The following is a 49,514-nucleotide window of genomic DNA, read 5'->3' as shown; positions in this document are numbered from 1 at the left end:
GGCCAGCAACGGCTCGATCACCGTCCAGGCCTGATCAGTCAGTTCATGACGTCGCACCACGAACGGAGTAACGACCAACCGACTTTGCGGACACGGCCTAGCCCCCGTGCCAGGGTAAAGAGTTCCCCAAAGAGGCCCTCCGAGGCGTGGTAGGCGCCTCGCCCTTGTACGCCTGTCCTGCGGAAACGCGGAGCCGAAGAGGCGAAGACGGCGTGCGGGGGCGGGATGCCGGGAGGGCGCCGCAACTCCGCATAGTCGGACATTCGGCCCCTATCGGGATGCGTGACAGAAGTCATTCCGCGGAGATCGTCATTGCCTGACGCGAGCAAATTTGCACATAGTTGCCACTGCTATCGCTCCCTGCCGGCCTGTTCGGGCCCCGGCACCACGGCAGGGGTCATGCCGATCACCCAGTGGAAGGGACGTGCGCCGATGAAGACCGCGCCCCAGCGGCTGCGCGCCGGCCTGGCCGCCGGAGCGGCCGCGGTCGTCCTGTTGTGGGCCGCACAGGTCCGGCCGTCCGCCCGTCCCGACGACCTGATCGGGGCCGGTGCGCACCTCACCGGACTCCTCGCCGGCTACGGAATCCTGGTCATGCTCTTCCTGATGGCACGGGTCCCGGCGGTCGAGCACGGCGTCGGCGCCGACCGCCTCGCCCGCTGGCACGCCTTCGGCGGCCGCTGGGTGCTGATCCTCTGTGCCGCCCACGGCCTGCTCGCCCTCCTCGTGTACGCCCTGCGCGGCGGGACCGACCTGGTCACGGCCAACGGCGACCTGATCGGGTACCCGGCCGTGGCCGCCGCCTACGCCGCAGCCGCCCTGCTCGCCTGTGCGGGCCTGGCCTCCGTCAGGGCCGTGCGCCGCCGGATCCCGCACGAGACCTGGCGCGGCATCCACCTCCTCACCTACATCGCCGCCGCCCTCGGCTTCGTCCACCAGCTGGCCGGACCCGACGTCGCCGTCACCTCCCTGACCACCTGGTTCTGGGCCCTGCTGCACACCGTCGTCGCGGTCCTGCTCGTCTGGTACCGGGGCGTCGTCCCCGTACGCCAGGCCCTGCGGCACGGGCTGCGCGTCGCCGCCGTCGAACGCGAGGGCCCGGACGTGGTCTCCGTGACCATCCGGGGCGGCCGTCTCCGTGAGCTCCGGGCCGAGCCGGGCCAGTTCTTCCGCTGGCGCTTCCTGAGGCGCGGCCTGTGGCACACCGCCCTGCCCTTCTCGCTCTCCGCACCCGTCCACGACGACCGCCTGCGGATCACCGTGAAGGCGCTCGGCGCGCATTCCCGGCGGGTGCGCAGGCTGCGTCCCGGCACCCGGGTGCTGGCCACCGGCCCGTTCGGCGCGCTCACCCGGTGGCGGCGCACCCGCCCCAAGGTCCTCCTGATCGCGGGCGGCATCGGGATCACACCCATGCGGGCCCTGTTCGAGGCGCTGCCCGCCGGGCCCGGTGACCTCACACTGCTGTACCGGGCCGGTGACGCCGGCCAGCTGGTCCTGCGGAGCGAGCTGGAGGCCATCGCCGCGGAGCGCGAAGCCGCCCTGCACTACCTGGTGGGACGCTCCGACGAGGCGTACGACCCGCTCGCCCCGCAGGCGCTGCGCTCGCTCGTACCCGAGCTGGCCGACCACGACGTGTACCTCTGCGGGCCGCCCGGGATGACGGACGCCACGACGGCTTCGCTGATCCGGGCGGGCGTGCCCTCCGGGCGGATCCATTCCGAGTGCTTCACCTACTGAGGACCTGATCGTGGCGATGAACCACCCCGTGAACGCGCCGGCGCACCCGCTGCCGACGCCGCCGCCCGCCCCCGGGCGCGCGGCTTCGCCCCCGCCGCGCCGCCGGGCGAACGCCCGGCACCGCCGCCCCGCGCGTTCACACCGGCTGGCCATCGGCCTCGCCCTGGTCAGCGCGCTCACCGCGACCGGCATCACGATGACGGTCGCCCCGGCCGCCCCCGCCCCGAGCGCCCCCCCGCACGTCCCCTCCGCCCGCTGACGGACGTCCCCTCCGTGCGCTAAGGGAGTGCGGCCCGCCCGGGGGTGCGCGGCCGGCGTGCCACAGCCAGCAGGTGCGGGCTGGACACCACGAGTTCCGGGCGGCCGTCGGCGAACCGTGCGGCGGCGAGCGCGGTTTCGAGAGCCCTCGGGCCCAGGTCCCTCTTGCCGGTCCGGCGCTCCTCGGCTCGCAGGGCCTCATAGGAGGGCCCGTGCACCCCGTGGACCGCCAGGTCGTCCAAACCCGCCCGCCGGGCCTCGGCCCGGAGCTCCGAGGGGTCGTGGTAGTAGGTGGTGGGGCCGTCCCCGCGGACGCGCAGCCCGGTCCTCGCGATCTCCAGTGCGCGGGACGAGTCCAAACCCATGAGCTTGGCGTACCGGTTGAGGGCGGCCGCCGCGACCAGGCCACCGGGCCTGACGACACGATGGGCCTCCCGCCAGGCACGGGCCCGCCCCTCCTCGTCCGGCAGGTGGTAGAGCGGGCCGAGCATCAGCACGGCGTCGAACGAACCGTCCTCCTGGGCGAGTTGCCGCGCGTCGCCCACGGAGGCCGCCAGACCCTGCTCCCGGGCCTGCCGCACGTGCCCCTCCACCGGGTCGACGACGAGCACCCGATAGCCGCCGTCGGTGAGCCAGCGGGCGTGTACCCCGGGCCCGCCGCCGACGTCCAGCACGGACGCGGGCGGGGGCGGAAGGCAAGGACGCAGGAGTTCCCGCGTCCGCACCAGCTCGACCGTCCCGATGGTGCGCCCGGAGACGAGGCGGCCGGCCTCATCGCCGGCACCGTAGAACGCGGTGATGTCGGGAAGGAGCGCCATGTCGACCTCCGGCGGCAGGACCAGGGCTACCGGTCGGAGGATGACACCGCGGGTTCGTGATCACCAGGGGACGACCCCGCCGTCCTCGAAGAACGCACCGGTCGGGCCGCCGTCGGGCAGCGTGGCGAGCCGTATCGCGGTGGCCGCGCCCTGCTCGGGGGTGCGGGGCCCCTGGAAGCCCGTGAAGTCGGTCGCGACCAGGCCCGGGCAGGCGGCGTTGATCAGGATGCCCGTACCGGCGAACTGCCGGGCGTACTGCACGGTGAGGGCGTTGAGGAACGACTTCGACGGCGCGTAGGCCGCCATCACCGGGCCGATCTCGATGTCCGGGTCCGCCTGCCGGGCCAGGGATCCGACGCTGCTGGAGACGTTGACGATGCGCGGCGAGGCCGAGCGCCGCAGCAGGGGCAGCATCGCGTTGGTCACCCGGACGACGCCCATGACGTTGGTGTCCACGACCGTGCGGAGCACCTCCAGATCGAGCGCGGTCGGGTCCTGCGCCCACCCCGGGCCCATCTCACCCGAGATACCCGCATTGTTGACCAGGGCGTCCAGGCGCCCGGCCAGCCTCTCGACCAGTTCCGCGGCGGCGGTGGCGCTCTGGTCGTCGGTCACGTCCAGCGGGACCCCGAACGCGTCCACCCCGCCGGCCCGCAGCCTCCCGACGGCGGATTCGCGCCGGGCGGCGTCGCGCGCTCCCACGCCCACGCGGTACCCGAGGCGGCCCAGTCCGGCCGCGATCTCGTATCCGATGCCCTTGTTCGCGCCGGTCACCAGCGCGATCTTCGTTTCGCTCATGCCGATGATGGTGGCTCCCGGGCGGCCAGCGCGGCCAACACCGATCCGGTGCCCTATCATACCCGCCGGGTATCACCGCGTATGCTGCGGCCGTGGACACCCTGGAGACCCGCGAGTTGAGGTACTTCGTGGCCGTCGCGGAGGAACTGCACTTCGGGCGCGCGGCCGAGCGCCTCGGCATGGCCCAGCCGCCGCTGTCGCGGGCGATCCAGCAGCTCGAACGACGCCTCGGGGTCTGCCTGTTGCGGCGCAACCGCCGTGGTGTCCTCCTGACCGGTGCCGGAGAGGTGCTGCTGCACGAGGGCCGGGCGGCCCTCGACGCGACCGCCGCCGCCGCTCGCCGCACCCGGCGCGCGGGCGGCGCCGACAGCCCTGACGGCCCCCGTGCCCGGCTGGTCCTCGCGGTGAAGGCCGCCGCCTCCCACGACCTGCTGCGCAGGCTCCTCGACGCCTACGCGGCCGAGCCCGACAGCGCCGAGGTCGAGGTGGTGCCGTGCGGCATCGCCGAGCAGGAGGAACTGCTGCGCGACGGACGCGCCGACGCCGCGCTCATGCACACGCCGTGGAACTCCCTCGCCGGGTTCGACAGCGAGGCGCTGGCGACCGAGGGACAGATCGCCGTCCTGCCCGCCGGGCACCCCCTCGCCGCCCGCGCGACCTTGTCCCTGGCCGAGGTCAGGGACGTCCCCGATCTGCCTCTCGCCCGCTGGCCCACCCGCGGCGCCTACGCACCCGGCCCTGGCCCCGAGATCCACAACCAGACGCAACTGGCCCAGCTGATCGCCCTCGGACGCACCGTGGCGGTCGTCCCCGACTCCGCCCGCTCCTGGCTGTGGGCCGAGCACACGGCCGTCCCCCTGACCGACGCGCCTCCCGTCGTGACCCACATCGCCTGGCCCGCCCACAGCCGCTCCCTCGCCCTGGCCGGCCTGATCCGCACGGCCGCCCGGCTCTGACCCGCGGATCCACGGGCCACGGATCCACGGGCCACAGTTCCACGGGCCCGGTTCAGGCCTTCACGATCCGCAGCACCGACCCGGTCAGCAGGATGGGCGAGGCCACCGCACCGATGACGGCCACCGGCAGGGCCACCCACAGCAGCGGGTGGGTGCCCGCCTCGTGCGGCATGTCCTCCTGCACGATCACGAACCACGCCACGTGCAGGGCCGTGCCGGCCACCAGGGCGATCCAGTACGCGCCGATCCCGGCCGACCACAGCCGGACCCGCCCGGACGGCACCGTCATCAGCCGCTTCCGGTAGAGCTGGAGCCACACCATCGCGCCGAAGAGCAGCAGGGTCACGGGAAAACGCCACCAGCCGTCGTCCACGGCCCACTGGTGCGCGGCGCTCGACCGCTCCGACTCGGACGGGAAGCGCGCGGCCCGGTCCAGCAGGTCGAACCCGCCGATCAGCAGGGTGACCATCGGGACCAGGAAGAACAGCCCGTAGAGCGGCTTCCCGAGGCCCTTGGTCAGGGCCCTGACCGCGTCCTCCCGCCCGGACGGCGCCGCCTCCGACGCGGCCCGCGCACGGCGCGGCCCGGCCGGCGGCCGGCCGGCCACGACCGCCGTGGGCGTCGGAACGTACGGCGGCGGCGCGGTGGCCGCCGCCGCGTCCGTCAGGGTCATCGCCCGGGCCGCCGCCGCGGACGCCGGCTCCCGTACGGGTCCACCGGCCTCCTCCTCCGGCTCCTCCGCCTCCGCGTTGAGCAGTTCCTCCGCCTTCTGCGCGATGGCGGCGACCACGGGCGCCGGCAGCCAGGGGCCCGTGCCCGCCCACTGCCCGGCAACGGCGGCGAGCTCCGCGACCGTAGGCCGGTCCGCGGGCCCCTTGGCCAGGCAGCGCCGGGTCAGCTCCCCGAAGGGGCCCCCGATCCCGTCGAGGTCCGGCTCATGGTGCACGAGCCGGTACAGCAGCTCGGCCACCGACCCGCCGCCGAACGGGCCGCGCCCGGTCGCCGCGAAGGCCAGGACCGCGCCCAGGGAGAACACGTCCGCCTCCGGGCCGATGGCCTTGGCTTCGGCCTGCTCCGGCGACATGTAGCCGGGCGAACCCACCACCAGACCGGTCCCGGTCAACACCGTCTCGTCGGCGGACCGGGCGATGCCGAAGTCGATGAGCAGCGGACCCGAGGGGGAGAGCAGCACGTTGGACGGTTTGACGTCCCGGTGGACCAGACCGGCCCCGTGCACCCCCGCCAGCGCCCGCGCCAGGCCGGACAGCAGTCGCCACAGGGCCACCTCGGGCAGCGGCCCGTGGCCGATGACGGCGTCGGAGAGCGCGGGCCCCGGGACGTACGCCGTGGCCAGCCAGGGCACCTCCGCCTCCGGATCGGCGTCCAGGACCGGCACGGTCCCCGGGCCCCGCAGCGACCGGGCGGCCCTGACCTCCCGGGCGAAGCGCCGGCGGAAGCCCGGGTCTCCGGCGACGGTCTCGTGCACCACCTTGAGGGCGACCGCCCGGCCGCCCGGCGACCGGCCCAGGTAGACGCGTCCCATACCGCCCTCTCCCAGGCGGTACAGCAGCCGGTACGCGCCCACCCGGCGCGGATCGGTCGCGGTCAACGGCTCCATGCCACACCCCCGTGAGACGCCATCCCGTCGTCGCCCACGCGGAGCTCGTCCCGGGGGCGCCCGTCAGCATGACACGCGGCGAGCGACGGGGGCGGCCGTTCCCCGCAGGCGGCCGTTCGGCTCAGGCCGTGGTGGGCACGGAGAACCGGAGCGCGTAGCGCTTCTCCATCCCGGCGAGCAGCCCCGGGAGCCCGCCGCGGACCTTCTCGAGCTCGGCCTGGTTCTCCGCGGCGAACCGCTCGCGCAGCTGGACGCGCAGCGGTTCCCTGGCCGCCTCGACCGGACCGAAGCACGTGGCGTAGATCGCCCCGAGCCTGCGGTCCTCCGCCTTCAACGCCTCGCGGCCGTCACTCGCCTGCATCTTGCGGTCGACGCCGTCGAAGAAGGCGTTCTCGTCCTTCGCCTGGACGCCCTTGCCGGCCAGACAGGCCGTGAAGGACGTACGCGCGGACACGACGGCCTCGTTCCGCTCCAGCGGCGCGAGCTGGAGGAGCCAGCGCGACAGCAACGGGCCGTAGGACGACTGGAGTTCGGCGGCGGCCGCGTCGCCCTGCTGGGTGCAGCGCCGGGCCAGGGCCTCGTCCGGCATCGCCGAACCCGGGGCCGAAGGGCCGGGCACGGAACCGGGGATGACGCTGCCCTGGAAGCCGTCGCGCGCGATGAACTCGAGGTCGGGGACTTCGAACAGCCGGATGAACATGGGCGGAGGCATGTCGGGCACGGCGGCGTGCGCGCCGGTCAGGCAGCCGCGCAGGACCTGGGAGCGGATCAGGCCCGTGAACCCCTCAAGCCCCTGCGTGAGCCGGGTGTCCTTGCCGGTGGCGGGCAGCACCATGGCGGTGACGTCCTGCGGGATCCCGTAGGAAACCGGCACCGCGGGCCCGGCGGCGGCCGTGCCGTCCGGGGCGCCGCTCGTGGCCGACCCGGGATGTGCGGGCGCCGAGCAGGCGGAGGACAGCATCAGGAGCGTGCCGGCCAGGACGGCTCCGAAAGCGCTGCGGGAACGGGAACGGGGGCGGCGGAAGGGCCGGACGGGGCGGGGCATGCCGCCTACCTCCGATGACGAGGGTGGATCGGGTGTCCGGGAGCCGTGTCCGCCGGGCCGGAAGCCCGGCGGACACGGAGCCGGATCAGTGAACGATGGTGACCTGGTCACCGGGCTGACGGCTGATCACGGTGAACTGCGTGCCGGCCGAGAGGTCGGTGACCAGCGCGAAGTAGGAGTTGTTGATGTCGTGGTAGCCGTTGTCCATCTGGACGTAGCCCTTGGAGCCGCCGGTCCAGCCCGCCGAGCTCGACTTGCGGTACAGGCCGTAGTAGCCGGAGTAGTTGCCGGAGAAGCTCTGGGACCAGGAGACGTTCAGGTCGTGGCAGGGCGAGTCGGCCTTGGTCGCCACCATGGCACCGTTCGTCGTCGTTCCGGGGCTCTTCAGCCAGGTCGACGTGCAGCCGGCGGCGGAGGCGGTGGGAGCCAGGGCGACGACGGAGGCGGCGGCGAGGCCGGCCACGGCCAGGGAGGCAAACGACTTCTTCACAAGAAAACCCATCTATACAGGCAGAACAGGGCCCGACGATCAAGTCCGGGCCAAACGAGGGCACAGTAGCAAGTCTGCCCCTGACCTGCATAAATGGACTTCCGTCTGACACTGGGCCCGGATGGGGTCGACCAGGACGACTCGGCCGTCCACGCTGACGCGGACGCGCTACAGCCTGCCCGCCTCCCGGACGGTGTGGAGGTGGACCAGGACGTCGTAGGCCCCGCCGATGGCGATCTCGGGCGTCGTGTCGTTCGGGTACTTCGTGCCGAAGCTGCACGTCGGACGTGAGACGCCCAGCCAACTACGTGCGGCGGCAGGGGCCTTGCGCAGGTCGACGTAGTAGTCGCGGTACCGGACCCGGTCGAGCGTGCTCTCGTTCGTGCCGGGAGCGGCCGGGCCGACGGTGAACTTCTTCCACTCGCCGCCGAGCGGTCGGTCCTTGGAGAGGAAGGAGCCCTGGGTCTTCGGGTACGTCGCGGGGTCGGATGACGCGTAGCCGGCGTGGCCGTTGTGGGCGGACAGCAGGATCCTGCCGCCGGTGCGCCGCTGCCACCAGGCCGTGGTCTCGGCCATCACCTGGTCACGGTAGCGCTCCACGGCGGTCAACGACCCCTGGTCGCCGGGGTCGACGCTCAGGAAGGTGTAGGTCTGGGCGATGTTCCGTGCGTTCTGGACGACGAACTCGAAGTCCCCACCGCCCCCTTGCGCCTGACCGCCTCGTACGAGGTCCAGTACGCGCTGCGCCTTGGCCGCGTTCTGCTGCCGCTCGGTGAGCGGCCGCTGCAAGAGGTAGGCGGTGGCGTCGTCGAGCGGGCGCAGACCGGTGCCGTCCATCACCTCGTGCACGACCTGCCGCGCGGTGCGGTCACCGTCGCCGCGCTGGAGGTAGTCGTCGATCCGTAGCCCCGCCGACCAGCTGATCTCCAGGGCGAGCTTGGTGTCCAGCACTGCTGAGAAGATCGTCACGCGCGCGCCGGCCTGACACCTTCCCGGGGGATATCCCCACGAACCGGGCTCCAGCCGGGCCCTGGAGGCGAGCCGGACACCGTCCTCAAACAGTCGGCGCGGCGGTGTCGCGCCCACGGCCGATAGCCTGCACGGATGGAGCGAATGCAACGGGCCGCCGGCGCGATCGTCGGTGCCGCGGTGGGCGATGCCTTGGGCGGCCCCTTCGAGTTCGGTCCCGAAGGGGCGTTCTCCCGGCGGTTCCCCGCACCGGGCGCCGGTGGCGAGATGTGCGGAGGCGGCGGCTGGGATCCCGGCGAAGCCACGGACGACACGCAGATGGCCGTCCTCGTAGCGGAGTCGCTGCTGGAGCAGGGCGGCCTGGACGCGCCGGACGTCTTCGCCCGCTTCCAGCGCTGGGCGGCGTCAGAACCGAAGGACATCGGCCTGCAGACCGAGGACGTCCTGACCAACGGCATGCCCTGGGACCTCGCCGCCGCGATCCACTTCCAGATCAACCAACGGGCTGCGGGAAACGGCTCCTTGATGCGGGCATCGACCTCCGCGGTCTATTTCGCCGCCGCCGGCCGGGACGGGACCATGGACGCGGCCCGCCGCATCGCCGCCCTCACCCACGGCGACCGCGCGGCCTGGGAGGGCACGGCGATCTTCCACGAACTCATCCGCGTCACCCTTGAGGGCTCCGCCCCCCTCACAGCCCTCCCGGACATCCTGTCGCATGTCCACCCCGACCACCGCGGCCGCTACGCCACCGTCCTCGCACCCGACTGGGACCCCGGCCAGGCCACCGAGTTCAACGGCGCCGTTTGGCCCTGCCTGGGCTCCGCAGTCTGGGCCCTGCGCACCACCTCCGGCTTCGAAGACGCGCTGCGCGCGGCGATCGACCTCGGCGGTGACACGGACACCGTCGCCGCGGTGACCGGAGGCCTCGCGGGGGCCCACTACGGGCTGGACGCGATCCCCGCCCGCTGGACCCGGCCGCTCCACGTCCCCCTCCCCGGATTCGACGGACGGGTACTGCACCTGGCCGACCTGCTCCACCTCGCACAGCGCCTCGAAGAGGAACTGCCGATGCGGCGGAAGCGGTAGCCCCCGCAGGGAGCGGGGGTGGAGTCGGGTGGAGGGATTTCTCCACCCGGATCTACCCCCGACGCCTCAGGACAGGCGCCCGGGGCCGCCGTAACGTCGACCCCAGATGGTCCTGACCTCGGCTTCCTCCACTCCCTTCGCAACCGGAGGCTCCCATGTCCGCAATCCCGTCAAGCCCCGCAGACAACGGCGACGACAGCACCCGCACCTCGCGGTCCCGTGCCGTGAAGCGTGCGATGGTCACCACGCTCTTCTACGACATCGGCCTGTCGGTCATGGCGTACTTCGCCGCCGAGCTGCTCGGCGCGAGCACCTACGGCGCCTTGCTCGCCGGCACCCTCGTCGCCGGCGCGCGCATGCTCTGGGTGGCCGTCCGCCAACGCAGGGTCGACGCGTTCGCCCTCTTCCTGCTCTTCCTGTTCGGAGCGAGCCTGGCACTGAGCTTCGCCGGCGGCGGAGCCAGGTTCATCCTCGCCAAGGACTCCGCGCAGTCCGCCGTGGCCGGCCTGCTGCTCGTCGGCAGCTGCGTCGTCCGCCGCCCCCTCGCCTACTACGCCGCGCTGCGGTTCGCCCGCCAGGCAGGGACGCGGCAGGCCGCCGATTTCCAGGCCAGGGCGGACACGGCCACCATGCGGGCCCGCTGGCGCCGCGTCACCCTGGTCTGGGGCACCACGCTCCTGATCGACGCCTCGCTGCGCATCGCGGCCGTCTACCTGCTCCCGCTCACGGTCGCCTCCAACGTGTCGCAACTGCTCATGTTCACCTTCACGGGCGGACTGATCCTGTGGACCGTCCGCTCGATGAAGAAGGAGCACGCTGAGCCCCGGACCGCCACACCGACGCACGCCGAAGCATGACCACCGCCCCGGTGACGTGCTGGACCTCCTCGGGCTGCCCGTGCTCACCCACGCGTGAACAGGACCTTGACCGTGTGCGCGCGGTCCATGGTGACGGTCGCCTCGGTGCCCGTGTAGGCGTAGGCGACGCCGTCCGACTCCCAGCCGGCGACCCGGTAGCCGTCCGCCGGGCGGGCGGTGAGGGTGACCGTGGTGCCCGGTGCGTACGGGCCGTAGGTGGAGGGGCGGAGCGTGCCGCCCGTTCCGGCCTGCAGGGTCAGGGCGTAGCGCTGGCGGGCGATCGTCAGGGTGCGGTAGCCCGCGACGATCGGGGTGGTCAGCCGGGCGACCGCCGCGTTGTTGTTGTAGGCGTCGCCCAGGGGCTGCCCGTCCACGGTGTTCTCGGTGTTGGAGTACTGGTTGACGGCCGTGCAGGGCTGTCCGCAGGCGGTCGAGTACGCCATCAGCGTGTGGAAGCGGTGGTCGGGGGTGACGTACCCGGTGCTGTACGGGGTGGTCAGGTAGGGGCGGTAGTCCTGTCCGCCGGTCTGCTGGTCCAGGGTGGTCCGGTCGTGCCACAGGCCGAGGTTGTGTCCCACCTCGTGGCCGAAGTTGTACCAGTTCACGATGGACTGGACGTCCACGACCGAGAAGGCCTGGTCGTCGCTCCGCTCGCTGATCGGCATCGGCAGGTTGGCCTGGCCGGAGGAGCCGTTGGGCACGTCGTTGACCACCGAGACCAGGTCGACGCCGTACTGGCGGCGCAACTGGCCGGCCCGGGAGCCGAGTTCGAGGTCGTTGGGGTTCTCCAGCTTCTTCAGCATCGTGGCGGCGGTCTGGTCGCCGTAGTAGCCGGTGTTGTAGGTGCCGATGACGTCCACGCTCGCCTGGACGTTGCTGTCCGCGAAGGCCTGGTTGAGATAGGACTCGGCCAGCCGGATGCGGGACTGGACGGCCTCCTCCCCGCCGAGGCGCCAGGCGGCGGCCGGGGTGTAGCCGACGATCATGTCGATGACCACCGGCTCGCCCGTGGCCGCGGCCGCCCGCTTCCGGAGGTGCTCCAGGCCCTTGCGCATCACCTCCGGGTCCGGCAGCGGGTGCTCCGGATCGATGTCGTCGCCCGCGGGGTGCTTGCGGTGGTCGGGGTCCTCCTCGGTGATCCGCAGTCGTCCCGGCTCGTTGCGGAGCATGGAGATGCGGTAGACCCGTTCGCCGAGGTCGAAGTGGGCGTCGATGCCGACGGCCGCCGGATCGGGGGCGTCCGCGCAGACGCCGGTGGCCGACAGCACCACGCTGGACGACGGCATCCCCTGCACGTGCCCGGTCCAGGTCAGGGAGGCCTCGTCGTGGTCGAGGCGCTCTTCGACGGTCCTCAGCCGCAGGTCGGGGAAGAGCTCGAACACGTGCTGCAGGGGCGCACCGAAGGGGCGGCTCCCACACAGCCAGCGGAAGTCGGCGGGTTCGAGGGGGATGGAGCGCTCGCGGAGGATCTCCTTGCCGTCGGCGGCCGGCACGAGCGAGCCGGCCGCCGGGCTCTTGGCCGGGGGGCCGGTCACGGCCGGAGCGGCCCCGGCCAGGGGCAGGACGAGGGCGGCGGCGCACAGGGCGGACAGACCCGCCCGCAGGACGGGACGCGACGTGATCATGCATGGCATGTACACAGGCCCGGGCCCCGGGGGCCGGGCCGACATGCCCCGCACCGGCGTCTGTCACCCGATTCCCACGGTGCCGTCCGACATCTGGCCGATCCACGTCGGCCGCCTGCGCGCCACCGTGCGGCAGACCGTGGGGGTACGGGTTCAGCCCCGGGCGAAGGCCAGCATGTGGGCGGAGGAGTCCGTCAGGGCCGGGTACGGCTCCGCGACGCGGGCGGCGGCCAGCGCCGCCTCGTACATGGGGGTGCCGATCAGGTCGATGCCCGCGTACTTCGTGATCGCCTTGACCGCGACCCAGCCCGGCCCCTCCACCCCGTAGACCGTGGGCTCGACGAAGCCCGCCTCCGCCAGCTCGCCGCGTAGCTCGGCGGAGGTCTGGAAGTAGGCGTGGGTGAAGCCGCGGGCGCCGGAGTAGCGCCCTTCGTCGAGGGTGGTGCGGACACCGTCCTGGATGGCGGGGTCGGCGATGCCGGTCGTGGCCAGGTAGTCGAGCAGGGGACTGTAGCGGCTGATCACGGCGGCCGCGAGGAGACCGCCGGGCCTCAGCACGCGCCGGGCCTCGCGCAGCGCGAGAAGCCGGTCGGACCGCTCGTGCAGGTGATAGAGCGGCCCCAGGAGAAGGACGACGTCGAAGGAGTCGTCGGCCGCGGTGAGGGCACGGGCGTCGCCGAGTTCGGTGCTGACGCCCGGGATCTCGGCGGCCTGGGCGACGTGTTTGGCGACGGGGTCGACGAGGTGCACGGTGTGGCCGTCGTCGGTGAGCCAGCGGGCGTGGGCGCCGGGGCCGCCGCCGACATCGAGGATCCTCGCCGGTGCGGGAGCCAGATGCCGGCGTAACAGCTCCCGGGTGCGAAACTCCGGCGACGTCTCGCTCTCGGCCTCCCTCGCGGGTGCGGACCCGGAGGCCGTAACCATCGGGGAGAGGGAGCCGGACGCCGCGTCAGGGGCTTTCGGTCTCGCGGGATTCGCCCTCGAAGGGCACCAGCAGCTTGCGCAGCAGCGACGCCAGCTGGCGCGATTCCTGGGGGGTGAGGCCATCGATGAGTTCGCGCTCGTTGGCCAGGTGGCCCTCGATGAGGTCTTCGGCGATCCGGCTCCCCTCGGCGGTGAGCTCCGTGCGCACCAGGCGCCGGTTGTCCGGGTCGGTCGCCCGGGTGACCAGGCCCTTGGCGACCAGGCGGTCGACGCGGTTCGTGAGGGCCGCCGGGCTGATCATCGCGGCGCCGGCCAGGTCGCTCATCCGGAGGGCGTTGCCGCCGCCCGCGCGCAGGAGGGTGGTCAGGATGTCGTACTCCCACGTCTCCAGGCCGTGTTCGTCGAAGTAGCCCTTGATCCCCTGGTCGAGGTGGCGTGAGGCGCGGAAGATCCGCAGGACCACGCCGATCGGCTCCGTGTCCAGCCCGGGGCGAACGGCGTCCCACCGTTCGATGACCTCGTCCACCGTGTCGCGCATGGGAGCAAGGCTAGCAGAACACTTCGACGTCGAACCATTTGACTCCAACGCAATCCGGTGGCTACCTTCATCCCAAGAAACCTTCGACATCGAAAGATTCGACACCAGATCTTTCGATTCCGTGGTCGTGCCCGCAGAAGCGGGCGCGCCGGAGCAACCGGGAGAAGTCCATGCACTACGTCCTGTTCATCCGTACGGACAACACGCCCGACGCCGCCCTCGGCCACTACCTCGCCCATGTCGGCCCGACGCTCGACGCGTTCGGCGGCCGGCTGCTCGCCTTCGACGCCCCGACCCGGCTGGAAGGCCCCTCGGCGTTTACGAAGACCGCCCTCGTCGGCTTCCCGACCGAGGAGTCGGCCCGCGGCTGGTACGCCTCGCCCGCCTACCAGGAACTGGTCGCATGGCGCGTCGAGACCATGGGCCACGAGGTCGACGTCCAGCTCGTCGCCGGCCTCCCCGCCTGATCGGCGGCGGTCGCCGGCCCTCGCCCGGCACCCGGGCCGCGTTCCGGAGGCGAGGTGGCCCGGACCCCCGGCCCGGCCGGGTGCCTGTCCATCCGCCCCGACCACCGCAAGCCCGTGCCCGCCCCCGGCTACGGGGGCCACGGCCCGGGCCGACGCGGACGGCGGCTGGACGGTGCCGTCGCGCCTGTCCGCTCGTATGGCGATCCACCCCCACACCACCCACCGGGCAGGCGCCCAGCCCCCCCCGCATCTCCGCCCCAGGTCACTTGGCCGGAGCGGAAAGACGGGGCGGGGTCCAGTCCGCGTGGCGGAGGATCGCGCGGACGGTGGTGGTGGACGGGGCCGTCCTGAGGGCGGTGTTGCGCAGCGCCACCGCGAGCGGGTGGCGGAGCCGGTGCCCCAGCCGCCCGGCCTGCCGCGCCGCGCGGGCGACGGACCGGGTGCGCGGCCGGCGGGCGGCGTCGTAGCGGGCCAGAGCCGCGGGCAGGGTGGGCCCGGCGGCCACCGCGGCGGCGAGGGTGACCGCGTCCTCCAGGGCCTGACAGGCGCCTTGGCCGAGGTTCGGGGTCATCGCGTGAGCGGCGTCGCCGAGCAGTGCGACACGTCCGACCGCGAACGAGGGCAGCGGGGCGACGAGTTCGTACACGTCGTGGTGGAGCACGTCCTCGGGGCGCGTGGCGGTGAGCAGCGCGGCCACCGGGTCCGGCCAGCCGGCGAACTGCTCGGGCAGCATCGCCAGGGGGTCCTCGTGGCGGATGCCCGCAGGCCGCGCCAGGACGGCGTGCCATTCGGCGCGGCCGTCGGCGAGGGCGAGGTGGCCGAACTCGCGGCCGGGCCCCCACACGAGCGTGAAGTCCGTCCCGACGGGCACCGCTCGGGCGGTGACGGCGCGCAGCACGGTCGAGCCGGCGTACGCGGGCCCGGGGTGGCCGGGGAAGAGCCGGGCGCGGGTGCGGCTGCCGATCCCATCGGCCGCGACCACGAGTTCGGCCCCGTCGAGCAGCGGATCCTCCGGGCCGGTGATCTCGACGCCGGTGACGAGCGCCCCGGGCGGGAGGGCGGCGCGCAGGATCCGGTGGAGGGAGGCGCGCGGGATGCCGACCATGGGAGTGCCGAGGGCGCGTTCGAGCGCGGCGCCGTCCATACGCGACAGCCAGCGGCCGTCGGGGGTACGAGTTCCGCCGGTGTACTGGGCGCGGCCTGCCTCGCGTACGGCCGCCCCCAGGCCGAGCGCGTCGAGGGCGCGGATGCCGTTGGCGGCCAGTGAGATGGCGGCCCCGGCGTCGGCGAGCACCGGCGAGCGCTCGAGGACGGTCACCCGGCGGCCGACCCGGCACAGTGCGACGGCGGCTGCCAGCCCGCCGATGCCGCCCCCGACGACAACGGCCCGGCCGGCGCCGGAGTCCTCCTTGCCGGGAGCTCCGTCACGGTAGACACCCCTTCCGCAGCCCTTGCCATCAGCGGTCGCGCCCACGTCCCCACCCGAGTCCGCGTCCATGTCCGCGCCCATGTCCGTTTCCACCCGCCGACCTCCAATTCTTCTACACCTGTAGAAGAACCTAGCAAGTGCTTCTACAGGTGTAGAAATGGGGGAGTGGCGACCGAGACCCTCGGTCGCCGGCGAGAACGACGGCGGACAGCGAAGGACCTGGGCATGACGGAGGAAGCGGCGGCGACGGCCACGGCGGCCGGGACCGCGACGGCGGCCCGAGCCGGGGCCCACGCGCCGGGCAAGGGCGACGAGCGGCGGGCCGCGCTGGCCGACGCCGCCATCGAGGTCGTCGCCGACGAAGGGATGCGCGGCCTGACCCACCGGGCCGTGGACCGCGCCGCCGGCCTGCCGCCCGGCACCACCTCCGCCTACTTCCGCACCCGGGCCGCCCTGCTCACCGCGCTCGTCCGGCGTCTCGTCGCCCGGGACCAGGCCGAGCTGCACGCGGCCGGCGAACGGCTGCCCGCGCTGCGCACCCCGGACGAGCTGGTGGGCGGGATCCGCGCGCTGGCCGAGGCGCGGTTGACCGGCGAGGGCCGGCGGCGCTCCCTCGCCCGGCACGCCTGCGCGATCGAGAGCGTGCGGGACCCGGAGCTGCGCGAGATCCTCACCCCGCACGACAACGCGGGCCGCGAGGCCGTCCGGGTCTTCCTCGCCGCACACGGCGTCGCGGACCCGCCGAGCCGTACCCACACCCTGCTCGTCTGCGTCGACGGGCTCGTCTTCGACGCGCTCCTCACCGGCGCGCAGGTGTCCCCGGAGGCGGTCGAAGGCCTCGTCGCCGCCGCCCTCCGCCCTTAGGGCCGCGCCAACCATCCGCGAGGGACGGGGCATAGGGCGGGAGCACGACGACGACGGCCCCCGCGAGCACCGGTGCTCGCGGGGGCCGTCGAATGAGCCGGGGGAGTCCCGGCCGGGGCGATGGGGCATCGCCGCCAGGCTCGGTGATCAGCCGTTGAGGGGCAGGTCGTAGTGGGTCCACCCGGACCAGTTGCCGTCGTGGTCACGGTTGCGGCCCCAGTACTCGCCGCGCTCGTCGTAGTAGAACACCCGGAAGGTCCAGGGGTCGCTGGTGTCGTAGTCGTACGCGCGCGCCGTGCTCGACGCCCGTCCGCCCATGGAGCTCCATCCCGTCCAGTCACCGTCGGAGTCGGTCCAACGGGTCCACACCGCGCGGTCGGTGCCGACGATGAACTCCTGCTTCGTACCGTTCGGGAGCTTGTAGCTGGTCACGCCGTACTCGCAGATGTAGACGCCGCCTCCGCGCGAGCAGTTGCTCGCCTCGGCGGGGGTGGCCACCGCCGCGACGCTCGCGAGCGCGGCGGCCGCGATCACGGCTGCCTTGAACTTTCGGACCAGCATGACTCTCTCCTTCGTGCGACCACCGGCCCGGTTCGGGCAGGGACGCGGTGCTGACAGTGGGCCTTCCGGCCCGCCGCCGTTGTTCATTCCCGGACCACAGAGGGGGCCAGGCCGGGGTGCCGAGGGGCAGCGGTGGGGTCGTCCGCCGGCGCTGAGCAGCGCTCCTTCGGCAGGCACAGTCGATCACCGGGTACGGATGCGGTCCATGCAGTTCCACCCGCAAAAGTACGATCGACGCCTTCTGCCAGGCCGTGCAACCACCACACCGGCAGGCGCTGCCCCGCCGATCGAGCCGCGCCGCACCGATGTCGACCAGTGCCTGCAGATCCGCCCCCCGAGCAGCTGCCCAGACGCGGTCGACGGCGTCGGAGAGGATGGCCGACGCCTGCTGGTAGGCCGCACTCTCGCGCGCCGTGACGGCCTGCTCGAAGCTGTCGAAATCGACCAGGACTTACGGATTGGTCTCGGACGGGCGCCGGCGGCCGAGCGCGAGGCTCGTCAGCGTCGTGATCGCCATGGCGCCGATGCCGACCAGCGCCGCGGTGGTGTAGGCGCTGTCGTCGGGGAAGAGGCGGCCGGGGCCGGTGCCCGCCGCGAGGATCAGACCGCCGATGGCGCTGCCCAGGGCGTACCCGACGCTGCGGACGACGTAGTTGAAGCTCATGGCGCTCGACGTCTCGCTCTTGGGGGTGACGGCCAGGATGACGCCGGGCATCGCGGCCGAGAAGCCACCGACGCCGAAGCCGAGCACGCCCATCGCCGCGAACAGTTCGACGAGGTTTGACCGGGCCGCCGCGAACTGGGCGAACCCGCCGCCGACCACGACGGCACTGCCGGCCAGGACCAGCGGGCCGGCGACCCGGGTCCGGATCCGCGGCATCAGCTTGCCGGCGACGAACCCCAGCACCGAGAACGGGACGAGGACCAGCCCGGCGACGAAGGTCGTCAGCCCGAAGCCGTATCCGGCGCCGTGCGGCGTCTGCGCGTACCGGGTGATGAGCGTGAGCAGCAGGTACATGCCGATCCCGCCGACGAACATGGCGAGGTTCGCCCCGGCGACCGCCGGGTGCCGCACCGCCCGCACATCGACCAGGGGCGTCGTACTGCGTAGCTCCATGACGGCCCAGACGCCCAGCAGCACCACCGCGACGACGGCGAGACCCGCCGCCACGGCCAAGTGGCGGCTCCACAGACTCCGTTCGCCGGCGAGGAACAGCACCAGCAGCAGCCCGGCGGCCAGGATGACCGCGCCCGCCACGTTCACACGGGAGGAGCGGCCTTCGGGCGCCTCGGGCATGGAGCGCCACGCGGTCAGAAGTGCGGCGGCGGTGACGGCCAGACCGAGGCCGTAGGCGGCCCGCACCCCGCCGAACTCGGCGAGCAGCGCGGCCAGCGGGTAGCCGACGCCGGCCCCGATGATCGAGACCACCGAGATCAGGGCGATCACGGCCGCGCCGCGCTCCTCGGGGAGGTGGTCCCGGGCCACGCCCATCAACAGCGCCGTCAGCCCGAGCCCGACACCCTGGGCCGCCCTGCCCGCCAGCAGCCACGCGAACGGCAGCGGCAGCACGGTGAGCGCGCTGCCGGCGACGACGACCGCCAGCGTGACGAGGATCGCGGCCCGCCGGTGCGGACCGGCCCCGAGCCGGCCCAGGACCGGCGTGGCGACGGCGCCGCTGAGCAGCGCGACGGTCAGCGTCCACTGCGCGCTGCCGAGCGAGACGTGGAACGAGGTCGCCACGCTGGTGATGAGCGGCGTCCCGAGACTGCCGACCGCCGCCACGACCAGAGCGATGAACATCAGGGCCGGCACCAGCATCCGCGGCTCGGAACCCGCCACCGGTATCGCCTCCACCGAGCCCCCGCCGACAGGCTGCCGCCCGGTCACCGCGTCGGCCCTTCGCGGTCCTGGCTCTCCAGCTCCGCCAGATGCTCCAGCGCCGGAAGGGCCGCCACCAGTGCCTCGACCTCGTCGCCGGTGAGCCCGCCGATCAACCGCTCGAACGCGTGGACGCCCGCCTGACGCCGGGCCCGGACATAGGCGGCACCGGCCTCGGTCAGGCACACCAGCGTGACCCGCTTGTCGGAAGCGTCACCCCGCCGCTCGACCAGCCCGGACTCCTCCATCACCCGGACCAGGGTGGTCATCGCTGGCTGGGTGACGCCCTCGACCGCGGCCAGATCGGTGATGCGCCGCGGGCCGGTCCGGTCAAGGGTGGCCAGGGTGGCGGCGGACGTCAGGCTCATGTCCCGGGGCAGGCGCCTCGCGGCCCTGGTGGCCAACCCGTAGAGGGCTGCCCCGATGGCGGCGGACGCGCCGGGAACGGCGTCTTCAGGACTCATGCCAGAACCATAACATCGTTATATTCATAGTCTATGTAAATCGATCGGCTCATTCAGTGACGGGCACGCACTCGGTGAGCAGGGCGACGATGTCGCGCCAGGCCCGCTGTGCGTGCCGTGGGTGGTGGCCGACCCCGGGAGGGGCGGGGTGGTCGACCGGCGGGTGGTGGAAGGCGTGAAGGGCTCCGCCGTAGACCACGAGGCGCCAGTCGGCACCCGCGGCCTGCATCTCCGGGGTGAACGCCTCCCGTTGCGCGGGCGGCATGATCGGGTCCTCCGACCCGACCCCGGCCCACACCGGGCAGCGAATGCGTGACGTCTCGCCCGGTCGGCCCGTGGTCACGGCGTTGACCGTCCCGATCGCCCGCAGGTCGACGCCATCGCGACCGAGTTCCATCGCGACCGCGCCACGCGGCTGCGCCGGTTGCCGGGCCGCCTCGGAGTGCCCGAAACCACCCCGCCCGCCCCTGCCGGCGTCGACCCCGTTGCCTGCGGGGATGGTCCGCCGCGCCCCACCCCTACCGCAGGGCGCGCTCCGGCGGAGAGCCTGGCGGGGGCCTGCCGGACTACCGGAGCCGTGCCCGCAGTTCGGCGCAGAGCTCGCCGACGGCGGCGTCGGCGGCGGGGGAGACGGGGAACATGTTGAGGAAGCCGTGGATGAGCCCTTCGTAGTCGCGGACGAAGACGTCGACGCCGGCGTCCTGGAGGGCCTGGGCGTAGGCCTGGCCCTCGTCGCGCAGGGGGTCGTACCGGGCGGTGGCGACGATCGCCGGTGCCAGACCGGTGAGGCGCGCGGCGCGCAGGGGCGAGACCCGGGGGCTGGTGCGGACGGCCGGGTCGTCGCCGGCGTAGAGGTGCTGGATGTCGGCGATGTTCTCGGCGGTGAGCATGTAGCCGGTGGCGTTCTCGGCGCGGGAGGGGTAGGCGCCGTCGAAGTCGGTGGGCGGATACGCGAGGAACTGGGCGGCGAGCGGGAGCCCCTCGTCGCGGAAGGTCTGCGCGATGACGGCGGCGAGGTTGGCGCCCGCGCTGTCGCCTGCGACGGCGAGGCGGTCGCGGCGGCCGCCGTAGTCGCCGATGTGGGCGGCGATGTGGCGGGTGACGGCCAGGCAGTCGTCGAGCGGGGCCGGGAAGGGGTGCTCGGGGGCCCGTCGGTAGTGGACGGCGACCACGACGGCACCGACGTCGTGACACAGCCGCCGGGTGACCAGGTCGTGGCTGTCCAGGTCACCGGTGATCCAGCCGCCGCCGTGGAAGAACACCACCGTCGGGGCGGGTCCCTCCCCGGCGGGCCGGTAGACGCGTACGGGAACGTCCCCGGCCGGGCCGGGCACGGCGGCGTCCTCGACGGAGCCGATCACGATCGGCGGGGCACCGTCCGCCGTACCCCTCAGCAGCCGCTCCGCCTCACGCAGCACGGCCGGGTCGGTGGTGCGGATCGGCGCGGCCGTGAAGGTGTTGACCTGGTCGAGGATCGTCGCGATGGCGGGGTCGAGGGGCATGACGGGCACCTTCCGGGCGAATGGCGGCGGCACGCACGGTGCCGACCCGGGACGGAGGCCGGGGAACCCCGGACCACTGGGAACCCACGATTCCGCCCGCCGGCTGGCCGCGCCACGCGGACCGCTGCAAGATCTTGTAGTGACGCAGACCCGCAGCCCGCGCCGTCCGGCCGCCGAACGGGCTACGACGGCCCCCTGCCCTGTGAAGGATCCGCCCGCCGTGAAACCTCCTGAATCGCCTCCTGGATCGCCTCCGGACCCGCCTCCGGACCCGTCTCCCGAAGCGGCCTTCCCGCCGCCCGCCGACCCGGAGTCGGACCCCGCCCTCTGGCGCACCCGCTTCCTGAACCTCCTCGACCGCGTCCCGACGCCGATCGCGATCACCACCGCCGAAGGCGAGATCACCGCGGCCAACCCGGCCCTCGCGGCCCTGTGGCACCAGCCCCCCGGCCGACTGGCCGGACGCCACCTCCTCGACCTGCTCACCGCCACCGACGACGCGCAGCTGACCCGGCTCGAAGAGGCGCTCTCCAAGGGCAGGCGCTCCCGCTACCCCGTCCACGTGTACTGGACGGCGGGCGGGGTGCGGTACACCGGGCAGCTCACCGCCGAGCCCGTGAGCGACCCCGGCGGCGCCGTGCCCCTCCTGCTGACCACTCTGAGCGTCGACGACCGGCGCACCACCCACGGAGCCGGGGCGACGGAGCCGCCCCGCCTGACCGCGCAGGAGTCCCGCATCCTGGCCCTGGTCGCCGCCGGTGCCACCACGGCCGCGGTCGCCCGTACCGTCGCGCTCGGCAGCGACGGCGTCAACTACCACGTCACCCGCCTGGCCCGCCGTCTGGGCGTCGCGAACCGTACGGCTCTCGTCGCCCGCGCCTACGTCCTCGGCCTGCTCTCACCCACCGCCTGGCCACCCGAGCCGTCCCCATGAGCGAGCGGTGACCGGTGGCCGGCACCGGCGGCGGTCGCGGCGTCCGGCGGCGCCGGCTGTGCGTTCCCATAACGGCGGTGCTCCGCATTGGGGGTTCCTCCGGAAACCTGAATCAGGCCTGGGTAGTTGCCGCTTGTTCGATATCTTTCTCCGTGCATTTGCCAGCTGGGTCGGGCGATCGGGCGTGCAGTCGCGGTCAGTGTCGACCCGTTGCCGCAGGGATCGGGACCGCTCAGCCCGAGAGGGGAGTCCCTTCGTGAACCGTCGTCGTCTGCCGGTGCCCGTCGTTGCCGCGTCCGCGGCCCTGGCGCTCGCCGGATGTGGTGGCAACACCCCTGAGAAGGCGACCGGTTCGCCGGCGGCTTCGTCGCCCGCCGCACCGGCCGGCCCCTCGACGGCCGCGTCCCCCGCCCCCGCCCTCAAGCCCGGCGAGGTACGGGTGGCGGGCCAGGTGGACAAGCCGTCCACCATCACCCTGGCCACGCTGCGCGGCCTGCCGCAGCAGTCGGTGGAGGTGGAGTACACCAGCGCCAAGGGGCAGCAGAAGCACACCTACCAGGGCGTCCCGCTGTACGACGTCCTCAAGGACGCGCAGCCGCGCTTCGACGCCTCGAAGAAGAACGGGCAGCTGCACGGGATGGTCGCGGCGACCGGCGGCGGTGACTACCGGGCCGTGTTCGCCTGGGCGGAACTGGATCCCGGCTTCGCCAAGTCCCAGATCCTGCTGGCCGTTTCGGAAGACGGAAAGCCCTTCGACGACGCCGCCGGCCCGCAGCTGGTGGTCCCGCAGGACACCAAGGGCGGCCGGTACGTCTCGGAGCTGAACCAGCTGTGGGTGGGCACGGTGGACGCCGCCGTCGACGGAGCCTCCGGTGCCGGACGCTGACGAGCGCCCGGCGGAGTCCGAGCCGGCGGGCCTCCCGCCGGTACCCGCCACCGTGCCGCAGGTACCCGGCCCCGGAGCCTCACCGGCACCGCCGGAGCCACCCCCTGACGGCCCCCGCCGCAGGGTCTCCCGGCGCTCCCTGCTCACCGCCGGCGGCCTGACCGTCCTGGCCGGGGGAGGCGCCGCCGCGGTGGCCCTCCGCGACGAGGATCGGGCCGGCACCTCGGCCGCCATCCCGTTCCACGGTCCCCAGCAGGCCGGGATCCTGACGCCCCGCCAGCAGCACGTCCGCCTGGCCGCCTTCGACTTCGGGGCCCGTACGGACCGGGGCCGGGCGGCGGCCCTGCTGCTGCGCTGGACCTCCGCCGCCGAGCACCTCGTACGGGGGGAGGCGGTTCCCCCCGAGCTGGAGCCGCCCGGCTCCCGCGCCGCCGATACCGGGGCCCTGACCGGCACCGCACCGGCCCGCCTCACCCTCACCTTCGGCCTGGGCCCGAGCTTCTTCGACCGCACGGGCCTGACCGCCACCCGCCCCGCCGCCCTGGCTCCGCTGCCCGCCTTCGGCGAGGACCGGCTCGACCCCGCCCGCGGCGACGGCGACCTGTTCGTCCAGATCGGCGTCGACGACGCCTTCGTCGCCGCCCACGTCCTGCGGACCCTGCAACGCCTGGCCCACGGCGAGGCCGGGCTTCGCTGGACCATGACCGGGTTCACCGCCGCCGACGGCCGCCGCAACCTGATGGGCCAGATCGACGGAACCAACAACCCGGACCCCGCCAAGGCCCTGGTGACGGCGCCGGACGCGCCGGAATGGCTCGCGGGCGGCTCCTACGTGGTGATCCGGCGCATCCGCATGCTCCTCGACCACTGGGACACCCTGCCGCCCGGCCACCGCGAACAGGCCCTCGGCCGCCGCGCCGCCGACGGCGCCCCCCTGACCGGCGGCACCGAGCACACCCCCGTCGACCTCGCCGCCGCCCGCCCCGACGGGATCCCGGTCATCGCCACCAACGCCCACATCCGCCTCGCCGCCCCCACCACCAACAACGGCGCCACCCTGGTCCGGCGCAGCTGGTCGTACCACGACGGCCCGCGCCCGGACGGCACCCCGGACGCGGGGCTGCTCTTCCTGGCCTGGCAGCCCGACCCCCGCACCGGCTTCATCCCCGTCCAGCAGCGCCTCTCCCGGGGCGACGCCCTCTCCCGCTACCTGGTCCACGAGACGTCCGCACTGTTCGCCGTACCCGGAGGAATCCGCCCGGGCGGCTACGTCGCCCAGGCACTCCTGGAAGGGTGAGGTGCGTGTTCCGCGCGGCCGGTACCGCAGCCCGGCCCACCGGGACCGCACCGGCAGAAGTACGCCGGGTCGTACTTCTGCGGGTGGAATTTCCTGGTCCACTCCGCCCCGGCGCGATTGGCTGAGGACGACCCGGACGGCGGCCCACCCCGCCGGGCCTGTCCACCGCCAGCCCCACGTGCGGGCGTGCGGCGGACCAGAGAGGGAACTTCCAGACTCCCGGCCGCCTCCGCACCGCGCCCGCGCATGCAGGCACCCGCTTTCCACCAGGGGAAAATCCACCATGAGAACCACTGCTGCCGTGCCCCGCCCGGGCACCGGCCGCCGTACCCGCCTGCTGCGCCTGTTCGCGCTGCCGGTGCTCCCGCTCCTCGTCCTGGCCTCGGCGCTGACGGCGCCGACCGGCGCCGCCGCCGCGGACACCGGCAAGTACGGCTACGCGCGCTACGACCAGTGGTCCTGGGTGACCTCGCACAACGCGTTCGCGGACGACTGGTCGCAGATGCCGCTCCCGCCGAACCAGTCGCAGAGCATCAAGCAGCAGCTCGAAGGCGGGGTGCGCGGACTCATGCTCGACACCTACGACCCCAACGGCTCCGGCCCCGTCGGGCTCTGCCACACCAGTCGGGTCACCTGCTACGAGGACTTCAAGTCCGCGGTGCTGACCATCGTCAACTTCCTCCAGAAGAACCCGCAGGAGGTGGTGACGGTCTTCCTGGAGAACTACGCCAGCCGGGAGACGCTCAGCAGGGACCTCACCACCATGCTGGACGCCAAGGGCGCCGGCAAGATGCTGTTCAACCAGAACAAGTACGGCATCTTCAGCAACAACTGGCCGCGCCTGCGCGACATGGTCGCCGACAACCAGCGCCTGGTGATCTTCCAGGACAGCTGGGACGACGTGGCCGTCGGCTCCGGAACCCTGATGAACACCTGGTCGCACACGGTGGAGAACAAGTACGGCTACGGCACGGGCAACGCCCCGTCGGGCTGCGCCGTCAGGGACCACAGCCTGCCGCTGAACACCAAGACCATGCCGGGGACGGCCAACCTGACCCCGCTGTTCACGATGAACCAGTTCAACTCGGACGCGATCAACCCGCAGGACCTCGCGGCGGGCGACAACGGCAATGACCTCAAAAAGCGAATCGAGACCTGCCGCGGTGTCACCGGCCGGGCCCCGAACTTCGTCGCCGTCAACTTCTACGAGAAGAGCGACACCGCGGGCGTCAACCCCGTGTCGGTGGTCGAAGGGCTCAACAAGGACGCCTATGTCTATCCGCCGGACCCGGCGGTGTGGCTGGTCAACGGGAAGCAGTACCGCAGCACCTACGGCTCGAACCGGTGCATGGTGCGCGGTGACGAGTTCAGCGACGGCAGCGGCGGCCTCGTGACGCAGCGCGCCTGCGCCGACCCGGTGCCCAGCAGCCACCAGTGGACCGCCACCAAGCCGGACTACGACGGCAAGGGCTTCTACTGGATCAAGGCGGGCAACGGCACCTGCCTGACCGTTCCGTACAACAACGGCACGCCGCCCGGTGACGGCACGCAGCTCTTCTGGTGGCCCTGTGAGACGAAGTCGTTCTCCGGCAGCCAGCTGTGGAACGTCATCCCGGTCGGCCTCGGCGGCGGGGAGCGCGGCTACTACTTCATCAACCAGTGGACCGGGAAGTGCCTGACGCTGGACCCCTCGACGTCGACCGCGAAGGCCGGCAAGGTCACCCAGGCCACCTGCCCCTCGCACTGACGCGAGCCCGTCACGGCATGGGCACGACCGGCCGAAGCCCGGTCCGGCTACCGCACACCGCGGTACCGGACCGGGCTTCGGCCGTCAGGGCCACAGCCGCGGCCACAGCCACGGGCACGGCCACAGCCACGGGCACCTGGCCGTCAACCCGTCATCGTTCGCGGCCCTCGCCGGACAGGACGAATCCGCTGTAGCCGTCTCGGGCCGATGCCGCGCACGCGGCCCGGTACCGGTCCAGCCCGCCGGTGTAGGCCAGGAACACCCGCGGCTTGCCGGGGACGTTGGACCCCATGTACCAGGACTCCGCCGCCGGGTACAGCGTTCCGTCCGCCAGCTCCGCGACGTGGGCGCCCCAGGCCTCCTCCGCCTCCGGTGCGGCGTCGATCTCCGTGAGGCCGTTGCGGATCAGATGGGCGATGCAGTCGGTGATCCACTCCACCTGCTGCTCCAGGGACACCGCGATGTTGCTGAGGACGGACGGGCTGAGCGGGCCGAGTACGGTGAAGAGGTTGGGGAAACCCGCCGTCATGAGCCCGAGGTGGTTGCGGGGACCGTCCGCCCATTTCTCCCTCAGGCTCACCTCGGCCCTGCCCACGATGTCGATGGCGAGCTGGGAACCGGTCAGCGCGTCGAAGCCGGTGGCGAAGACCATCGTGTCGAGGGGGTGTTCCCCCTCCGTGGTCCGGATCCCCCGGGGCGTGATCGTCTCGATCGGGGTCGCGCGGAGGTCCACCAGCTTCACGTGCGGCAGGTTGTAGGCGGCGTAGTAGCCGGTGTCCAGGCAGGGGCGCTTCGTCGCGAACGGGAACGTGCGGGGGGAGAGCGCCTCGGCCGTCTCCGGGTCGTCGACGGCCGACCGGATCTTGGACCGGACGAACTCGGCCACCGTCTCGTTGGCCTTCTCGTCGGTGAGGATGTCGGTGTACGTGCGCAGCAGCCCGCTGAGCAGTCCCGACTCCCAGGCCGCCTCGTAGGCGGCCGTCCGCTCGGCCTCGTCGGCCGCGAGAGCGGAACCGGTAGGCGGTTCGACGACGGTACCGCCCCGGGAGAGCCGCTGGGCCCGGCGGAACTGCGGGTACCGGGACTTGAGTTCGGCGGTCTCGGCGTCGAGCAGCGGGCGGTTGTGGGCGGGCAGCGCGTAGGCCGGGGTGCGCTGGAAGACGGTGAGGGCGGCCGCCAGCCCGGCGATCACGGGAACGGCCTGGACCCCGGAGCATCCGGTCCCGACGACGGCGACCCGCTTCCCGGTGAAGGAGACCTCCTCGCGCGGCCAGCGGGCGGTGTGCAGCACCTCGCCCGTGAAGCGGTCCAGCCCGGGTATGCGGGGGTCCTTGGGGACGGACATGCAGCCCGAGGCCAGGATGAGGAAACGGGTGGTGACGGTGCGTCCGGTATCGGTCGAGACGCGCCAGGTGTGGGCGGCGGCGTCGTAGGCGGCGCGCGTGACGCGGGTGCGCAGGGTGACGTCGCCGCGCAGGCCGAAGCGGTCGGCGACGTGGTGGATGTAACGCAGGATCTCCGGCTGGGACGCGTACCGCTCGCTCCATTCCCACTCCTGGTCCAGTTCGGGGGAGAAGGAGTACGAGTACGACATGCTCTCGACGTCGCAGCGTGCGCCGGGATAGCGGTTCCAGTACCAGGTCCCGCCGATGTCCTCGCCGGCCTCGAAGACCGCTACGCGTAAGCCGAGTTCACGCAGCCGGTACAGCTGGTAGAGGCCCGAGAGCCCGGCGCCGACGACGACGGCGTCGACCCGGTCGGCGCCGGGGGCGGTGTTTTCCATCGGTTGCTCCATATCTCCGTACGCGGCAGGCGGCACGGGGCGCGGCGGCACGGGAGCGACATCCTGGCGCATGTCCGGTGCTACCGGAAGTGGGGGATGACGCGTCGGCCACCTCCCTCGCCGGGCGTCCGCACCCGAACACCCGGCCGTTGGAAATCCGCCAACCGGTGCTACGGAGTGCGGTGATTGGCCGTTATTGGACCGTGACGACCCCCCGCCTCACAGGTAATCTTCAGGCAAAGAAGTGTTCGTGAGGCGGTCAAAGGATCACCAAGCATCGCCCAGTACGTCCCGTCCCGCGTCGGCTCGTGGCGTGGGCGGTGACGCGCGAACACCGGCGTCATGCCCTTGGGGCGCGCCGATCCACCCCATCGACTGATGACCTGAACACACCGCGCCCGCATACCGTCGTGAGCGCAGGAGAAAGGCCACCATGAAGTCCCTGGTAGACAACGCACGGTCCTTCACGGCCCACGTGGCAGAACGCGCCCAGGAGTTCCACGCCCTCGAGGCCGGACAGAGCCCCGAAGTCCTCTTCATCACCTGTTCCGACTCCCGAGTGGTCCCGTCCCTGATCACCGGCGCCCGTCCGGGTGAGCTGTTCGAGCTGCGGACGGCGGGCAACATCGTCCCCGCCTACAGCGGCAGCCGTCCCTCGGCCGAAACGGCCACCATCGAGTACGCGGTACGGGTACTGGGGGTCCGCGACGTCATCGTGTGCGGGCATTCGCACTGCGGGGCGGTCAACGCCCTGGTCAGCGGCGGAGACCTCTCCGGCCTGCCCGCAGTGCGGGGCTGGCTGGAGCACGCGGCCGGCCGGCCCGAGACGACCGCGCCCCTCTCCCCGGACCTCGCCGAGGCCGTCCAGCGCCACGCGGTCGCCCAGCTGGAGCGGCTGCACGAGCACCCCTGCGTGGCGGAACGGGTGGAGGCGGGGACCTTGGCGTTGCACGCCTGGTACTACGAGGTCCACACCGGTGCCGTGCAGGCGTACCAGCCGGCCACCACCTCCTTCCGGCCGCTGTGACCGTCATCCGCCCTCCCCACGGGCCCCCTTCCCGCCCTCCCCTTCCGCTTCCGCCGTGCGAGGAAGTCCACTGATGTTCTCCGTCCTCAAGAACCCCGCCCACCTGCGACGAGACCTGCTGGCCTCCCTCGTCGTCTTCCTGGTCGCCCTGCCCCTGTGCGTCGGGGTCGCCGTGGCCTCCGGGGTACCCGCCGAACTCGGACTGGTCACCGGGATCGTCGGCGGTCTCGTCGTCGGCTGCCTGCCCGGCAGCAGCCTCCAGGTCAGCGGCCCGGCCGCAGGCCTGACGGTGCTGGTCTTCGAAGCCGTGCAGGAATTCGGCCTCGGAGTCCTGGGAGCCGTCGTCCTTCTCGCCGGACTGGCCCAACTCGCCATGGGAGCAATGCGCTTCGGCCGGTTCTTCCGTGCGATCACGGTGGCGGTCGTCCAGGGCATGCTCGCCGGTATCGGACTCGTCCTGATCTTCGGACAGCTCTACACCATGGCCGGCGTCGAGCAGCCCCGCTCCGGACTCGGCAAGATCGCGGGAATTCCGCGGCTGGCCGCCGAGATCGCCTCCTCCACCGCGGTCCTGACGTCCTTCGCCGTCGGCGCGGCCACCATCGCCGTCCTCGTCCTGTGGAAGAGACTCCCGGCCAAGGCCCGGGCGGTGCCCGCCCCGCTGGCCGCGGTCGCGCTCGCGACCGCGGTCACCGCCCTGGCGGGCTGGTCGGTCCCCCGCGTCGAGGTGCGGGGGCTCCTCGACGCCGTCCAGCCGCCGGGACTGTCGGACTTCGCCGCCCTGGGCAGCCTCGCCGCCGTCGGCACGGTCATCGCCTTCGCCCTGATCGCCTCGGCCGAGAGCCTCTTCAGCGCCGCCGCCGTGGACCGCATGCACGACGGCCCGCGGACCGATTTCGACAAGGAGCTGATGGCGCAGGGCGCGGGCAACGCCCTCTGCGGCGTGCTCGGTGCCCTGCCCCTGACCGCCGTCATCGTGCGCAGCGCGGCCAACGTCCAGGCCGGAGCCCGGACGAAGCTCTCCCGCGTCCTGCACGGGCTGTGGCTGGTGCTCTTCGCCGCCCTCCTGCCGGCCGCGATCGGCGTGATCCCCCTGGCCGCCCTCGCCGGCGTCCTCGTCCACGCGGGTTGCAAGCTCATCCCCGTCAAGGACCTGCTCCCGCTGTGGCGCTCCCATCGCGGCGAGGCCCTCGTCCTGGCCGCCACGGCGATCGCCATCATCGTGACGAACATGTTCGAGGGTGTCCTGCTCGGCATCGCCCTGGCGGTGGCCAAGAGCGCCTGGGAGACCTCGCACGTCCACCTCGACGTGCACGAGACGACGGACGGCCGGTTCCTCGTCACCCTCAGCGGTTCCGCCACCTTCCTCAGGCTGCCCCGGATGCTCGAAACCCTCGAAGCGCTGCCTGGCGGGCATCCCGTGGAGCTCGACCTCTCCGGGCTCCGCCACCTGGACCACGCCTGCCGCACCACCCTGGAGGGCTGGGCACAGCAGCGCGGGGCCGTCATCGGGGTACCGGCGGCGAGGCCCTGAGCACCGGTCCGTCCCTCCCGGCGGGCTGCCTCCACCCGCCGCGACGGTTTCGGCCCTCGTCCTGCGAATACGCGCCATCTCTTGGTTTTTCATTGACCCTCCCTTGGCGTTCTCTTTACCTTCAAGGGGCGGCGGAAAACATCGATGCCGCACTGATCCCACCAATGGAGGAATCGCCGTGGAGAAGCTCATCCGCACCATGACGCAGGACGACGTCTGGAGCCGCTGGGTCGAGGCCAACTCGGCCCAGGCCGCGAAGGACGGCTGCATCAGCGCCTCGCCCAAGGAGGGCTGCATCAGCCTCGCCGGCAAGAGCGGCTGCATATCCTGACGCACCCGCTCAGGCCCGACCGCCCGGGGCGCCGGGCCTCCGCAGGCGCGGCGGAGACGGGACCACGTTCCCCCTCCGCCCGCCGCGAAGGCCCCGCCCCGGGCGGAACCAACCCCCTGCCCCGCTACGGAAAGTGGCCATGGACGGCACAACCACCCCGACCGGCATCCCCCAGTCGGACGGCCTGCGGGCCGCCGACGTCCTCGACTGCGTCCGGGACATCCCCGTCTACCGCCCCGCGCTCGACCGGGACGCGTTCCCCATCCTGGAGAAGCCCGAGATAGCCCGGGGTTTCCCGGACAACTGGATGACCCCGCGCCTGGCCGCCGCACTGGCCGCCGGCGAAGCCGAGTACGTCTGGTCGACCGGCACCCACCACGCCCGGATGCAGCTCATCCGGCCCCCGTACTTCCTCCTGCGCTCCTACTACCGGCTGTGGAGCGAGCACCCGGACCTGGCGAAGACCTGGGCGGCCGGCTGCCGGCGGGTCTCGCTGACCACCGTGCTCGCCACCGAGCACGTGGCGCGCGTCAACGCCCGCCGCGACGGCACCGAGCCGGCCGCCGCCCCGACGCTGGAGGACCGCCGGCTCGACGAACGCACCCTGTACCTCAACCTGCGCTTGGACCCGGGACAGTGGGACCGGGCCGACGTCGAGCGCATGCTGGCCGAGATCCGCGAGATATCCGCGGCACACCCCGAAGGCGCCTACCACCTGGACTGCTCCGGCTACCACCTCGCCCACCTGGTGCGCCGGGCCGAGGAGTTCGGCCTGTGGGGCCCGGCGGTCTTCCCCCAGCCGGCCAGCATCGTCACCGCGTACGAGTACACCCCGGCCAACGTCCGCCGCTACCTCACCCGGCGGTTCGGCGTACCCGTGATCGACCTCTTCGGCAGCACCGAGCTGGGGTACCTCTACTACAGCGACTGGAACGGCCGCTACCACCCGTACCTGGACCGCATGGGCGTCGAGCTGGTCCCCGTGGCCCCCGGCAGCGGCATCCACAGCCTGATCGTCACCAGCATCCGCAACCCGTACATGCCGCTGGTGCGCTATCGCTCGGGCGACTGCGTACGCACCTCGGACGGAAGCGCCGACCCGGCGAAGGTCGTCGCGTTCTGCGGGCGCGAGAAGGAACTGCTGCAGACCCCGCACGGGCCGGTGGCCCAGGCCGACCTCGACGACCGCGTGGCCGGGGCCGCACCGGAGGTCTTCCTCTACCGCCTGGAGACGCAGGACGGCTCCGGCTCGACGGCACGACTGCGCTACACCACCTTCGACGGGCGCCCGCCCGCCGAAGGCCGGGACGCCGCGCTCGCCGCCGCGGTCACCGCCCTCACCGGGCGGCCCTGCACCACCGAGCACACCGCCCACCTGCCGATCGGCGCGTCGGGCAAGTACGCCTGGCTCGCGGCCGCCGACGACCGGGAGCCCCCGGCCGCGGACCCCCGAGGAGGAGCCGCATGAGCCCCCGCACACCGCCCGCGGCGCTGCGCGCCCTGCTCGGCGATCCCCTGCACGAGGAAGCGGTCCGTCACGCGCAACGCCGCACCGGCGCACCCCGTCCGTACGCCGAACGCCAGGTACTGGAATGCATGCGCTACCTCTACCTGGTCTCCGCCCACCCGGACCGCCTGGGCGGGCTCTTCCTCCCGGTGGAGCAGGACATCGACGAGATCTGGCACTTCCTCATCCTCCAGACCCGCGAGTACCGGGCGCTGTGCGAGGAACGCCTCCCGGGGGGCTTCTTCGTCCACCACCGCAGCATCGGCTACGAGGACTACCAGGCCGACCCCGGCCGGGAGCGGGCCGTCGAGGAAGCGTTGCGCTGGATCCCCCTCTACTGCGAGGAGTTCGGCCCGATGGACGAGGGGATCCTGCCGCACTGGACGATCGCCCGCTTCCTCCACGAGGCCCTGCACCTGTCCCTCGAGGAGATCTCGGCCCTCGAACCATCCCAGGAGCCGGCCACGACCAGCGCGGGCGGCAACTGACACGCCTCCCGCCCGGCACGGGCCGACGCGGGGCCGACCGGCGAACCCGGCACACCCCGCCCACGAACCGGTGTGGCGCGCGGGCCGGGGCAGCCGCGTCCGCGGCTGCCCCACGGGCCCGCTCTACACGGAGGCCGGCAGGACGTGCTCGCCGGTCTTGTCGGTGCTCAGGCACAGGGAGCAGACGACCGCGGCATGGGCGACGCAGGCCGCGAGGTCGGGGCGTTCGTAGGGCTGGTGGCAGACGTGGCAGTCGAGGGTGACCCCGCTCGGGTTGCCTTCGGTGTCCAGCAGTGGCTCGGCGATGCCGTCGTCGGCTCGGCGCAGGTAGTAGCGGCCCTTGGTGACGACCGCCGTCAGCGGGGTCAGGACGAAGGCGATGACGGCCGCGGCCACGGGTGAGTACGGCTGGAGGCTGTCGCCGAAGAGGTGGAAGTACAGGGCGATCGACAGGCCGGAGGCGGAGACGAAGGACACGACGCCGACCGGATTGACCGCGTACAGCATGCCCCGGCGGAACTCCGGCCGGAGCGGGGACAGCCTCAGCACGTACTTGTTGACGCCGATGTCGGTGGCGACGGTGACCACCCAGGCGATCGCGCAGTTCGAGTAGAAGCCCAGGACGTCGCTCAGGAAGCTGAACATGTCGGCTTCCATCAGGGCGAGCGCGAAGGCGAGGTTGACCAGGACGAAGACCATGCGGCCGGGGTAGTGCCGGGTGACGCGGGTGAAGGCGTTCGTCCAGGCCAGCGAGCCGGAGTAGGCGTTGGTCACATTGATCTTGATCTGGCTGATGACCACCAGGACCACGGCCAGCGGGACGACCGCCCAGGACGGCATCATCGCCTCGAAGGCGCCGCGGAACTGCCGGATGGGCTCGGGCGCGGCGGCCGGTCCGGCCTCGGCGAGGACGTATACGGCGAGGAAGACGCCGATGGCCTGCTTGAGCGCGCCGAGCAGCACCCACCCGGGGCCGGCCAGGACCACAGCCGTCCACCAGGCGCGCCTGTTCGCCTCGGTCCTGGGCGGCATGAAGCGCAGGTAGTCGATCTGTTCGCCGATCTGCGCGATCAGGGACAGGCACACGCCCGCTCCGAGCATGACGGAGGCGGCGTTGACGGCGCCGTCGCCGTCCGTACCGGCGTAGGACAGGAACCGGCCGACCGTGCCGGGGTCCTCGGCGACCAGGTAGACCAGCGGGCCGACCATGAGCAGCAGCCAGATCGGGGTGGTCCACACCTGGAGCCGGCTGAGCGCCTTCATGCCGTATACGACCAGCGGGATCACCATCAGGGTGGAGACGGCGTAGCCGAGCCACAGCGGCAGTCCGAGGCCGAGCTTGAGGCCCTGGGCCATGATCGAGCCCTCGAGGGCGAAGAAGATGAAGGTGAAGCTGGCGAAGATGACGCTGGTGAGGACCGAACCGTAGTACCCGAAGCCGGAGCCGCGGGTGATGAGGTCGAGGTCGATGTTGTAGCGCGCGCCGTAGTAGGCCAGGGGGAAGCCGGTGACGAAGATGACGACCGCGGCGACGGCGATGGCCACGAGGGCGTTGCCGGTGCCGTGGGCCAGGCCGATGCCGGCGCCGATGGAGAAGTCGGCCATGTAGGCGATGCCGCCGAGGGCCGTGGTGGCCACGACCATGGGCGTCCAGCGGCGGTAACCGCGGGGCGCGAAACGGAGGGTGTAGTCCTCCAGCGTCTCCCGGACCGCCTGGCCGGGAGCGGCCTGCGCCGCGTCCGGCACGGCCTGGGGTGACTCGGTGGTGCTCATTGCGAAGCCTCCCGGGGGGATCGGCGCCAGCGCTGCGCTGAGGTCGGCCACGCTAGGAAGCGGTTGTTACCCCGGGGGACGCGGTCCGGTGAACACCATGTTGCCGTGCCCGCCACCCCCGGGCGAGCATGCCTCGCCGGCCCCCGAGGGCGACGGCAAGAGCCACGACCGCCTGATCCGGCCGGTGCCCGCCGGCCGACCGGGCTTCGCGGCTCAGAGGCGTTTGGCGCTGCGGAGGGTGGCGGCGTAGTAGCCGTTGCCGTCGAGGCGGGAGGCTCCGCCCTTGTCGCCGATGGTGGGGCCGTTGGCCTCTTCGCGGCTGGAGATGAAGATCTTGTGGCCCTCGGTGTCGTTGCCGAGGAACATGCCGGTGTGGTCCAGCCGGTCGGCGGTGCGCGCGTCCAGCTTGAAGAACAGCAGGTCGCCGGGCTGGAGCACATCGATGGAGGCGGGCCTGTCCTTGGCGGCGACGCCCTTGAGGGGAAGGACGTCCACTCCGGTCTTCGAACGGGCCATGCCGTTCGCGGTGCGGGGCAGCCCCGAGCCCCCGGCGTCGGTCGCCGCCAGGGGGAAGCGGCTGCGGTAGCCGAAGACGGTGCGGACGAACCCGGAGCAGTCGATGGCGCGGTACTTGGGCTTCTCGGGCTGCATGGTCGTCCCGTCCCGGAAGGTGTAGGGAATGCCCAGGTAGTCGTAGAAGTCGGACTGCTCCAGGCGCAGGTCGTTGCCCACGGAGCCGTTCGGGTTGATCGGCCCGAAGGCGGCGTCGCCCGCGTACGGGACCCCCGCCGCGTCCTTCTTCACCGGTGCCTGGTCGCCGTACTGGAAGGCGATCGCGAAGAGGTCGTCCTCCTCACTGCCGTAGTACTTCTTGAACCAGTCCTGGAACCACCGCTCGTTCTCCGCACCGGGACGCCAGGGCTCCGGCAGGAGGCGGACCCAGGTGTCGGTGATGACCTGGGACTGCGTGGTGGACGGCTCGGCGAAGGTGCGCTTCTTGCCCGTGAGCGTCGCGGTGCGGGCGCCGTCGGTGAACGTGCCGAGGATGGCGCCGTTCCCGCCGCGCAGCACGGAGCGCTGCGGGTTCTGCAGCCGCTCCCATTTCTGACCGCCGTCCTGGCCGGCCTTCGCCCCGCCCTTGACCGTCTGGTCGGTCACGCGCAGCGCCGCGGGAGCCTGGGCCTGCTCCTCCTTGCGCAGGGCGTAGGTGCAGTAAGCGCTGGTGACCACCAGGCCTGCGACCAGGGCGGCGTGGAGGGGGCGGCGGGTGCGGCGGGCGCGGCGGGTGGATCCGGCGGTCATCGGGGCTCCGGGCGGGGCGGTGGACGGTGGGGCGGCGGATGGTGGGCGGTCGGGCGCTGCCGCGTCAGGAGTGCGGCATGAAACCGAGCAGGATGCCCGAGGTCAGAACGACGTACGTCATGAGCGTCGCGGACCCCGTGGCGAGGAGGGTCGCGCCCTTGGGCTGGCGCACCAGCTGGTAGGCGACCAGCCCGGGGACGATGAAGCCGAGGGTCTGGTTGGCGTAGAGGAGGGGGAACTTCATCTGCAGCACGATGACCACCGTGGCCTGCAGGAGCACGCCGATCAGGACGACGGCCGCGAACAGCCGCTTGCCGTAGAGGATGACGAACTTCTGCGTGACGAGCGTGAGCGCGTACGTCAGCGCGGTGATGCCGACCACGAGGGCCGCCCGCTGGAGGTCCTCGATCAGGGTGAGGGCGAGCCATCCCGGGGTGATCATGCCGCCGGGGGAGAGGTTCGTGGTCAGGTAGCACAGGAGGGAGAACAGCAGGCCCAGTGCGATGCCGATCGCGGCTATCTCGGGAGTGAGGACTGCGGGGATCAACGGGGTTCTCCTGGGTAGTGCTGCTGCGGTGGGTACGGCTGCTGGTCGTACGCGTTCGGGTACGGCGGCTGGAGCGCGTGGGGCTGCTGGTCGGCCGGCCAGGACTGCTCGCCCCCGGGGTACGGCGTGCCGTACCCGTAGGGCGCTCCCGCGGGCTGCTGCCCGCCGGGGTGGGGCTGCGGGTACGGCGCCGGGTGGCCGTACGGCTGTCCGTCGCCGTACTGCGCCGGCACCGGAGGCTGTGCGTAGCGCGCCTCCTGCGCGGCCGTGAGGTCCGCGTACGGGTCGAGGTGCGGGACGTACTGCGGGGGGACGGGGGTCTGCGGCGGTCCCTCGGGGAGGGGCTCGGGGTCCTCCTCGAAGCCGGGGAGTTCCGCGAGGTGTTCCAGGAGGACCTCGCCCTGGCCGTGGATGTTGCCGATGGCCACCAGTGAGGAGCTCTCGCCGAGGTGGCCGAGCAGTTCGAGCATGAACTCCTCGCCGTCGCGCTGGTCCCCGCCGAGGTCGACGGCGCGGGAGCGCCATTCGGCGGGGATCGCGTCGATGGCGCTCTTGGCGGGGTGACCGATCACGAAGACCTTGTCGGGCTTCAGGTCGGGCACGATCTGCCCCATCTGGCCGTTGCGCTCGACGCGGTCCGGCCGACAGTTGATCACCACGTTCAGCGGACGTTCGATGGCACCCAGGTCGAGGAGCTGGTTGATGTTCATCAGCGTGGACTCGGGGTCGTTGGCGGCGAACACGTTGGCGAACCGCAGCCGCTTGCCGCCGGGCGCGAGGTACCGCTCGACGGACAGCACGCCCGGGTCCGGCGGGGCGTCGTACATGCCCTGCAGCGCGGTCTGGCGGTCGACTCCGAGCAGCTCGGCGACGGTGAGCGCGATGGCCACGTTCTCCTTGAAGGTGAACCAGCTGAACCCGCGCAGCTCCTCGTCGCTGACCGTGTCGGGGTCGGCGTAGACGAGCTTGCAGTCGCGGGCGTCCGCCTCCTCCTGCAGGACGTGGAAGCGGTCCTTCTCCGCGGTGACGCAGATCCCGCCGTGCGGCATGGACCGTGACAGCGAACGCCCGATGTCGTCGAGCGTGGGGCCCATCTCGGCCACGTGGTCCTCGCGGACGTTGCAGAGGACGCCGATGGTGGACTGGATCAGCTTGGACTGGTTGATCTCCTGGAGGGCCGGCATCACGGCCATGCACTCCATGACCAGCGCGTCCGGCTGGTAGGCGGCGGCGCGCCGGACGATGCCGATCTGCTCGACCACGTTGGCGATGCCGAACTTGCGGTAGACGGGCTCCTCGGTGGCGTCCGGGTGGATGAACCGGGCGGCGGTGCCGGTCGTCTTGGCGACCGTGCGCAGCCCGCCGCCGCGCAGCGCTCCCGCGCAGAGCCGTGTGATGGAGCTCTTGCCGCGGATCCCGTTGACGAGGACCCGGTGGGGTATCCGGTCCAGGTTCGCGAAGTGCCGGCGCTGCTCGACGATGCCGGCGACCAGCATGCCCAGGCAGCAGACGAGCAGCACGCAGTAGAGGAAGAGCAAGGTGGATCAGTTCCTTCCGGCCGTGGCCGCACGGCTGGGGGCGGGTCCCGCGTCGGCGCCGGCGTCCCGCTTGCGCTGCTCCAGCAGCCGCTGGCGGATGGTTTCGAGGCTGCGCGTGACGGCGCCGACCTCGTCGTGGTGGGTCGGGTACAGGACGGTGCGGCGGTCGCCGTCGGCGAGCGCCTCGGCGCGGTCGGCGAGCGTGCGGAGCGGCCGGACCACGATGATGTGGAGCCAGCCCAGACAGGCCACCGCGCCCGTGAGCCCGAGCAGCCCCGCCAGCACGGTGCGGTTATGTGCCGTGAAGGCGGCGATCTCCAGGCCCTTGGCCTGCTGGAGGCTGACGACCGTCCATCCCAGGGGCTGGGCGACACCGCCCCCGGTCAGGGGCGCGGCGGCGGCGATGTGGATCCCGCCGTGGCGCAGGACGCTGCTGCGGGGGCCGGGCCCCTTGCCGGACTTCTCGTTGGCGCTCTTGACGAGGGAGGTGAGTTCGGCGTCCGCGAGATCGGTGAAGGCGCGGTAGCCGTTGCTGGAGCCGACCACGCGGTGCTTGGAGTCGACCACCCGGACCTCTCCCATCCCGGGACGCTTGAGGAGCGCGTTGATGAAGTCGATGCGCAGCTCGCCGACCACGGCCGCACCGCCCAGCGCCGGCGCCTCGGCGTACTCGGTGATCAGCGGCTCGTTGCCGTTGTTCGTCACCGTCAGGGCCTGGGGGGAGCCCGTCCGGGGACCGTTGTGGTGGGGCTTGCCGCCGGCCCGGGCGAGGACGGTGCCGTCGGCCTTCAGCACGTAGAGCGACTCGTAGCGCGTGTGCTCGCGGCGCGTGCGCTCCAGGACGGACGTCAGTTCGTCGGGGGACGCCTTCGGCGTGAGGAGCGAGGCGACGGAGGTGAGGTCGGCGTGCCCTTCGTTGAGGGCCCGGCGGACCCGGTCGGCGATGGTGCTGGTGCGTTCCCGCTGGTCGTCGACGATGGTCTGGGGCACCTTCACGGAGGTCCCCGCGCGGTTGAGCGTCAGCAGCAGGGGTGCGGACCACAGCAGCAGGAGGGCCGCGCAGGCGGCGACCAGGGCCCGCATGCCGATCCTGCCGCGGCGTCCCGGCTGCGGGCCGTCGGTGTGTGCGTCGGTGTCGCCGAGCAGCTGCCGGCGCAGCCGGTCCAGGGCGGCGCCGATCCTGGCGGCCTCGCCGTACTTGGGGAGGGTGACCGGACGGTTGAGGTCGCCGCGGCCGATCCGGCGGCTTTCCAGGAACAGGTGCAGGAGCGGGCGCTGCACGGTGACGACGAGCAGCGACACGGCGAGGGCGCCGAGGGCCAGCAGGGCGCCGGCGGCGGCGAGCCAGAAGAAGGAGTCGCCCACGGCGGAGCGCTGCTCGGTGGCACCGACGAACGAGACGACGGTCAGGCCGAGGGCGGACGCGTCCGTGGCCACCCCGGGGGTCGGACCGGACAGCTTCGCGTAGCCGGCGACCGCACGGCGGCCGTCCGCCGCGTCGCCGAGCAGGCTGCCGCTCACGCCGGGGAAGCCGCCGGAGCCGGGCTCCTTGGACTGGAGCGGATGCTGCTTCGCCTTCTTGGCGGTCGTCGCGGCGAAGGCCGCGAGCTGCTTGCGCTCCCGCTCCGAGCCGCCGACTCCGCTGCTTCCCAGAACCTGGCCCGAAGCGTCGAGGACGGCGATCGCCCGCCCCTTGCCCAGGCTGACGCCGGGCACCTTCAGGCTGCTGGAGGCGACGATGAGCTGTTGCGGGCGGCCCGGCCAGGACAGCAGGCCGAGGGTGAGGAGACGGACCTCGCCGGTCTCCACCCTGACCATCCTGGGGGCGAGGCCGTCGGGACCGTTGAGGGTGCCCAGGTCGAGGGCGGTGAGGGGAAGGTTCTCCCCGCGCTGTGCCTCCAGCCGCCCGGACTTGATCTCGATCACGGCCGTGCCGCGCCACTTCTGGTAGACGCTGCCCAGCCGGTCGAGCACCGAGTCCGGCGAGACGGGTTCACCGGCCCCGACGAGGGAGGCGGTGCGGCTGATGTCGGTGATGGACTCGTCGAGGGAGGCGCGCAGGGCGATGGCGCCGTCCTCGGCGAAGTACTGCTGGGAGGTGAGGACGGCGGGTGCGACGGCTCCCTTGTCGATGCGGCCGAGCTGGAAGGCGGTCAGTCCGGCGAGGGTCAACAGCAGCATCGAGAGAGCCGCAATGGGCGGACGTATGCCGCCCAAAAGTGACATGTCCGACCTGCGACGGGCACGGCGCCGCCGCCTCGATCGCGCCGTAGCCAACACGCGCTCCTTTTCGTTCTGTCCTGGAGCCGCTTCGGCACGAGGTTCGTGGCGGTCGCGCGCCAGGCGGAGCGAGGCAGGCTCCCGGGCCGGTGCGCGGACGCAATGCGCCACTGAGATATTTTTATATACCTATGAACGTTCCATGGCCCAACCGGATAACAATTGCACTACTGTCCGTAATTGTCGTCCTGATAACGGTGGGTTTGGTCGTTTTCGTCAAGAGCCCGGAGCGGCCGCAGAGCACGCCGCCCGCCCCGTCGGTGGCGCCGTCCCCGGCAGGGACGTCGCCCGCCGACCACGACCTCGTGCAGCGCATCGGCCGCTTCACGGCCGGCTTCGGCGAACGCGGCGGCTACCGCGTCCCCACGACCGATGAGCGCAAGACCCTCACCCGGGGCGTGGCCCTCCTCCTCGACGGGGACCAGGACGCCGCCCGCGCCGAGCTGGCCACGGTCGGCTACACGCTCGACACCGTGACGGACTCCGCCACCGGACGCCGCTACGCGGAGGTCGCCGACGGGAACGCCGCATCAGGCCGCGCGGGCCGCGGCTGGGGCCGGGTCTACGTGGACCTCGGCCACCCCCCGCGCTGGTCGGTGCAGGTTCCGCACCCCATCGCCGACGCCCGTACCGAGCTCCTCGGCGCACGGGTGCTGCGAGCGGCGCCGGGCGGCGTCCTGGTACTGGCCGGAGCCCACCGCAACGCGGACGTGGACGGGGCGGCGGACATGGCCCACCGCTCGGACTCCGTCTTCCACGGCGTGGTCGACGAGCTGATGCGGCGGAACCTGCCGGGCATCCAGCTCCACGGATTCGCCAACGAGTCCTTCCCGGGCCGCGACGCGGTGGTGTCCACCGGAGCCGGGGACAAGGCCACGGCCGACGCCAGACAACTGGTCACGGCGCTGCGCTCCGACGGGCTGAGGGTGTGCCCGGCGTACACCGAGCGCTGCCGGCTGTCGGGGACGGAGAACGAACAGGGACAGGCCGCGGCCGGCGACGACGTCCGCTTCCTCCACCTCGAACTGAGCAAGGCCGTCCGAGGGGAAGACACGGGCCTCGACCGCACCGCGGCATCGATCAGCACCCTGACCACCCGCTGGGCGGCCGGCTGACGAGCTCCGCCGACCGAGCCGCGCCCTCCCACGGGCTGACCACCCCCACCGGCCCGGCGCGGCAGCGGGGCGCGCCGACAGCCCATCCAGCCGAACCCGTGCCCCGCGCGGCGGCGCCACGGCCCTTCCGGCACGGGTGGAGGCCCGGCATCCTGCGGAAGGGGTCCCGTGCCCGACGGGCACCGGCTGTTCGGGGACGGGCTCGGTCCCCATTTCCCGGCGGCGGGCGAACAAGGCCCCGCCGCCGACGCACCGGTCGTGATGATCGAGGCCCGCTCGGTGTTCCGCCGCCGCCGCTTCCACCGCGCCAAGGCACACCTGCCCCTCTCCGCCATGCGCCACCGCACGGCCGAGCCCGGCGACCGCGTCCGCTACGTGCGGGCCGAGACGTACGCGGAGGCCCTGCTCCAGACCGTCGGCGCAGCCCCCGTGACCGTGCCCCCCCGGCGCGGGAGCCGCGGTCCTGTCCGCGATCGTGGTCCGCTTCCTCTTCCGCAGGTGACCCACTTGCGGTTGATCCGGCGCCCTCTCGCCCGCAGCTCGGCATGAACACGCGCGGCACCATGGGCGCCCAGGTGTTCGGCGTGGGTGGAGCGGATCTCGCTCACCGTCTGCTTCTCCTCGGCCTGGCGCTCGCGCTCCAGCCGCCACTGCTGCTCGCCCTTCAGCAGCGGGCGTTCTCAGCTCGCAGCCGGGCCAGCTCCTGCGCCGCGCTGACGCCGCCAGTGCGGCTCTGGCTCTTGGGCGACGCTTGGGCCTCTTCCTTGTTGAGCTCCGACGGGTCCTGTGGGATTCCGAGCTCGGCATCGGGCAATACCGCACCCGCCATCGCGGCACCGGGACTCCCTGGCGACCCGCATCACGAAGACCCGCCCCCATTCGGCGTCGGGGGAGCGGGTCGAGGACGTCTCCGGTGATGTCCTTGGCGGGGAGTCAGCCGTTGACGAGGTTGTAGAGGAGACCCGCCACGACGATGTAGCCGAGGTAGGAGGCGAGGGTCACGCCCAGCATCGCCAGGGCCTTGAGCGGTGTGCCGAACGGCTTGCGGGCGAGGGAAAGGTTGGTGAAGAGGCCCGCTGCGCCGAAGGCTCCGCCTATCGCCCCGCCGATGGGCAGCAGGAGGATCGGTGCGAGGGAGAGCACCAGCTGCCACCAGGTGAGTCCTCGGAACTTGGCCCAGCGGTCAGGCTTGTCGAGTGTGTTCTTGCCGAGGTCAGGAAGCTGCTGCATGTGCGGAATACCGTCTTTCTGGTCGATGTGAACGCGCGTGGGGCAGGGGCCCGGCCGGGAGTTCCGGCCGGGCCCCTGCGTGTGTCGCGCCTATCCGGGGACTGTAAATCGTTCGGTGTAACTCCCGATCATGGAGGATGCACCGATGACCAGTGAGAACGTGACCGAGGCCGAGATCAGCGAGGCGGGCGAGCCGCAGCCGGCGAGGGCGGTGGATGACCGGCTGATTGACGAGCTGGTCTCGCGGGCTCAGGCCGAGGGTCTGCAGCTGACCGGCGAGGGCGGGCTGCTCCAGCAGCTGACGAAGCGGCTGCTGGAGTCCGCGCTCGAGGGCGAGATCACCGATCACCTCGGCTATGACAGGCACGATCCGGCAGGGAAGAACGGCGGCAACAGCCGCAACGGCACCCGTGCGAAGACCGTGCTGACGGACGTCGGCCCGGTGGAGATATCCGTGCCCCGCGACCGTGACGGCTCGTTCGAGCCGAAGATCGTCAAGAAGCGGCAGAAGCGCCTGACCGGCGTGGACGAGATGGTCATCTCCCTGTCCGCGAAGGGCCTGACCACCGGCGAGGTCCAGGCCCACCTCGCGGAGGTCTATGGCGCCGAGGTCTCCCGCCAGACGATCTCCACGATCACCGACAAGGTCCTCGACGGCATGGCCGAGTGGCAGAACCGGCCCCTGGACGCCGTCTATCCGGTGGTCTTCATAGACGCGATCCACGTGAAGATCCGCGACGGTGCCGTCGCGAACCGGCCCATCTATGTGGCCCTGGCGGTCACCGTCGAGGGCCGGCGGGACATCCTCGGGCTGTGGGCCGGCGACGGCGGCGAGGGTGCCAAGCACTGGATGCACATCCTCACCGAGATCAAGAACCGCGGTGTCAACGATGTCCTGATGCTCGTCTGTGACGGCCTGAAGGGCCTGCCCGACGCGGTCGAGACCGTCTGGCCCCGCACCACCGTCCAGACCTGCGTGGTCCATCTGCTGCGGAACTCCTTCCGCTATGCCGCCCGCCAGGACTGGGACAAGATCGCCAAGCTCCTCAAGCCCGTCTACACGGCGCCGACCGAAGAGGCTGCCCTGGAGCGGTTCGCCGAGTTCGTCGATGCGTGGGGCCGGAAGTATCCGGCGATCGTGCGGCTCTGGGAGAACGCCTGGGAGGAGTTCACGCCGTTCCTCCGGTTCGACACCGAGATCCGCCGCATCGTCTGCACCACCAACGCGATCGAGTCCGTGAACGCCCGTATCCGGCGGGCGGTCAAGGCCCGCGGGCACTTCCCGAACGAGACTGCTGCCCTGAAGTGCGTCTACATGGCGATCATGTCCCGGGACCCCACCGGCAGGGGCCAGGCCCGCTGGACCATGCGCTGGAAGACCGCACTGAACGCCTTCGACATCACCTTCGACGGCCGACTCTCCGCAGCCCGCCAGTAACCCCAACCACCCCCGTTACACCGTTCGATTGACAGACCCGAAGCGGAGGCGGCAGCGGCGGCGGAAAGAGCGCAGGCACCGGCGGAGCGAGCAAGAAATCCTCGAGCTGCGGCTGGATCTCCATGTGCGGCGTCAAGAAGGCGGCCGCCAAGGTCAACAAGGTCTGGCAGGAAAACAAGGTCTTCATCGTTTCGACGGTGGTAGAGATCGGTGTCGGGTTCGCCTGTGTGGCCGCGGCGGGCGGAGCGGGCGCTGCAACAGGTGGCGCGGGCTTCGCCCTCGTCGCAGGCTGTGGCGCCATCGCCGGGGCAGCTGGTGCGGCGGTCGCCAACTACATGGACCCCAACGCCGACCACAGCGTCATGGGCCAGCTCAAGGACATGGCCCAAGGCGCCCTGTGGGGAGCCGCCAGCAGCGCCGGCACTGCCGCACTGTCCCCGATCCTCGGGTCGGTAGTGAAGGTGATAGCCAAGGGAGCCGGCAAGGCAGCAGCCAACGTCGCGGCGAAGATGGGGGCTAAAGCCGAAGCCAAGGCCGCGGCGCGGGCCGAAGCAAAGGCAGCGACATCCGGCGGTGAGAGCGGCGGATCCTGCCCCACTCCCGGCAACAGTTTCACCGCCGGGACCCTCGTCCTCATGGCCGACGGATCCCCCAAGCAGATCGACGACCTCCGACCCGGCGACAAGGTCCTGGCCACAGACCCCGAGACCGGCGAGACCCTAACAAAGGACATCACCGCAACGATTCAGGGCGAGGGCACCAAGAACCTCGTCGAGATCACTGTCGACACCGACGACACGTCAGGATCCGCCACTGAAACCATCACTGCGACCGACAAGCACCCCTTCTGGGCAGCCGATCTCGCGAAGTGGGTGAACGCCACCGACCTCAAAGTCGGTCAGTGGCTCCGCACCAACAGCGGCACCCACGTCCAGGTCACAGCGATCAAGCGCTGGACGGCCCTGGACACCACCGTCCATAACCTCACCGTCGCTGACCTCCACACCTACTATGTGCTGGCGGGGGCCACACCGGTCCTCGTCCACAATTGCGGTCCGCACGTACTTGCCCTCGACGACAATGGAATTCCGGTGGGTGGCCACACCTCGGGAGTCGAGAAGCGGCCACTGATCGGGCAAACTCCGCATTCTGTCTATACGAGAACCGGAAAGGATGGCACGCCCGTCCAGAACACTATCTACAATGAAAATGGCGACGCAGTCGGACACTTTGATTTCAAGACCCACCCTGGAACCGATGGTCCGCATGGGCACGTCTTTGACACCCCCGGAGTTGTCGCCGGGCACGGCCCTGGCGCCCCCCATATTCGGGAGGATAATCTGCCTCCGGGCTGGAACTTGAGGCCCTAGACGCACTGATATCCAGTACGCCAGTCCCGAAGGAGGGGCTGGCGTACCCTTTTGCCGAGCACACAAGCGGCTGGTAAGCCAGGCCGCTACCGTGAACGCTGTTACACCACGATCCAATTCATCATCCGTTAGCAGCATCACAGCCAAGCAGGGCAACCAGGACGGATCCTCGAGAATGGACAAGAGATGACCTTCATGAAGATCTCCGCGGAGAGTTCAAATGGATTCACCGACAGATTCGGAGGGTTTGAGGACGGTGTGATTACTGGGATTCGGCTGCACTTGCCGAGGGGGCCGGTTATCGGTCGGGTCGCCATATTCGATATCCAGGCGATGGATGTGACTGCCGGGAATGAATGGCGTCTCGTCCAGCTTGCAGTCGGAGGTGTCTTTGAATATCAATTCACCTGCAGCGCGCGCCAGACATACTTCGTCCTCTCGGACGGCCTAAAGTTGGACTGCACCTCCGAACGATGCGTGCTGGACCTCGATCCGGGACCGGATGAGTGGATGCCGGAACAGGTAGCGGGAATCGGGGAGTACTCTAAGCAGTACGCGATTGGGGCATGGATTGAATACGCGGTGCTCGATGGCCCATTCATCTGATTTAAAGGGATAGGCCAGCGAGGCAGAAGCCAGCAGATCGGTTCGTAGCCCGCGGCTGGATGGCGCAGCTTGACGAGAGCTGCGCCGCACCCCCGCACCCGCACGGCAGGGGCCGCCCACGTATGACGGAGCCGCTGGCGTAGTACCTGGGGCGGTGTGGGTCACACGGGTGTGTTTAGTTTCATTGGCCGGTGAGCGAGCTGCCGGGTATCTGCTGTGGTGGCCGGAGCTACCCGATGGCGGACGGGATAGCTGCCCGACAGGGACGAATACAGGGCGACCGGCCCCGGCAGCGTCCGGCCGCCCCCGGCTGCGGACCGTCGTTTACCCTGCGGTGGTTGCACTGCGGTCATGATTCGGCCCAGTCCACGCGGAGATGGGCGTCCGGCTGCGCCGGGCCGGGTGTTGGGGCGCCTTGTACTGGATTCCGATGTGGTGCCGCGCAGTTATGGGCTGTCGGGTGCCTTGGCCTGTTGAGCGCGGTGTCGGGCGTGTGTGCGGGGCTGCATTCGACGAGCTCTCGTGCGGTTTGCAGCCGGCGGGGGTGGTTGCCGAGGGGCCGGGTGGTGATCAAGACCGCACGGAAGACGGAGACACCTTGGTCCTTCAGGTGCTGTTGGACGGTGTCCATGCCGGTGCCCGCCGCGAGCAGGCCTCGGCATTCGTCGATCTGTTCGGCGATCTGCTGCGCATCCTCGGGGGACAGGCCGTGGACGGAGGCGAGGAGCTCATCTGCGGTGGAACCGGGCATGTCTGGATGCTCTCAAGGGATCACAGCCGACTCCACACAGTATCGCCCGCCTCGTCTACCGCGCCCAGTCGATCTCGAGTTCGGGCGAGCGCCCGCAGCTGCCCGGGGTCGAGCCGGTCGCGGCATTGGCGCCGGTTGGCCAGTCACACCCCCGTGCGGTGCTCACTTCCGTCTGGGAACCGCTTGACGTGGGAGCGCCCCGGGACGCCGCCGGCTTCCCGCGCGACGTATCGGGCGAGGACCTGGATGCCCCGGCTTCCGCGCCCCGTCCGGACGGGGTTGGTGGTCGCACCGGTCTTCGCGGGCGCCTGGCGGGCACGTGCGACCCGCGCCGGGGCGACATCCAGTGTGGCGCCGGGCCTGCTGCTCGGCGTTTAGCCGGCCCCAGTCCCGTCGTTGGGTGGCCAGCCAGCGGCCGATGTCCTCGCCGTGGCAGGTCGCGCCAGGCTTGACGGCCGTCAGCCGTGCCCCTTCGGCGAGGACCGGGGGAGGTGGGCGTAGTGGCGCTGCCAGTCCACCGTCCACCCGGAGTCGTCGTCGCCCAGATTCCAGTCCGCATCGATTACGGCGAGCGCGGCCGCCCGCCGCGCGGCGCGTACGGGGTCCTTTCCGAGCCCGCCATGCCGGCGAATGTTGGTGAGTCACTGCCCGATCTGGACGTCGAGGATCACCGCGCCCTGCGGGGCGGCCAGGGTCGCGTGCTGCTCGTAGTAGGCCCGGCCGACGGTGAGGTCGGTGGCGAAGCCGTGGTCGGCGGTGTCCCACACGATCCCGAGCGTGTCCAGCTCGGCGGCCCGCTCCCCGAACACCCGCACATCGTCCATCGAGCACGCCATCTCCTTCGGCAGCCGGTCACCGCGACCGGGGCACATTGGCCCTGCCCTGCTTTCAGCCTCCCTGCGCCGCCTCTCCTCGGTTCAGGCGCCGGCTCTCCTCCGCCGCCCGGGCGTCGTGCCCGTCCTGCGTGGGTGCGACCGTACTGCGCCCCTGCCCGTCGTGGTCGAAGAGATCCGTGTCGACCAGCGAAAGGACGTGGCCCGCGCCACGGCGCGGCCCCGGCGGGCGCAGGGGTTGGTGGGGTCCATCCGGTGGTAGTCGGCCTGATCGTGGTGGGGGTGTCCGCTCGTGGCCCGCCGCATCACCTCGGCCTGCGCGGCGCTCCAGCCCAGGGCGGCGGTTTGCCGGCGCCATCGTGCGCAGTTGAGGACCCTCCTGGCGGGCCCGCTGCGCCTCGGCGTGCAGCTCGGCGGCCAACCACGCGTCAGGGCGCGCCCAGGCGTAGAGCCTGCCGCTGAACAAGGACAAGATGCTCGCCCTGCTGGCCAGCCTTGCCACCGCCAACACAAGCTCGACATTCCGGTTAACTGGATAAAATTGGACCAAGTTCGATCTGTGTTCGACAGCGGTCCGTAAACGACAACCTCAGCCGGGTGAACGGGGCTATCCAAGACGGCCGATACCGTGATCACGCCAGCCACGCAGGGATCGTCGCACCGGGGGCGGCCTGCCCCGTCAGCAAGCTACGCTGCCTCAGCGGAACTCGTGTACCACCTGAATCTCGCCGACGATGTGAGCGTTGAAGTCGTCCAGCTCCTCAGCCGGCACCCACAGCTCGAGGATCGTCCGCCCCCCAGCCTGCTGGACGGGGTACCGGCCCAAGAACTCCGACTCGACCTCGAATCGGGTAACGAAGCCGACACCGCTGTGCTTCACGTTCCAGTCCCTCGCGATCTTGATCGCGTAGTCCTCGTTGAGGACTGGGTAGAAGATCGGCTGCTCGGGGAGCCGAGGCGGCCAAGCGCGCCAGTCCAGCTCGCGGACCAGGTCCAGCTCCTTGGGGCCGGTGGGGCGCCACAGGGTCGTCGTTGCTCGCCGGCTGGCCATGTGATGAATCGCTCTTTGAACGCGGGAAGCCGCTGGTGCGGCTGGTCTGTGACCGGATGGTATCGGCGCCAGGAACCCAACAGCTACGCAGTTTCCTTACCACACCAGCGCTGTGACCAGCAGTTATGGGACACCCCTCAGCTGCCAGGCAGGCCGGCGGCGAGGTTCTTCTCGGCGAGGGCCTCGATGGGCGCCGAACGGACGGTCAGTGAGGCGGCCGGCGGTGTCACGGTGACCGGTTCGCCGTAGGCGTCCAGCTTGAACTCGACAGGCGTGGGAGAGAAGGTCGCTATGTCCACGACGAGCTTTCGTGGGTAGGGCTTCTCGCCGACCGCGACATACGCGGTCACCGAGTTGCGGTCCTCACCCCGGCGGACGGGGACGACGCGTTCGCCGTTCTCGGTGGTCTCGGGCTCACGGATGGCGCGTTGACGGGGGTCTGCCAGCACGTTGGCGACGTTGTGCAGCGAGGTCATCGTGCACAGGTCGACCATGCTCTTGCGGATGCGGCCTTCCTGGCCGAGCTCCAGCCACTTGCCGCGCAGTGCCTTGTCCAGCCGCTCGCCGTCCGGGGTGGTTGCCGCGTTCTCGAGGAGGTCCTCACGCCATTTCATCCAGGTGCGGCCGCCGCGTTCCACGGCAACGCGGAAGAACCCGTTCTGGGCGTCGACGCGACAGTTCTTGTCCCGGTCCACGGAGATCTCGACCGCACTCCCCATCGCGACCGCGGACCTGGCCGTGACACGTACCGACGACGCGTCCCTGAACAACTGCATCGAGTGGGAGAGGAACTTCCCGTCGGCGTCGTTGCCCGGCTTGGTGTTGCTCGAACTGCTCGCCTCGCCCTGACAGGCCGTCAGAGTCAGCGCCATACCCGCGGCGCACAATGCCGCCAGCCGTCGTGCCCTGTCGCTCACTACGTTCCCACTTTCCATACTTAATATGGTGATTTAAAGCGTAAGGGTCGGATACCTCGTCACCATGGCCTCAGGCTAGTGAGACCACCGCCCGTCATCCGATGTCGGTCGCTGAGACGCCAGGGGAATCGGGGCTCAGGCCCTGGACGTGGCCTGTGATCCCCGGGCGCGCCGCTGCTGCCGACGCCCTTCGGCGTCGGCAGCAACGGCGTCCGGCGGACTTGCCGGCGTGTGCTTCGGAACGAGGGATGCTCCTATAGACGTCAAGCCGCTGGAGTGAGGTCGGTTTGAGTGATTCGTTCGGTCGGTGCGGTGGTCAGAGCGTGGTAGACCTCGCGGGC

At 71.7% G+C, this 49,514-nt stretch carries 45 protein-coding genes and 4 pseudogenes; 21 read left to right on the top strand and 28 right to left on the bottom strand.

Going from position 1 to position 49,514, the window contains the following annotated elements:
- Positions 1-432 precede the first annotated feature (432 nt).
- Together AB0O29_RS16440 and AB0O29_RS16435 are read left to right on the top strand one after the other, a co-directional pair.
- Complete coding sequence (locus AB0O29_RS16440; protein ID WP_365152133.1) at positions 433-1,737, top strand: ferredoxin reductase family protein; 1,305 nt, start codon at positions 433-435, stop codon at positions 1,735-1,737.
- Between the two features lie 10 nt (positions 1,738-1,747).
- Complete coding sequence (locus AB0O29_RS16435) at positions 1,748-1,996, top strand: hypothetical protein (RefSeq protein ID WP_365152131.1); 249 nt, start codon at positions 1,748-1,750, stop codon at positions 1,994-1,996.
- 19 nt (positions 1,997-2,015) lie between these two features.
- Here the strand turns inward: AB0O29_RS16435 and AB0O29_RS16430 are convergent, their stop codons facing one another.
- Together AB0O29_RS16430 and AB0O29_RS16425 are read right to left on the bottom strand one after the other, a co-directional pair.
- Positions 2,016-2,813, bottom strand: a complete 798-nt coding sequence (locus AB0O29_RS16430) for a methyltransferase domain-containing protein (RefSeq protein ID WP_365152129.1) — start codon at positions 2,811-2,813, stop codon at positions 2,016-2,018.
- A 60-nt stretch (positions 2,814-2,873) separates the two neighbouring features.
- Positions 2,874-3,611: an SDR family oxidoreductase gene (locus tag AB0O29_RS16425; RefSeq protein ID WP_365152127.1), complete on the bottom strand. Its 738-nt coding sequence runs from the start codon at positions 3,609-3,611 to the stop codon at positions 2,874-2,876.
- Positions 3,612-3,703: 92 nt separating this feature from the next.
- On the opposite strand from AB0O29_RS16425, the gene AB0O29_RS16420 reads away from it, so the two are divergent.
- The gene (locus AB0O29_RS16420) at positions 3,704-4,567 is read left to right on the top strand and encodes a LysR family transcriptional regulator (protein WP_365152125.1); all 864 of its coding nucleotides are present in this window, start codon (positions 3,704-3,706) and stop codon (positions 4,565-4,567) included.
- Between the two features lie 52 nt (positions 4,568-4,619).
- On the opposite strand, the gene AB0O29_RS16415 is transcribed toward AB0O29_RS16420, so the two are convergent.
- From AB0O29_RS16415 to AB0O29_RS16400, 4 genes are all read right to left on the bottom strand, one after another.
- Positions 4,620-6,185: a serine/threonine-protein kinase gene (locus AB0O29_RS16415; RefSeq protein WP_365152123.1), complete on the bottom strand. Its 1,566-nt coding sequence runs from the start codon at positions 6,183-6,185 to the stop codon at positions 4,620-4,622.
- A gap of 121 nt (positions 6,186-6,306) precedes the next feature.
- Positions 6,307-7,230, bottom strand: a complete 924-nt coding sequence (locus tag AB0O29_RS16410) for a hypothetical protein (RefSeq protein ID WP_365152121.1) — start codon at positions 7,228-7,230, stop codon at positions 6,307-6,309.
- Between the two features lie 85 nt (positions 7,231-7,315).
- Positions 7,316-7,720: a hypothetical protein gene (locus AB0O29_RS16405; RefSeq protein ID WP_365152119.1), complete on the bottom strand. Its 405-nt coding sequence runs from the start codon at positions 7,718-7,720 to the stop codon at positions 7,316-7,318.
- A gap of 168 nt (positions 7,721-7,888) precedes the next feature.
- Positions 7,889-8,671, bottom strand: a complete 783-nt coding sequence (locus AB0O29_RS16400) for an erythromycin esterase family protein (protein WP_365152117.1) — start codon at positions 8,669-8,671, stop codon at positions 7,889-7,891.
- Between the two features lie 153 nt (positions 8,672-8,824).
- Between AB0O29_RS16400 and AB0O29_RS16395 the strand changes: the two genes are divergently transcribed.
- Together AB0O29_RS16395 and AB0O29_RS16390 are read left to right on the top strand one after the other, a co-directional pair.
- A complete protein-coding gene (locus tag AB0O29_RS16395) occupies positions 8,825-9,778 on the top strand; it encodes an ADP-ribosylglycohydrolase family protein (protein WP_365152115.1) in 954 nt (317 codons plus the stop codon).
- Positions 9,779-10,014: 236 nt separating this feature from the next.
- Positions 10,015-10,635: a VC0807 family protein gene (locus AB0O29_RS16390; protein ID WP_365152113.1), complete on the top strand. Its 621-nt coding sequence runs from the start codon at positions 10,015-10,017 to the stop codon at positions 10,633-10,635.
- Between the two features lie 44 nt (positions 10,636-10,679).
- Here AB0O29_RS16390 and AB0O29_RS16385 read toward each other — a convergent pair whose 3' ends face one another.
- From AB0O29_RS16385 to AB0O29_RS16375, 3 genes are all read right to left on the bottom strand, one after another.
- Complete coding sequence (locus tag AB0O29_RS16385) at positions 10,680-12,260, bottom strand: M12 family metallo-peptidase (protein ID WP_365152111.1); 1,581 nt, start codon at positions 12,258-12,260, stop codon at positions 10,680-10,682.
- 153 nt (positions 12,261-12,413) lie between these two features.
- Complete coding sequence (locus tag AB0O29_RS16380; RefSeq protein WP_365152109.1) at positions 12,414-13,184, bottom strand: methyltransferase domain-containing protein; 771 nt, start codon at positions 13,182-13,184, stop codon at positions 12,414-12,416.
- A 25-nt stretch (positions 13,185-13,209) separates the two neighbouring features.
- Positions 13,210-13,722, bottom strand: coding sequence for a MarR family transcriptional regulator (locus AB0O29_RS16375; RefSeq protein WP_365152107.1), 513 nt, complete (start codon positions 13,720-13,722; stop codon positions 13,210-13,212).
- Between the two features lie 170 nt (positions 13,723-13,892).
- On the opposite strand from AB0O29_RS16375, the gene AB0O29_RS16370 reads away from it, so the two are divergent.
- Positions 13,893-14,189: a DUF1330 domain-containing protein gene (locus AB0O29_RS16370; protein WP_365152105.1), complete on the top strand. Its 297-nt coding sequence runs from the start codon at positions 13,893-13,895 to the stop codon at positions 14,187-14,189.
- 262 nt (positions 14,190-14,451) lie between these two features.
- On the opposite strand, the gene AB0O29_RS16365 is transcribed toward AB0O29_RS16370, so the two are convergent.
- Entirely contained in the window at positions 14,452-15,711 is a 1,260-nt protein-coding gene (locus AB0O29_RS16365; protein ID WP_365152103.1) for an FAD-dependent monooxygenase, read from the bottom strand.
- Between the two features lie 132 nt (positions 15,712-15,843).
- On the opposite strand from AB0O29_RS16365, the gene AB0O29_RS16360 reads away from it, so the two are divergent.
- Positions 15,844-16,482, top strand: coding sequence for a TetR family transcriptional regulator C-terminal domain-containing protein (locus tag AB0O29_RS16360; protein WP_365152101.1), 639 nt, complete (start codon positions 15,844-15,846; stop codon positions 16,480-16,482).
- A 147-nt stretch (positions 16,483-16,629) separates the two neighbouring features.
- On the opposite strand, the gene AB0O29_RS16355 is transcribed toward AB0O29_RS16360, so the two are convergent.
- The 6 genes and pseudogenes from AB0O29_RS16355 to AB0O29_RS16330 form a co-directional block, all read right to left on the bottom strand.
- Positions 16,630-17,043 carry a hypothetical protein gene (locus AB0O29_RS16355; RefSeq protein WP_365152099.1) on the bottom strand — a complete coding sequence of 138 codons (414 nt, stop codon included), beginning with the start codon at positions 17,041-17,043 and terminating at the stop codon, positions 16,630-16,632.
- Positions 17,044-17,395: 352 nt separating this feature from the next.
- Positions 17,396-17,494, bottom strand: a pseudogene (locus AB0O29_RS16350) (DUF1330 domain-containing protein); the annotation flags it as partial.
- The gene (locus tag AB0O29_RS16345; protein ID WP_365152097.1) at positions 17,495-18,931 is read right to left on the bottom strand and encodes an MFS transporter; all 1,437 of its coding nucleotides are present in this window, start codon (positions 18,929-18,931) and stop codon (positions 17,495-17,497) included.
- Positions 18,928-19,290, bottom strand: a complete 363-nt coding sequence (locus AB0O29_RS16340) for a MarR family transcriptional regulator (RefSeq protein ID WP_365152135.1) — start codon at positions 19,288-19,290, stop codon at positions 18,928-18,930. The genes AB0O29_RS16345 and AB0O29_RS16340 overlap by 4 nt, the downstream gene beginning before the upstream one ends.
- A 145-nt stretch (positions 19,291-19,435) precedes the next feature.
- Positions 19,436-19,795: pseudogene (locus AB0O29_RS16335) on the bottom strand (dienelactone hydrolase family protein); the annotation flags it as partial.
- Positions 19,796-19,952: 157 nt separating this feature from the next.
- Positions 19,953-20,888, bottom strand: coding sequence for an alpha/beta hydrolase (locus AB0O29_RS16330; protein WP_365152095.1), 936 nt, complete (start codon positions 20,886-20,888; stop codon positions 19,953-19,955).
- 220 nt (positions 20,889-21,108) lie between these two features.
- Between AB0O29_RS16330 and AB0O29_RS16325 the strand changes: the two genes are divergently transcribed.
- From AB0O29_RS16325 to AB0O29_RS16310, 4 genes are all read left to right on the top strand, one after another.
- Positions 21,109-21,822, top strand: coding sequence for a PAS domain-containing protein (locus AB0O29_RS16325; RefSeq protein WP_365152093.1), 714 nt, complete (start codon positions 21,109-21,111; stop codon positions 21,820-21,822).
- A gap of 256 nt (positions 21,823-22,078) precedes the next feature.
- On the top strand, positions 22,079-22,708 hold the full coding sequence (locus tag AB0O29_RS16320) for a molybdopterin-dependent oxidoreductase (RefSeq protein ID WP_365152091.1): 630 nt from the start codon (positions 22,079-22,081) through the stop codon (positions 22,706-22,708).
- Positions 22,695-24,005, top strand: coding sequence for a Dyp-type peroxidase (locus AB0O29_RS16315; RefSeq protein WP_365152089.1), 1,311 nt, complete (start codon positions 22,695-22,697; stop codon positions 24,003-24,005). Before AB0O29_RS16320 ends, AB0O29_RS16315 begins: the two co-directional genes overlap by 14 nt.
- A 283-nt stretch (positions 24,006-24,288) precedes the next feature.
- Positions 24,289-25,752 (top strand): RICIN domain-containing protein, encoded by a 1,464-nt coding sequence (locus tag AB0O29_RS16310; protein WP_365152087.1) that lies wholly within the window; start codon positions 24,289-24,291, stop codon positions 25,750-25,752.
- 151 nt (positions 25,753-25,903) lie between these two features.
- Here the strand turns inward: AB0O29_RS16310 and AB0O29_RS16305 are convergent, their stop codons facing one another.
- Complete coding sequence (locus AB0O29_RS16305) at positions 25,904-27,535, bottom strand: NAD(P)/FAD-dependent oxidoreductase (RefSeq protein WP_365152085.1); 1,632 nt, start codon at positions 27,533-27,535, stop codon at positions 25,904-25,906.
- A gap of 433 nt (positions 27,536-27,968) precedes the next feature.
- Here AB0O29_RS16305 and AB0O29_RS16300 point away from each other — a divergent pair, with 433 nt between their 5' ends.
- The 5 genes from AB0O29_RS16300 to AB0O29_RS16280 all read left to right on the top strand — a co-directional run bounded on the left by AB0O29_RS16300 (position 27,969) and on the right by AB0O29_RS16280 (position 32,422).
- A complete protein-coding gene (locus tag AB0O29_RS16300; protein ID WP_365152083.1) occupies positions 27,969-28,562 on the top strand; it encodes a carbonic anhydrase in 594 nt (197 codons plus the stop codon).
- A 73-nt stretch (positions 28,563-28,635) separates the two neighbouring features.
- Positions 28,636-30,096, top strand: coding sequence for a SulP family inorganic anion transporter (locus AB0O29_RS16295; protein WP_365152081.1), 1,461 nt, complete (start codon positions 28,636-28,638; stop codon positions 30,094-30,096).
- Positions 30,097-30,274: 178 nt separating this feature from the next.
- A complete protein-coding gene (locus AB0O29_RS16290; protein ID WP_365152079.1) occupies positions 30,275-30,427 on the top strand; it encodes a hypothetical protein in 153 nt (50 codons plus the stop codon).
- A gap of 139 nt (positions 30,428-30,566) precedes the next feature.
- Positions 30,567-31,895: a hypothetical protein gene (locus tag AB0O29_RS16285; protein WP_365152077.1), complete on the top strand. Its 1,329-nt coding sequence runs from the start codon at positions 30,567-30,569 to the stop codon at positions 31,893-31,895.
- Entirely contained in the window at positions 31,892-32,422 is a 531-nt protein-coding gene (locus AB0O29_RS16280; RefSeq protein ID WP_365152075.1) for a hypothetical protein, read from the top strand. The genes AB0O29_RS16285 and AB0O29_RS16280 overlap by 4 nt, the downstream gene beginning before the upstream one ends.
- A 123-nt stretch (positions 32,423-32,545) precedes the next feature.
- Here AB0O29_RS16280 and AB0O29_RS16275 read toward each other — a convergent pair whose 3' ends face one another.
- The 5 genes from AB0O29_RS16275 to AB0O29_RS16255 form a co-directional block, all read right to left on the bottom strand.
- Entirely contained in the window at positions 32,546-34,195 is a 1,650-nt protein-coding gene (locus AB0O29_RS16275) for an allantoin permease (protein WP_365152073.1), read from the bottom strand.
- A 213-nt stretch (positions 34,196-34,408) separates the two neighbouring features.
- Positions 34,409-35,497 carry an NlpC/P60 family protein gene (locus AB0O29_RS16270; protein WP_365152071.1) on the bottom strand — a complete coding sequence of 363 codons (1,089 nt, stop codon included), beginning with the start codon at positions 35,495-35,497 and terminating at the stop codon, positions 34,409-34,411.
- 64 nt (positions 35,498-35,561) lie between these two features.
- On the bottom strand, positions 35,562-36,044 hold the full coding sequence (locus AB0O29_RS16265) for a poly-gamma-glutamate biosynthesis protein PgsC/CapC (protein ID WP_365152069.1): 483 nt from the start codon (positions 36,042-36,044) through the stop codon (positions 35,562-35,564).
- Positions 36,041-37,582, bottom strand: coding sequence for a poly-gamma-glutamate synthase PgsB (gene pgsB, locus AB0O29_RS16260; protein WP_365152067.1), 1,542 nt, complete (start codon positions 37,580-37,582; stop codon positions 36,041-36,043). The genes AB0O29_RS16265 and pgsB overlap by 4 nt, the downstream gene beginning before the upstream one ends.
- Before the next feature lie 6 nt (positions 37,583-37,588).
- On the bottom strand, positions 37,589-39,763 hold the full coding sequence (locus tag AB0O29_RS16255) for a cache and HAMP domain-containing protein (RefSeq protein WP_365152065.1): 2,175 nt from the start codon (positions 39,761-39,763) through the stop codon (positions 37,589-37,591).
- Positions 39,764-40,059: 296 nt separating this feature from the next.
- Here AB0O29_RS16255 and AB0O29_RS16250 point away from each other — a divergent pair, with 296 nt between their 5' ends.
- Together AB0O29_RS16250 and AB0O29_RS16245 are read left to right on the top strand one after the other, a co-directional pair.
- Positions 40,060-40,977, top strand: a complete 918-nt coding sequence (locus tag AB0O29_RS16250; RefSeq protein ID WP_365152063.1) for a hypothetical protein — start codon at positions 40,060-40,062, stop codon at positions 40,975-40,977.
- Positions 40,978-41,145: 168 nt separating this feature from the next.
- A pseudogene (locus AB0O29_RS16245) lies at positions 41,146-41,415 on the top strand (cryptochrome/photolyase family protein); the annotation flags it as partial.
- A 59-nt stretch (positions 41,416-41,474) separates the two neighbouring features.
- Here the strand turns inward: AB0O29_RS16245 and AB0O29_RS16240 are convergent.
- Positions 41,475-41,612, bottom strand: a pseudogene (locus AB0O29_RS16240) (IS3 family transposase); the annotation flags it as partial.
- A 298-nt stretch (positions 41,613-41,910) separates the two neighbouring features.
- The gene (locus AB0O29_RS16235; protein WP_365152061.1) at positions 41,911-42,207 is read right to left on the bottom strand and encodes a hypothetical protein; all 297 of its coding nucleotides are present in this window, start codon (positions 42,205-42,207) and stop codon (positions 41,911-41,913) included.
- Positions 42,208-42,352: 145 nt separating this feature from the next.
- Here AB0O29_RS16235 and AB0O29_RS16230 point away from each other — a divergent pair, with 145 nt between their 5' ends.
- The 3 genes from AB0O29_RS16230 to AB0O29_RS16220 all read left to right on the top strand — a co-directional run bounded on the left by AB0O29_RS16230 (position 42,353) and on the right by AB0O29_RS16220 (position 45,621).
- Entirely contained in the window at positions 42,353-43,645 is a 1,293-nt protein-coding gene (locus tag AB0O29_RS16230; RefSeq protein WP_365152059.1) for an IS256 family transposase, read from the top strand.
- Between the two features lie 122 nt (positions 43,646-43,767).
- Complete coding sequence (locus AB0O29_RS16225) at positions 43,768-45,015, top strand: polymorphic toxin-type HINT domain-containing protein (RefSeq protein WP_365152057.1); 1,248 nt, start codon at positions 43,768-43,770, stop codon at positions 45,013-45,015.
- Between the two features lie 186 nt (positions 45,016-45,201).
- A complete protein-coding gene (locus AB0O29_RS16220) occupies positions 45,202-45,621 on the top strand; it encodes a hypothetical protein (RefSeq protein ID WP_365152055.1) in 420 nt (139 codons plus the stop codon).
- A gap of 349 nt (positions 45,622-45,970) precedes the next feature.
- On the opposite strand, the gene AB0O29_RS16215 is transcribed toward AB0O29_RS16220, so the two are convergent.
- The 4 genes from AB0O29_RS16215 to AB0O29_RS16200 form a co-directional block, all read right to left on the bottom strand.
- Positions 45,971-46,372: a hypothetical protein gene (locus AB0O29_RS16215; protein WP_365152053.1), complete on the bottom strand. Its 402-nt coding sequence runs from the start codon at positions 46,370-46,372 to the stop codon at positions 45,971-45,973.
- Between the two features lie 641 nt (positions 46,373-47,013).
- Complete coding sequence (locus AB0O29_RS16210; RefSeq protein ID WP_365152051.1) at positions 47,014-47,196, bottom strand: hypothetical protein; 183 nt, start codon at positions 47,194-47,196, stop codon at positions 47,014-47,016.
- 706 nt (positions 47,197-47,902) lie between these two features.
- Complete coding sequence (locus AB0O29_RS16205; protein WP_365152049.1) at positions 47,903-48,256, bottom strand: hypothetical protein; 354 nt, start codon at positions 48,254-48,256, stop codon at positions 47,903-47,905.
- 137 nt (positions 48,257-48,393) lie between these two features.
- Positions 48,394-49,173, bottom strand: a complete 780-nt coding sequence (locus tag AB0O29_RS16200) for a hypothetical protein (protein ID WP_365152047.1) — start codon at positions 49,171-49,173, stop codon at positions 48,394-48,396.
- Positions 49,174-49,514 lie beyond the last annotated feature (341 nt).

The organism is Streptomyces sp. NPDC089915, assembly GCF_040684675.1.
Lineage (GTDB): Bacteria > Actinomycetota > Actinomycetes > Streptomycetales > Streptomycetaceae > Streptomyces.
This window is presented reverse-complemented; position numbering and strand designations above follow the sequence as displayed.

Bases quoted from the DNA above. Each gene is read 5' to 3' on its own strand.
- AB0O29_RS16440 (WP_365152133.1), top strand. From the start codon at position 433: ATGAAGACCGCGCCCCAGCGGCTGCGCGCCGGCCTGGCCGCCGGAGCG.
- AB0O29_RS16430 (WP_365152129.1), bottom strand. From the start codon at position 2,813: ATGGCGCTCCTTCCCGACATCACCGCGTTCTACGGTGCCGGCGATGAG.
- AB0O29_RS16425 (WP_365152127.1), bottom strand. From the start codon at position 3,611: ATGAGCGAAACGAAGATCGCGCTGGTGACCGGCGCGAACAAGGGCATC.
- AB0O29_RS16415 (WP_365152123.1), bottom strand. From the start codon at position 6,185: ATGGAGCCGTTGACCGCGACCGATCCGCGCCGGGTGGGCGCGTACCGG.
- AB0O29_RS16410 (WP_365152121.1), bottom strand. From the start codon at position 7,230: ATGCCCCGCCCCGTCCGGCCCTTCCGCCGCCCCCGTTCCCGTTCCCGC.
- AB0O29_RS16395 (WP_365152115.1), top strand. From the start codon at position 8,825: ATGGAGCGAATGCAACGGGCCGCCGGCGCGATCGTCGGTGCCGCGGTG.
- AB0O29_RS16390 (WP_365152113.1), top strand. From the start codon at position 10,015: ATGGTCACCACGCTCTTCTACGACATCGGCCTGTCGGTCATGGCGTAC.
- AB0O29_RS16385 (WP_365152111.1), bottom strand. From the start codon at position 12,260: ATGATCACGTCGCGTCCCGTCCTGCGGGCGGGTCTGTCCGCCCTGTGC.
- AB0O29_RS16380 (WP_365152109.1), bottom strand. From the start codon at position 13,184: ATGGTTACGGCCTCCGGGTCCGCACCCGCGAGGGAGGCCGAGAGCGAG.
- AB0O29_RS16375 (WP_365152107.1), bottom strand. From the start codon at position 13,722: ATGCGCGACACGGTGGACGAGGTCATCGAACGGTGGGACGCCGTTCGC.
- AB0O29_RS16370 (WP_365152105.1), top strand. From the start codon at position 13,893: ATGCACTACGTCCTGTTCATCCGTACGGACAACACGCCCGACGCCGCC.
- AB0O29_RS16360 (WP_365152101.1), top strand. From the start codon at position 15,844: ATGACGGAGGAAGCGGCGGCGACGGCCACGGCGGCCGGGACCGCGACG.
- AB0O29_RS16355 (WP_365152099.1), bottom strand. From the start codon at position 17,043: ATGCTGGTCCGAAAGTTCAAGGCAGCCGTGATCGCGGCCGCCGCGCTC.
- AB0O29_RS16340 (WP_365152135.1), bottom strand. From the start codon at position 19,290: ATGAGCCTGACGTCCGCCGCCACCCTGGCCACCCTTGACCGGACCGGC.
- AB0O29_RS16330 (WP_365152095.1), bottom strand. From the start codon at position 20,888: ATGCCCCTCGACCCCGCCATCGCGACGATCCTCGACCAGGTCAACACC.
- AB0O29_RS16310 (WP_365152087.1), top strand. From the start codon at position 24,289: ATGAGAACCACTGCTGCCGTGCCCCGCCCGGGCACCGGCCGCCGTACC.
- AB0O29_RS16305 (WP_365152085.1), bottom strand. From the start codon at position 27,535: ATGGAAAACACCGCCCCCGGCGCCGACCGGGTCGACGCCGTCGTCGTC.
- AB0O29_RS16300 (WP_365152083.1), top strand. From the start codon at position 27,969: ATGAAGTCCCTGGTAGACAACGCACGGTCCTTCACGGCCCACGTGGCA.
- AB0O29_RS16295 (WP_365152081.1), top strand. From the start codon at position 28,636: ATGTTCTCCGTCCTCAAGAACCCCGCCCACCTGCGACGAGACCTGCTG.
- AB0O29_RS16285 (WP_365152077.1), top strand. From the start codon at position 30,567: ATGGACGGCACAACCACCCCGACCGGCATCCCCCAGTCGGACGGCCTG.
- AB0O29_RS16280 (WP_365152075.1), top strand. From the start codon at position 31,892: ATGAGCCCCCGCACACCGCCCGCGGCGCTGCGCGCCCTGCTCGGCGAT.
- AB0O29_RS16275 (WP_365152073.1), bottom strand. From the start codon at position 34,195: ATGAGCACCACCGAGTCACCCCAGGCCGTGCCGGACGCGGCGCAGGCC.
- AB0O29_RS16270 (WP_365152071.1), bottom strand. From the start codon at position 35,497: ATGACCGCCGGATCCACCCGCCGCGCCCGCCGCACCCGCCGCCCCCTC.
- AB0O29_RS16255 (WP_365152065.1), bottom strand. From the start codon at position 39,763: ATGCTGCTGTTGACCCTCGCCGGACTGACCGCCTTCCAGCTCGGCCGC.
- AB0O29_RS16235 (WP_365152061.1), bottom strand. From the start codon at position 42,207: ATGCAGCAGCTTCCTGACCTCGGCAAGAACACACTCGACAAGCCTGAC.
- AB0O29_RS16230 (WP_365152059.1), top strand. From the start codon at position 42,353: ATGACCAGTGAGAACGTGACCGAGGCCGAGATCAGCGAGGCGGGCGAG.
- AB0O29_RS16225 (WP_365152057.1), top strand. From the start codon at position 43,768: ATGTGCGGCGTCAAGAAGGCGGCCGCCAAGGTCAACAAGGTCTGGCAG.
- AB0O29_RS16220 (WP_365152055.1), top strand. From the start codon at position 45,202: ATGACCTTCATGAAGATCTCCGCGGAGAGTTCAAATGGATTCACCGAC.
- AB0O29_RS16215 (WP_365152053.1), bottom strand. From the start codon at position 46,372: ATGCCCGGTTCCACCGCAGATGAGCTCCTCGCCTCCGTCCACGGCCTG.
- AB0O29_RS16210 (WP_365152051.1), bottom strand. From the start codon at position 47,196: ATGGACGATGTGCGGGTGTTCGGGGAGCGGGCCGCCGAGCTGGACACG.
- AB0O29_RS16205 (WP_365152049.1), bottom strand. From the start codon at position 48,256: ATGGCCAGCCGGCGAGCAACGACGACCCTGTGGCGCCCCACCGGCCCC.